Here is a 54,067-nt window from a genome sequence, read left to right on the forward strand (position 1 = left end):
TCGAGGAGTTCATCGGCAGCCAGGACCGCTTGTGGCCCTTGATCGCCGCCGTGAAGCCCTCCGTGCAGCGCAGTACGTAGGGGGCGCGCACGCTTCCGTACGGCGTCAGCGCGTGCTTGGGCCTGATCTCCGTCACCGGCGTCGACTCGTGGATCACCACGCCGAGCGCCTCCACCGCCCGCGCCAGACCCTGGACCAGCTTCGCCGGGTGGACGCGGGCGCCGTGCGGCGTCCACGTGCCGCCCGCCGTGCCCGCGACGCGCACCCGCCGGGCGGACTCGGCGGCGCCCAGCAGCAGCCGGTCCTTCTCGCCGAAGGCGACCTCCGCCTCGTGGAAGGCGCGCAGGCGGGCGAGTTGGGCGGGGGAGTGGGCGACCTCCAGGACGCCGCCCTTGTGGACGTCCGCGTCGATGCCCTCCTCCGCCGCGACCCGGATCACCTCGTCGACCGTCTCGTTCATCGCCCGCTGCAGTGCGATCGCGGAGTCCCGGCCGTGCAGGGCGGCGTAGCGGTCGCGGCCGGCGATGCCGTTGTAGAGCCAGCCGCCGTTGCGACCGGAGGCGCCGTAGCCGCAGAAACGCTGCTCCAGGACGACGATCCGCAGGAACGGCACGGCCTTCTTCAGGTAGTACGCGGTCCACAGGCCGGTGTAGCCGCCGCCGACGATGCACACGTCGGCCGTCGTGTCGCCGGGCAGCGGCTCGCGCGGCACGGGGAGGCCGGACTTCGCGTACCAGAAGGAGATGCCGCCGTTGACGGTGGTCATGGTGCCCCTGCAATTCGTCAGGCTGATCGGTCTGCGGTGTGCCGGGACGCTACTGTGCCCCGGGAGTGTGCGGCAACGCCCAACCTGTCAGGATCAGCGCCCGGAGGTGGCACGGATGTCGGTGCGGGACACGGTGGGCAAGGCCTGGTCGGAGCTCGTGGACACGGCCCAGCGCTCTGTCGCCGACGGACTGGTGGTCGGTACGTCCGGCAATGTCTCGGTCCGGGCGGGCGGCGACCTCGTCCTCGTCACCCCCAGTGGTGTGCCCTACCACCGGCTCGGCCCCGACGACACGGTCGGCGTGGACCTCACGGGCCGGCAGGTGCTCGGCACGCTCCGGCCGACCAGTGAACTCTCCATGCACCTGGCGATCTACCGGAACACCGACGCCGGCGCCGTCGTCCACACCCACGCCGTGCACGCCACCGCCGTCTCCACGCTGCTGTACGAACTGCCCGCCATCCACTACATGGCCGCCGCGCTCGGCGGGCGCATCCGCGTCGCCGATTACGCCACCTACGGCAGCGAGGAACTGGCCGCCAACGTGCTGCGCGCGTTGCGCGACCGCACCGGCTGCCTGCTGCGCAACCACGGCACCATCGTCTACGGCGACGACCTGGAGCAGGCCTACGACCGCACCGCCCAACTGGAGTGGATGTGCCAGGTCTGGCTCGCCGCCCGCTCCGTCGCGGGTTTCTCGCCGTCCCTGCTGTCGAAGATCGAACTCGCCAGGGTCGCCGAGAAATTGCGGCAGTACGGGCAGCCCGGTACCGAGGACGACCTGCCCGGCGCCTTGGACGGCGCCGAGGACGGCCCGCGGTAGCCCCCGGACGGCGCCCAGCACTGGCCGCCCCGCACGCCCGCACCGACACTGGAACGGATGCGCCTCACGACCGCCGCGGCCCTGGCCGCCACGACAGCGTTCGGTGCCGGTGCGGCCGCGGTGGCGGCCGGGCGGCACGTGTCGGAGCTTGCCCTCAAGCCGCGCACCGACGGCCCCGACCCCGAGTCGTTGACGGTGCACTCGGCGACCGGCGATGAGGTCACCCTCACCAGGACCCTCGGCGCCGGCCGGCGCGGGATCCACGGCATCACCGGCTCCGGCGTGCACGCCACCGTCGGCGACGTGCTGTCCACCGCTCCCGACTCGGTGACCCGGCGGCTGCTGCGCGTCGGCCGGGGCGCCCTGGCCGCCGGGCAGCGGGTCCGGCTCACCCCGCAGGTCTACGACGGCGACCCCGCCTCGGCGCTCGGCCTGGCGTACCGGGACGTCGAGATCCCCGGCGAACTCGGGCGGATGCCCGGGTGGTTCGTCGACGGCGCCCGCGACACCTGGGTGGTCCTCGCGCACGGTCTCGGCACCACCCGCGAGCACGCCATGGTGGTGCTGCCCACCCTGCACGCGCTGCGGCTGCCCGCGCTGGTCCTCGCCTACCGCAACGACCAGGGGGCCCCGCGGTCCCCGGACGGCATCGGGCACCTGGGCGACTCCGAATGGCGGGACCTGGACGCGGCCATGCGCTACGCGGTCCGGCACGGCGCGCGCCGCCTGGTGCTGTACGGCTGGTCCGCCGGCGCCACCATGGCGCTCCGGGCGGCGTGCGACTCCCCGCTGCGGGCCCTGGTCGCCGGCATGGTGCTGGACTCCCCGGTGCTGAACTGGCAGTGCACGGTCCGCGCCGCCGCGGCCGCCCGGGGCACGCCGCGCGCCCTGCTGCCGCTCGGCGTGCGCGCCGCGGAGGGCCGCACCGGCCTGCACGCGGAACGCATCGCCGAGGCCGCCGCGCCCGGCCGGTTCACCGTGCCGACGCTGATCTTCCACGGACCCGGCGACACCCTCGCGCCCTGGGGCCCGTCCCGCGAACTCGCCCGCCTCCGGCCGGATCTGGTCATGCTGCACCCGGTGGACGACGCCTCGCACGCGGCGATGTGGAACGCAAACCCGCAACCCTACGAGGAGGCCGTCCGGCGCTTCCTGACCCCCCTCCTGTAGCCTCCCCGTTTTCTCTCGTGCGAGAGTGAATAAATGGGTATATCCACTGGCAAACCGTACGACCCCGGGTCGCGGAGGGGGACGCTCGTTTGGGTTTCCGGGTGCTCACCCGCAAGACTGCTCCCGTGACGTCCCGTATCCCGCGAGACACTCCGCTGCGTCTCGTTCCGCGCAGGCCCCTGGCCGCCGCGCGCCGTGTCGCCGCGACGCGCCGAAACCGCCCGCCGAGGCCGCCGGAGGGCATCCCGGCACTGCCGGAGCTGGCCAGGAGAGCCCGTACCGAACTCGCGGACGCGGTCCGCCTGGCCCACTGGGCCGATCCCGCGGTCGGTGCCGCCCCCGGCACGGCCGGGATACTGAGGGACGCCGACGTCCGGCGAGCCGTCGCCGCGCTGACCCTGACGGACCACCAGGTCCGCTCCGCGTGGGACCGGGCCCGGCTGGCCGGTCTCATCGAACTCCACAAGGGCGGTGCCGCGCGCCCCGGTTGGCGGCTGCGCGCCTGGGACCGCGACGACACCGCCGTACTGCGCGGCTGGGTCGCGCTCTTCGACGCCTGGTCGCTGGCGCACCCCGCGGCGCTCGATCCGGCGTGCGACGGCGCAGACCCCGCTCTTGTCGCCGAAGTCGTCGAGGCCGCTCCCCAGTTGCTCTCCCTCCTGCACCTGTCCTCCGGGCCGGTCGCCGTGGAGGCCCTGCTCGATCTGCTCCGCCAGCGGGTCGACGAGCTGCGTGCGGAGCGGCACGAGCCCCCGGCCGGCGGCGGCCGGGACGACTTGCCCCCTCTCCTGGACTGGACGCTGGACGCGCTGGCCCGTGTCGGCGCCCTGCAGCCGCGTGACCCGGCCCGCCCCGGCGAGGTCACCATCACGCCGCTGGGCAGCTGGGCGGTGTGGGTCAAGCTGGAGCAGATCTGCGTCGCCGCCCAGGGCCCGGCCGGGCACTTCGAGCACTCCGCCGAGGAGATGCTCAAGGCGTGCATCGGCATGGCCCCGGGCGCGGCCCGCGACGAGTACAAGGCGTGGCTCGCCGCCCGCCCGGTCGCCCAGGCCGTCGCCGAGTTCCTGGACGTGGCCCGCGGTGACGACGCCCTGCTGCGCGGGCTCGCCTTCGAGGCGCTGCGCGTCGTAGGCAGCGCCGCCGAGCCCGCCGTGCGGCACGTGGTCGACGAGCCGGGGCTGCGCCCCTACGCCCTGATGTGGCTCGCCGAGCACGAGGGCGCCGACCCCGAGGACGTCGCCGCCCTGCTCACCCGCGAGGAGGCCACCTGGCTGTGGGTGGACACCGCGGCGGCCGTCGCCGACCACGGTGAGAGCCATCTGCTGGTGGGTCACCTCGACGCCGCCCTGCAGGGCTCGGTGTCCCGTCTGCTCGACGAGCTCCGCGTCGCCGGGCACCCGCGCACCGTGCAGGTGCTCGTCGCCCTCGCCGCCGCCCACCCGGATCCCGCGCTCGCCAAGGCGATGCGCCGGGCCGCCTTCCAGGTGCACACCGGCGGGGAGTGACGCCTGCCGCGCCGCCCCGGCCCGGTCACTCCAGGGCCGGTATCCGCGGCACGTACGTGCCGAAGGACCAGAGGTTGCCCTCGGGGTCGCGCGCGGTGTAGTCCCGCGACCCGTAGTCCTGGTCGGTGAGCGGCAGTACGACCTCCGCGCCCGCCGCGACCGCCCGCGCGTGATGGGCGTCGGTGTCGTCGACCACCACGTAGACCGAGACCGCGCCGAGGTCCCCGGCGATCCGGCTGAACGGGCTGCCGGACCGCTCGCTGCCCAGCATCACCAGGCCGTTGCCGTAGGCGAGTTCGGCGTGCTGCACGGTGCCGTCCGCGCCCTCGTGCACGGCGACCTCCGTGAAGCCGAAAGCGTCCGTGAGGAAGGCGATGGCGGCCCTCGCGTCCTTGTACCGCAGCGTCGGACAGACCGTGGGCGCGGCTCCGTTGCCTGCCATGGTGATCACTCTCCCCTTCGGAAACGTCTCCCGTCGATGTGACGCGGATCTCACTGGATCTCAGTCTGGCAGGGGGGTACGACAACGGCCCTCGCGCACGCGTCGCCCCAGGCCGGGCAGGGCGGAACGGTCGGGAGAGGCGGTCCGGAGCAGGGGCTCAGGGTCTCAGGGGCTCAGCGACCTCAGCGGCTCAGCGACCTCGGAGGCTCAGCTGAAGGTGTCGCAGTCGTCCATGTTCCCCGTGCGCAGACCCGTGCCGAACCACTGCTGCCGCTGGGCCGACGAGCCGTGCGTCCACGAGTCCGGGTCGACCCGCCCCTGCACCCGTGACTGGATCGCGTCGTCCCCGACCGCCGCCGCCGCGTCCAGGCCCTGCCGGATGTCGGCGTCGGTCAGCCCCGTGATCAACGTGCCGCCCGTCTCGTCGCGCGTGGTGGTGGCGTGGTGCGCCCACACGCCCGCGTAGCAGTCCGCCTGCAGCTCCACCCGCACCGAGTTGCTGCTCGCGCCCGTGCGCCGGTCCTGCGCCGATCCGAGGGTGCCCGCCAGGTCCTGCACGTGGTGGCCGTACTCGTGGGCGACGACGTAGCTCTCCGCGAAGGGGCCTCCCTCGGCCCCGAACCGGCGGCTGAGCGTGGTGAAGAAGTCCAGGTCCAGGTAGACCTTGCGGTCCGCGGGGCAGTAGAAGGGCCCCGACGAGGGGTCGGCGACACCGCAGCCCGTGCGGACCGGCTGGTCGAAGAAGACCGTCGGCGCCGGCCGGTACACCGCGCCCCGGCGCCGGAACTCCGCCCTCCAGTAGTCCTGCACGTTGTTGACCACGGCGACCATGCGGCAGTCCTGCCGGGTGCCGGCGTCCGCCCCCGTCCGGCAGCCCGCCGCGAGATCGGGTCCCGTGGCGGTCCCCGGCGCGCGGGCCGGCGGGTCGTCGGAGAGCCCCAGCTGGTCCGGGCTGATGCCGAAGATCAGCCCCACGACGACCACGATCAGCCCCGCGATGCCGCCCCCTACCATCCGCCCGCGCCCACCGCCGGGCGAGCCGCCTCGCCGGTCCTCGACCTCGGAGGTGTCGAGCGGCGCGTCGTCGTCGAACTGCATGCCCCGATTGTCCGCCGCGCCGCCGTGCTGCGCAGGCGCGCCTTCCGGCCCCGGCGGCCGGAAACCGTTTGCCGGGCCACCGCGGCGCCCCCGGTAGACTGGACGCATGGCAGTAGTCCACGCGCATTAGACGGCCGTCGCCGACCGCGACCCCTCCGCCCGCACGTCGCCCACCCACCACCCACGACGCGCTGGCGCGGCCCTCCCGATAGCCGTCCGCCACGCCCAGGAGCCCTTCCCGTGATCACTGCCACTGGCCTCGAGCTGCGCGCCGGAGCCCGCGTCCTCATCGAGTCCGCCTCCTTCCGTATCGCCCGCGGCGACCGTGTCGGCCTGGTCGGCCGCAACGGCGCCGGCAAGACCACCCTCACCAAGGTGCTCGCCGGCGAGGGCATGCCCGCCGCCGGCAGCGTCACCCGCGCCGGTGAGGTCGGCTACCTGCCGCAGGACCCGCGCACCGGGGACCTGGACGTCCTCGCCCGCGACCGCATCCTGTCCGCCCGCGGCCTGGACACGGTCCTGCGCAAGATGCGCGAGAACGAGGAGCGGATGGCCAGCGGCAAGGGCGCCACCCGCGACAACGCGATGAAGAAGTACGCGCGCCTGGAGACCGAGTTCCTGACCAAGGGCGGCTACGCGGCCGAGGCGGAGGCCGCGACCATCGCCGCCGCCCTGAGCCTGCCGGACCGGGTGCTGGCCCAGCCGCTGCACACCCTCTCCGGCGGTCAGCGGCGCCGTGTGGAGCTGGCCCGCATCCTCTTCTCCGACGCCGACACCCTGCTGCTGGACGAGCCGACCAACCACCTGGACGCCGACTCGATCCTGTGGCTGCGGGACTTCCTGAAGACCTACCGCGGCGGCTTCGTCGTCATCTCCCACGACATCAATCTGGTCGAGACGGTCGTCAACAAGGTCTTCTACCTGGACGCCAACCGCTCCCAGATCGACGTCTACAACATGGGCTGGAAGCAGTACCTCACCCAGCGCGAGGCGGACGAGAAGCGCCGCAAGCGCGAGCGCGCCAACGCCGAGAAGAAGGCTGCGACCCTCAACGCCCAGGCCGACAAGATGCGCGCCAAGGCGACGAAGACCGTCGCGGCCCAGAACATGGCCAGGCGCGCCGACAAGCTGCTGTCCGGGCTGGAGGCGGTGCGGCAGTCCGACAAGGTCGCCAAGCTGCGCTTCCCGGACCCCGCGCCCTGCGGCAAGACGCCGCTCACGGCGACCGGCCTGTCGAAGTCGTACGGCTCGCTGGAGATCTTCACCGACGTCGACCTGGCCATCGACAGGGGCTCCCGGGTCGTCATCCTCGGCCTCAACGGCGCCGGCAAGACCACCTTGCTGCGGCTGCTGGCGGGCGCGGAGCAGCCCGACACGGGCGAGGTCGTCCCCGGCCACGGCCTGAAGCTCGGCTACTACGCGCAGGAGCACGAGACCCTCGACCCGGACCGGACCGTGCTGGAGAACATGCGCTCCGCCGCCCCCGACATGGACCTGGTCGCCGTCCGCAAGATCCTCGGCTCGTTCCTCTTCTCCGGCGACGACGCCGACAAGCCCGCGGGCGTCCTGTCCGGCGGCGAGAAGACCCGTCTCGCGCTCGCCACGCTCGTCGTCTCCAGCGCCAATGTGCTGCTGCTGGACGAGCCCACCAACAACCTCGACCCGGCCAGCCGCGAGGAGATCCTCGGCGCGCTGCGCACCTTCACCGGCGCCGTCGTCCTCGTCACGCACGACGAGGGCGCGGTGGAGGCGCTCCAGCCGGAGCGGATCATCCTGCTGCCCGACGGCGTCGAGGACCTGTGGGGCAAGGACTACGTGGACCTCGTGTCGCTCGCCTGACCCCGTCGGCGCGGCTCCGGGGGAGCCGTCCGGGGGCCCGTCGACGCGCGGCCGATCATCCGTGTGGATCAATCGCCTGGATCATTCGGCCGACGGGTGATCCTTCATTGGTGTGAGACCGGCTCGTACTCCGGCGTGCCGACGTGCGATCCGTCGAACGGCGGAGTCGATCAGCCGCGTCACATGGGGAAACTCCTTACCGACCTTGGTGACCTGCCCTTTCCCGGGCGGGTTCGGAAGGGTCGAGCCGGCTGCGCGGCGGAATGCCCGATTTCGCCTCCCGCGGCACCCGGCTTCCGCGTCAACACGGGTCCCAATGTTGTTGCACGGACCTTGCCGAATGGGTGGCCAGGAAGTCTCCTAGGGGTGATCATGAGAGTCACAGAGCGCACTTCCCTGGAGGAGGCACGGGTGGCCGAGACTCTGAAGAAGGGCAGCCGGGTGACCGGCGCCGCGCGCGAGAAGCTCGCGGCAGACCTCAAGAAGAAGTACGACGGCGGGGCAAGCATCCGAGCGCTGGCCGAGGAAACCGGCCGCTCCTATGGCTTCGTCCACCGCATGCTCAGTGAGTCCGGCGTGGCCCTGCGCGGCCGCGGCGGAGCCACACGGGGCAAGAAGGTTTCCACGGCCTGACAGCTGTCGGCGCCTGGTACAGCGGTATGCAGTGGTCCGAGGACATGACAGGGCCACCCGGTCGCGGAAATGGCCGACCGGTTGGTTACTCTTCGGTAATCAAGTCTGCGGATCGCTCGGAGGTGCCCGATGTCTGACCCCACAGTGCTGCTGGAGCGTGATGGTGTACGGCTCACGGCGGACGACAGTGTCGCCACCGTGACGTTGTGCAACCCCGCCAAGCGGAACGCCCAGTCGCCCGCGTTGTGGCGGGCGCTGGAGGAAGCGAGCCGGCTTCTGCCGGGCACTGTGCGGGTGGTCGTGCTCCGCGCGGAGGGCGTGTCCTTCTCCGCCGGACTCGACCGGCAGGCCTTCACACCGGAGGGATTCGACGGCGAGCCGTCGTTCATCGATCTCGCCCGTGCGTCCGAGGGCAAGCTCGATGCCACGATCGCCGAGTACCAGTCGGCGTTCACCTGGTGGCGGCGCAATGACATCGTCACGATCGCCGTCGTCCAGGGGCACGCGATCGGTGCCGGCTTCCAGTTGGCTCTCGCATGCGATCTGCGCGTCGTCGCCGACGACGTGCAGTTCGCGATGCGTGAGACCGGCCTGGGCCTCGTCCCGGACCTGGGCGGCACCAAGCCGCTGACCGAACTGGTCGGCTACGCGCGGGCCCTGGAGATCTGCGCCACCGGCCGCTTCGTCCATGCCGACGAAGCCGTGCGCACCGGCCTGGCCAACATCGCCGTCCCGGCCGACGCACTCGACGCCACCGTCAACGACCTCGCCGCGGCCCTGCTGGCCGCGCCTCGCGACGCCGTGATCGAGACCAAGGCGCTGCTCCGTGAGGTCTCCGGCCGTACCTACGACGAGCAGCGCGCCGCCGAACGGGCCGCGCAGGGCCGCCGGCTGCGCGACCTCGCGGGCGTCGGGGAGTAGCGACCGGGCCCGGTCACGTCCGTGCCTCCGGCTGTCCTCGGCCGCAGGCGATGTCGGTGACCACGACGGTGGTGACCTCCCCCGTCAGGGCCGTCACCGCCGTCGCGACCGCGCGGGCGACGTCCCGCGCGCGGTGCCCCGCGTCGACCGCGATCTGCACCCTGGCCGGATGGGCCTGCCCGCCCAGCCGCGCGGTGAGCCCGGCGACCCCCGGCACCGCCGCGGCCGCCGCCCGCGCCGTGGTGGACCTCGGTGCAGTGCCGTCATCGGTGGAAGCGGCCGGGGGCTCCGACACGCCGTCCTGGGCGGGCGGTTCGGGCGCGCCGGCGTCCAGCAGCCCGGTGACGGTGAGGTCGACGGCCGCCGGCTGCAGCCCGAGGCCGTGTTCCGCGGCCTCCCACAGCGCGTCACGCAGCCGCAGCGCCGAGTCCGGCAGCGGCAGTTCGGGCGTGGCCTCCAAGTCGCCCTCGATCCGCAGCGGCAGCCGGGCCAGCGCGCCCGGGGGCGCCGACTCCGGTACGGGCGCGGCGGCTTGGTCCGGCCCCGCGGCACCGATGCGCAGCCGCCCGAGCCGTACCCCCGGCACCCGCGCGGCGGCCGCCCGCAGCACCCCGGTCGCCGCGCTCTCGGTGACCCACAGCGTGTCCCCTGCGTCCCCCAGCGGCAGGACCCGGCCGAGCGCGAGTTGCCTGCGTACCGCCTGTGCCAGCCGGTCCGCGGTCATCGGCTCGCCTCCCTCCACCCCACGGCGCACCCGTGCGCGGCCGTCCTCGCCCGGTCGCCGCATCCTCACGGCGTGACGGGGCATGCCCACATAGTGTGGTGCACGGAGCAGCCCGAACCGCTCCCGCCATCGAAAGGGCGAAGGGACGAGGTGGGATGACCGAGACCGTGCAGCAGGGCGAGGGCAGGGGCCGGACACTGGAGAAGGGCACCAGCCCGGGCACGTCGGCGACCGGCCGCAGGGCGCCGCTCGGTGACCCGGCGACCCGCGGCCGGACCACGATCGCGGACGGGGTGGTGGAGAAGATCGCCGGACTCGCGGCCCGCGACGTGGAGGGAGTGCACGCCCTCGGGGCCGGTATCCCACGCGGCTTCGGCGTGGTGCGCGACCGGGTGCCGGTCGGGAAGTCCGGCACCCGCGGCGTGCGGGCGGAGGTCGGCGAGGTGCAGGCCGCGCTCGACCTCGACATCGTCGTCGACTACGGCGTGTCCATCGTGTCCGTCGCCCACGCCGTGCGGGAGAACGTGATCGTCGCCGTCGAGCGGATGACCGGCCTGGAGGTCGTCGAGGTCAACATCGCCGTCGGGGACGTGAAACTGCCCGACGACACGGACGACGACGACCAGGAGCAGCGGGTCCAGTGACATCGGCGCCGGACAACGGCCGCAGGACAGGGAGCTGACCATGAGCATGGCCCTGATCGGACTGATCGTCGGAATGGCGCTCGGCTTCGCCGGGTACTTCGGCGGCTTCGCCGCCTTCCTGCTGGTGGCGGCGCTCGGCGCCGTCGGGTTCCTGGTCGGCCGGTACTTCGACGGCGACCTGGAGCCCGGTGAGTTCTTCCGTACCCGCGACCGGCGGCGGTGAGGCGGCCCGATGACGACCGTGGAGCCGGCCAGGACGTCCCCCGTCCCGCTCCTCGCCCCCGCCGAGCGCGGCTCGCTGCGCATCGCCGACCGCGTCCCGGCGAAGATCGCCGCGCAGGCCGCCCGTGAGACCCTCGCCGGCGCGCCCGGCCGCGAGCACGTGCCGCGCGGCGCGTTCCCGCGGGCCAGTGTCTCCGTCCACCGCGACCGGATGCACGTGCGGCTGTCCGTCGAACTCGGCTACCCGGTCGACATCGCGGAGGTGAGCCGTGCGGTGCGACGCCATGTCGCGGAACGCGTGGAGGAGTTGACGGGGATCGTGGTGCAGGGCGTGGTCGTGGAGGTGGAACGGCTGCACTCGCAGACCTCGCACGCCGCCGAGGAGAGGAGGGTGCGATGAGCGACGCCGCGCGCACGCGCGAGCCCGAGGCGGTCGTGGAGGCCTCCCCCCGGGTGCGGCGCTTCTGGTCCCCGCGCCGGGTGCCCGCCGCGGTCACCGCGTTCGTGGTGCTGGCGCTCACCGGCCTGCTGCTGTACGACGTCGCCGCGGTCCGCGCCGGACGGTCCGCCATGGCCTGGCGCACATGGCTCGCGGACGACCTCGCCGCCCGCCCCGTCGACGACCCGTGGGTCCTGGCCGCGGGCTGCGTCGCGGTCGTGCTCGGGCTGTGGCTGCTCGTGCTCGCCGCGACGCCCGGGATGCGCGACGTCCTGCCGATGCGCCCCGGAACGGCCCGCGTCCGGGCAGGACTCGACCGCCACGCGGCCGAACTCGCGCTGCGGGACCGCGCGGTGGAGGTGCCCGGGGTGCGTTTCGCGCAGGTCGCCGTGGGCCGCCGGACGGCCGCGGTCCGGGCCGAAGTGGCCTTCAGGGAGACCGCCGAGGTGCGGGCCGACCTGGAGACGGCCCTCGCCGCGGCCCTGGACGAGCTGGGGCTGTACCGGCCGCTCGCGCTGTCGCTGCACGTACGCCGCATGGAAACGGGGTGAGCGCGGTGCGCTCCACGGTGAACCGCGTCCTGCTCGCCCTCGTCGGCCTGGTGCTGCTCCTCGCGGGAGCCGCCGTGCTGGGTGCTGGGTCCGGTCTGCTGGACCGGCCCTGGACGGGGCCTCACGACGTCCTGCTCGCCACGGGCGACCGCACCCGGTACACGGACACCTCCTGGTGGTGGCCGGCCGTCCTGACGGCTCTGGCGCTGATCGTGTCGGCCGCCCTGTGGTGGCTGCTGGCGCAACCGCGGGAGCGACGGCTGCGCCGGTTCGCCGTCGACGCCGACGACGGGGGCGGGGCGGTCCTGCGCGGACGCGCCCTGGAGGAGGTCATCGCCGCGGACGCCGCCGAGCTGCCGGGCGTCGACCACGTCTCCGCCGTGCTCGGCGGGACCCCCACCGCCCCGACGGCGCGGCTGCTCCTCGCCCTCTCCCCGCACGCCGTCCCCGGCACCGTCCTGGACGAGCTCGACGGTGCCGTGCTCCGCCGGGCCCGTACCTCGGCCGGACTGCCGGTCCTCCCCGCCGAGGCCAGGCTGCGCGCCGTCAGCCACCGCGCCACCCGGGTCACCTGACGGCGCCGCGGCTCAGTACTCCGCGCGGACGCCGCCGTCGACCGGCACCATCAGCCCCGTGAGGTACGAGGCGGCGGGCGACAGCAGGAAGGCGGCCGTGCGGCCGAACTCCTCGGGGGCGCCGTAGCGGCGCAGGGGGATGCGCTCGATCAGGCGGGCGCGGACGGCGCCGGGGTCACTGGTGAGGGCGTCGAGTTCGCGGGCCCGGTCGGTGTCGATGGACCCGGGGACCAGTCCGACGACACGGATGCCGCGCGGGCCGAGCTGGCCGGCGAGATCCTTGGCGTGGCCCGCCAGACCCGGGCGCAGCCCGTTCGAGATCGCCAGGCCCGGGATCGGCTCGTACACCGAGCCGGAGAGCACGAAGCCGATCACCCCGCCCTCGCCCAGTTCCTCCGCGGCCGCGCGCGACAGCCGCACCGCGCCCAGGAAGACCGACTCGAAGGCCGCGCGCCACTGATCGTCGCCGACGACGTCCGCGGTACCCGGGGGCGGCCCGCCGACGCTGATCAGCATTCCGTCCAGCCGCCCGAAGTCGCGCCGCGCCGCCGCGACCAGGCGCTCCGGCGCCCGCGGGTCGGCGTTGTCGGCGACGACCCCGGTCGCGCTCGCGGAGCCGCCCAGTTGCGCCACGGCGCCGGCCACCGGCTTCTCGTCGCGCCCGCTGACGACCACCTTCGCGCCGTCCGCGACCAGTTCGCGCGCGGCGGCGAATCCCAGCCCGCGGGTCGCGCCGGTGACGATGTACACCCGATCCTTCAGTCCGAGGTCCATGAGCGGTGTCGTGCCCCTTCCTTGCCGGCGAGCGTGAGTGCCGTATTGACGAGCCCGATGTGGCTGAACGCCTGCGGGAAGTTGCCCAGTTGACGCTGCTCCACCGGGTCCCATTCCTCCGCGAGCAGCCCCACGTCGTTGCGCAGGACCAGCAGGCGCTCGAAGAGGGCGCGGGCCTCGTCGCGCCGGCCCGTGCGGTGCAGGGCGTCGGCGAGCCAGAACGAGCAGGCCAGGAAGGCGCCCTCACTGCCGGGCAGCCCGTCCACGCTGCTGTCCTCCAGGGTGTAGCGGCGGACGAAACCGCCGTGGTCCAGCTCAGTGCGCACCGCGTCGACGGTGCCGATCACCCGGTGGTCGGTCACCGGCAGGAAGCCCACCTGGGGGATGAGCAGCGTCGCCGCGTCCAGCTCCCTGGAGCCGTAGTACTGCGTGAAGGTGTTGCGCTCCTTGTCGAAGCCCTTGCGGCACACCTCGCGGTGCACCTCGTCGCGCATCGCGCGCCAGGCCGCGACGTCCCCCGACAACTGCGGCCGGGCCTCCAGCGTGCGGACCGCACGGTCGGCGGCCACCCAGGCCATCACCTTGGAGTGCACGAAGTGCTGCCGGTCGCCGCGCACCTCCCACAGCCCCTCGTCGGGCCGGCGCCACGCCGACTCCAGGAAGTCCATCAGCGAGCGCTGCACCGCCCAGGCGTGCGGCTCGTCCCGCATGCCGCGGGTGCGGGCGAGGTAGAGCGAGTCCAGGACCTCGCCGTAGACGTCGAGTTGCAACTGCGTCGCGGCGGCGTTGCCGACCCGCACCGGCAGCGACGCCTCGTAGCCCTCCAGCCACCCCAGCTCCTGCTCGGGCAGCCGCCGCTCGCCCGCGATCCCGTACATGATCTGCAGGTCGGCGGGGTCGCCGGCGACCGCGCGCAGCAACCAGTCGCGCCAGCGGTAGGCCTCCTTGAGGTAGCCGGTGGCGACCAGCACGTTGAGGGTCAACGTCGCGTCGCGCAGCCAGCAGAAGCGGTAGTCCCAGTTGCGCACGCCCCGGATCTCCTCGGGCAGCGAGGTCGTGGCCGCCGCGACGATGCCACCGCTGGGCGCGTACGTCAGCGCCTTGAGGGTGATCAGCGAGCGCAGCACGGCGTCCCGCCAGGGGCCGTCGTAACAGCACTGGGCCGACCAGGTCTCCCAGTCCCGCACGCTCTGCCGCAGCGCCTCGTAGGGGTCGATCGCCCGGGGCCGCCGCTCGTGCGAGGGGTGCCAGGTGAGGGTGAGGGCGATCCGCTCGCCCTGGGCGACGGTGAAGTCCGCGCAGGTCGCGAAGTCCTTGCCGTACATGTGGACCAGCGGCTCGCTGCGCAGCCACACCGAGTCGGGACCGGCGATGGCGACCCGGTGCCCCTCACTGCGGCGCATCCACGGCACGACGTGCCCGTAGTCGAAGCGCAGCCGCAGCTCACTGGTCACGGGGACGCTGCCGGAGACGCCCTCGACGATGCGGATCACGTCGGGCGCACGGTCCCGCTGCGGCATGAAGTCGATCACCTTGACGGTGCCGGAGGGGGTCTCCCAGACGCTTTCGAGCACCAAGGTGTCGCCTTGGTAGGCGCGCCGCGTGCAGGCCTCGTCGGAGGGGGCGGACGCGGGGGCGATACGCCAGTTGCCGTTGTCATGGCCGCCGAGGAGCGCGGCGAAGCAGGCACCGGAGTCGAAGCGGGGCAGACAGAGCCAGTCGATGGAGCCGTTGCCGCCGACCAGCGCGACCGTCTGCAGGTCGCCGATGATCGCGTAGTTCTCGATGGGTCCCGCCACGGTGCCGCCTCCGCGCTCGGCCCCCCTTAGAGGGTGCCCCGCGGCCTACGGGGACGCGACCGCAGCGACCGCCTGGCCGGGCGTGTCCCCTTTCACCGAGCCGCTGCCGGGGTCCTCACCGGACCGCGGACCGGACGGGGAGTCCGGTCCCTCCCCGGGCCCGCCCGCGCTCTCCTGGGCGGCCCCCTGCGCCTCGAGCCGCTCCTTGCGCTCCCGGCGCACCAGGATGACCCAGCCGACCGGCACCATGGCCGTGAACAGCCACCACTGGATGGCGTAGCCCATGTGCATGCCGATGCTGCTGTGGTCCGGCTCGGGGATCAGCTCCGGCTGGTGCCCCGCGGGCTTCGGCGAGGTGGCGGACAGCTCCATGTAGCCGCCGACCGGCTTCTCCCCGGCCGGCAGGTCCTTGGCGACCAGCTCGCTGTTGATCAGCATGATCATGCGGTCGGGGAGTCCGCCCTTGTTCCTGATGCCGGTCTCGGAGGTGGTCTCGTCGGGGCGCAGCCGCCCGGTGACGGTGACCTCGCCGGAGGGCGCGGCGGGGATCCTCGGGAGCTTCGTGAGGTTGCCGCCGGCCGCGATCCAGCCCCGGTTGACCAGCACCGCGCGGCCGTCGGCCATGACCAGGGGGGTGATGACGTGGTAGCCGATGCTGTCGCCGTCGGCGGCGGTGCGCTGGCGGGCGACGACCTCGTGGGCGGTGTCGTAGCGGCCGGTCGCCGTGACCGTCCGGTAGACGTCCTTCTTCGGGACGGCGGTGCCCGGGCCGGTCAGCGACTCCACGGGCAGCGGGGTCGCCTTGAGGTTGTCCGAGATCAGGTGGTTGTTCGCCACCCGGCGCTCGTGCCGGTGCAACTGCCAGAAACCCAGCCGCACCATGGTGGGCATCATCAGCAGTCCGACGAGGGTGAGGATCACCCATTGGCGGGACAACAGGAAGCGGTACACCCCACGACCGTACAACTCGGTCGTAGGGCGCTTTCGGCAGGGGTCGGACGCGGCGGTGCCGTCGCCGGTCACCCCGCGGTCGGCCGCCGGTCGGCCGCCCGTCAGTTCCGGGACGCCACGGACCCGACGCGGTCGACGATGCCGGTGCGGCCCTCGGCCTTGGCGCAGTGCCCGCCGCAGTACCAGTGGCCGTCCACCTCGACGCCCTTGCCGACGATCCGGACCCGGCAGTGCTCGCAGATGGGGGCCATCCGGTGGATGGCGCACTCGAAGCAGTCGAAGACGTGCACGGCCCCCTGGGCGTGCACCTCGAAGCTCATGACGTAGTCGTTGCCGCAGACTTCACATCGGGCCATGAGGCCCAGCGTGCGGGTGGCACGGGGGAGCGGCAATCGCAGGACGGGTGCGTCGCCCGGCTACCACCCGAACGGCTGCCGCGGGCCGCCTCAGCCGTGCACGTCGGGCGCCGGGGCGACGTCCCTGAGCAGTTCGGCGAAGCGCCGCTCGTCGATGACGGGGGTGCCCATCTGCCGGGCACGCACCGTCTTGCTGGTGAGGGCGCCCGGGTCGTTGGTGACCAGCAGGCTGGTGAGCCGGCTGACGCCGGACGACACGTGCAGTCCGGCCTCGGTCGCCCGGTCCTCCAGCAGTTCGCGGTCGACGTTGGTGTCGCCCGAAAAGGCGACCCGCATCCCCTGGATCAGCGGACCGTCCTGCTCCAGCCGCCCCGGATTGGGGTAGGGGCAGGCGGGCCGCTTGCGGCTGGGCCGCCAGCTCATGGGCCGGTACGTGGAGCGGTAACCGGCGGCCACCGACCGCGGTTCCGCGGCGGTGTCGATCCACTCGGTGAGCGGGCGGCAGGCGTGCAGCGGCAGCCGCAGGCCCCCGGCCGCCGCCTGGTGGAGGCTGGGGCGGAAGACCTCCGCCAGGACACGGGCGTCGTCCAGCGCGTGGTGGGCGCGCTGCTGCACGACGCCGTAGTGCGCGGCCAGCGATCCCAGTTTGTGGTTGGGCAGCGGCAGGCCCAGCTCCTTGGACAGCACAATCGTGCACAGCCGGTGCTCCACCGGTGCGACGGTCCGGGCGCGGGCGAACTCCCTGGACAGCATCGACCAGTCGAAGACCGCGTTGTGGGCGACGAAGACGCGCCCCGCCAGCCGGGCGGCCAGTTCCTCCGCGATCTCGCCGAACAACGGGGCGTCGGCCAGCATGTCGGAGGTGAGGCCGTGGATCCACACCGGACCCGGGTCCCGCTGCGGGTTGACGGGTGAGTACCAGTGGTCCTGCACCTCGCCCCGCGCGTCCAGGCGGTAGACGGCGGCGGAGACTATCCGGTCGTCGCGGCCGAGCCCGGTGGTCTCGACGTCCACGACGGCGTACCCGTCGGGGTAGGCCTCGGGCCACGGTGGCTGCGGAAGCTGGGACGCGTGCATGGTGGAACACAATACGGGCGGCCGCCGACACTCCGGACCGGCCCCGTCCGGCTCCGCCCCGGTCAATGCCGGTGGGACGGGCCGGAAGCGGGCCCCGCGGCGGGCCTTCGCCGGGTGCCCGCCGCAGCCGCCGCGCCGGTCCGGGGCGCCGGTCCGGGCCCGACCGCGCCTTCGGCCGAGGGGCCGTCAGCCCCCCGGGTCGCCCGCGCCCTCCGCCCCGTCCCCGGGGAACCGGCCCGGTGTGCCGGACCGCCCACATCCCTTGCCGGAAGCCGTGTTGGGTCCCTCGGCCCCCGTCCCGGACCGTCGCGCCCTCGTGCGGCCGGCCCCGGGGACATACCGATCGGTAACGACATCTGTTCGCCGGGCGCCAGGCGGCCCTATGGTTCCGCCATGCCGCAACTGCCCGATGCCGTGATGTGGTCGATACCCGCATTCGTGCTGCTCACCGTCCTGGAAGTGATCAGCTACCGGATCCACCCGGACGAGGACTCCGCCGGGTACGGCGCCAAGGACACCGCGACCAGTCTGTCGATGGGACTCGGCAGCCTCTTCTTCGACTTCCTGTGGAAGTTCCCGATCGTCGCGATCTACACCGCGGTGTACGCCCTCACCCCGCTCCGCGTGCCCGTGCTCTGGTGGACGATCCCGCTGATGCTGACGGCCCAGGACTTCTTCTACTACTGGCAGCACCGCGGGCACCATGTGATCCGCCTCCTGTGGGCGTGCCACGTGATCCACCACTCCAGCCGGAGGTTCAACCTCTCCACCGCGCTGCGCCAGCCCTGGACGAGTCTGACGTCGTGGCCGTTCTACCTTCCGCTGATCGCCTGCGGTGTGCACCCGGCGGCTCTCGCCTTCTGCTCCTCCCTCAACCTCGTCTACCAGTTCGGCATCCACACCGAGCGCATCGGGAAACTGCCGCGCCCCGTCGAGTACGTCTTCAACACCCCCTCCCACCACCGGGTGCACCACGCCTCGCAGGGCGGCTACCTGGACCGCAACTTCGGCGGCATCCTGATCGTGTGGGACCGGCTCTTCGGGTCCTTCGCCGCCGAGACCGAGCGGCCGCTGTACGGGCTGACGAAGAACATCGCGACGTTCAACCCGCTGCGCGTGGCCACCCACGAGTACGCCGCCATCGCCCGCGACGTCGCCGCCGCCCGCAGCTGCCGCGACCGGGCAGGCCACCTGCTGCGCGGCCCCGGCTGGTCCCCGCGGCCCGAGGGCCCGGCGGCGTGACCGCGCACCCGGAGGCCGTACGGGCACCGCGGAGGTCGTCACCAGGGCGCTGCCGCCGGGCCGGGCCGGTGACGTGCTCGCGCGGTTCGGCGGGGACGCGGCGTCCCTCGCCGGGACGGGCCGCTTCTCGGCCGGCCGGCCACGTCTGCTGCCTCGCACTTCTCGCGTGGCGCGGGGCGTTCTCCGTCCCCGGCCGGACGCGGTGGGCCGCGCTCCCGCGGCCGCCCGCCGCCGGATTGCCGATCATGCTCACGTACCTCGCCGACCGGTTCCTTCCCGCGGCCGGACTGTACGGTGGTACGTCCCCACTCGTACGAACAGCTAGGACGACTTCCGTATGCGCGCCACCGTGATCCACGCCCCCCACGACATCCGTGTGGAGGAGGTGGCCGACCCGGTCGTACGGCAGCCCACGGACGCCGTCGTGCGCGTGGTGCTGGCCTGTATCTGCGGCAGCGACCTGTGGGCCTACCGCGGCGTCGCGTCGCGGCAGCCGGGGCAGCGCATCGGGCACGAGTTCCTCGGCGTGGTGGAGGAGACCGGTTCCGAGGTGTCCGGGCTCAGGCGGGGCGACCTGGTCGTCTCCCCGTTCGTCTGGTCCGACGGCGTCTGCGCGTACTGCGCCGACGGCCTCACCACCTCGTGCACCGAGGGCGGCTTCTGGGGCCAGGTCGGCTCCGACGGCGGCCAGGGCGAGGCCGTGCGGGTGCCGTTCGCGGACGCCACCCTGGTGCGGCTGCCCGCCGAGGCGCTGTCCGACGAGCGCCTGCTGGCCGGGCTGCTGACCCTCTCCGACGTGCTGGGCACCGGGCACCACGCGGCGGTCGGCGCGGGGGTGCGGCCCGGTTCCACCGTCGCGGTCGTCGGTGACGGCGCGGTGGGCCTGTGCGGCGTGCTGGCCGCGCGGCGGCTCGGCGCCGAGCGCATCATCGCGCTCGGCCGCCACGAGGCGCGCACCGCCATCGCCCGCTCCTTCGGGGCCACCGACGTCGTCGCCGAGCGGGGCGAGGCGGCCGTCGCCGCGGTCCGCGAACTGACCGGCGGCCAGGGCGCCCACGCGGTGATCGAGGCCGTCGGCACCGAGCAGTCCATGCGCACCGCGGTCGCCGTCACACGCGACGGCGGCGCCATCGGCTACGTCGGCGTCCCCCATGGCAGCGGCACCGGCCTGGACCTGAGCGACATGTTCGACCGCAACATCGCCCTGCGCGGCGGGGTCGCCCCCGTCCGCAGCTACATCCCCGAGCTGCTGCCGGACGTGCTGGACGGCACGATCGACCCGTCCGCGGTCTTCGACCTGACGGTCGGCCTGGACGGCGTTCCCGGCGGCTACAAGGCGATGGACGAACGCACCGCCCTCAAGGTCCTGGTGAAGGCCTGAGAGCGGTGCGCCGGTGCCCCGGGCGCCGTCGTCACTCGGTGACGGCGTCCAGGGCGTCCACGATGCCGTAGCCGTAGAAGCTGTTGACGTGCGGCCCGCCGGTGCAGGTGGCGTCCTGCACGCCGTTGCCGTCGGGGTCGTACAGGCCCGTCGGGCAACCGGGATTGTCGGCCTGCGCCTTGAGCATCCACTGCAGCTGCTCGGGCGTCGCGTGCCGGTGGGTGCTCTTCAGGAGCGCGGCGACGCCCGCCACGTGCGGCGAGGCCATCGACGTGCCCTGCAGGTAGCCGTAGGTGTTGCCCGGCAGCGTCGACAGGATGCGGCCGTTCCCGGACGGGGTGCCCGGGACCTGGAAGCGGTCGCCGCCGGGGGCGGCGACGTCGACGACCCCGAGGCCGTAGCTGGAGTAGTACGACTTCAGCTTCTGCACTCCGGTCGCGGAGACGGTGACGACGCCCGGCAGCTGGGTCGGGATGTCCCAGCAGACGTGCGGGTCGACGGTCCGGGTGACCGGGGTGGCGTCGTCGGGGCTGGTGGTGTCCACGATCGCGTCGGAGTCGAGGTCGTGGTTGGAGTTGCCCGCCGAGGCGATGTTCAGCACGCCCTTGTCCTGGGAGTACCGGGCGGCCCGGTCGACCGCGTCGACGATGGCCCGCTGGTCGGGGTCGTCGAGGCAGTTGTAGAGCCACGGGTCGATGTAGTAGCTGTTGTTGGTGATCTCCACGCTGTTCTCGGCGGCGAAGACGAAGGCGCAGACCACGCTCTCCGGGTAGAACAGCTGCGTGACGGGATCGGCCACCTTGATGGAGGCGACCCGCACGCCCGGGGCCACGCCCGCGACACCGACGCCGTTGCGCGCGGCCGCGATCTCGCCCGCCACGTGGGTGCCGTGGTAGGCGTCCGCGCTGTACGGGCGCCAGGCGCCGGGACTGGTGTCGGCCACTCCGCCCACGCAGTTGGCGGACTGCTTGGCGGAGAAGTTGGCCGCCAGGTCGGGGTGGGTGTCGTCGACGCCGGTGTCGATGACGGCGACGGTCACGTGGCGGTCCCCGGGGTCGATCCTCGCCGCCTTGTCGGCGCCGATGGCCGCCAGGTCCCACTGGTCCGCCTCCAGCGGCTCCTGACCGGGAGCGGCCTTGGACTTGGCCGCGGCGGCCTCGGCCGCCGAGATGCGCTCCGGGGCGCCCAGTTCGGTCGTGGAGGCGGTGGGGAGCGCCGCGGTGCGGGTGGCGCCCGCCGACTCCACCCCGCGTACCGTGCGCATGGCGGTGGCGAACGCGGGGTTCGCCGAGTGGACGACGATCACGCCGATCTTCTTGTACGTCGCGACGATGTCACCGCCGTTGCGGTCGATCGCCTGCTGGACGTCCTTGACGGTTCCGCTGTTGGTCCGGGTGGTGTTGACCACGTACGACAGCAACGGGCCGTCGGCGGCGGTGCCGTTGCCCGAGGCGGTGCCGGCCGTGGCGGCCGAGGCGGCGTTCGGCAGGATCGCGAGGGCACCCGCCAGCACCATGCCGATGGGTATCGCGAGAGCGCGGTGCCGTCCTGGCAGGGGAGCCATGGGATCTCCAATCGTCCGACTACTCGTCACCGGGGCGGAGTTGCCACCGGACGGGTACATGACGACGGAACCTAGCGCCGTCCCGAGCACCCCTTCAATGCGTTTGGGGGGAAAGCTCGGATTCCGTCTGGTAAGGACCTGACAATTTTCAACCACCGCCCCCTGTCGAAGCCCATGGCCACGCCTTTACCATGCGCGGGTCCGATCTTTGCGTGACGTAGCTCACGTTCGGCTCGCGTCGCGTGCTCGTGCCTGCCCAGCTCCGCCCCCACAGGAGGCATCGTGGATTCCGCACGACAGTCGGCTACCTCCGGTCCGCCGTCAGCGGCCTCGTACGCCGAGGTGCAGGCGAGCGCGGAGTTCGCCCAACTGCGCCGCTCCCACCGCTCGTTCGCCTTCCCGCTCACCATCGCGTTCATCGCCTGGTACCTGCTGTACGTCCTGCTGTCCAACTACGCGGGCGGCTTCATGGACACCAAGGTGCTGGGCCACATCAATGTCGCCCTCGTCTTCGGGCTCGCCCAGTTCGCCACCACCTTCGGGATCGCCGTGTGGTACTCACGCCACGCGAACTCCAAGCTCGACCCGCACTCCGACGCCATCAAGGCGCGCATGGAGGGCACCCAGGACACCGGTGAGACCGAGAGCACGGAGGCCTCCGCATGACCGCGCCGCACACCATGGGAGCCCAGGTCCTCGCGGCCGGGGCCAGTGACCACCGGACGCTGATCATCAGCCTCTTCTCCGTGTTCGTCGTGGCGACCCTCGCCATCACCGTCTGGGCCGGCCGCCAGACCAAGGACGCCACCGACTTCTATGCCGGCGGCCGTTCCTTCAGCGGCTTCCAGAACGGCCTCGCCATCTCCGGCGACTACATGTCGGCGGCCTCGTTCCTCGGCATCGCCGGCTCCATAGCCCTCGTCGGCTACGACGGCTTCCTCTACTCGATCGGCTTCCTCGTCGCCTGGCTGGTGGCGCTGCTGCTGGTCGCCGAACCGCTGCGCAACTCCGGCCGGTTCACCATGGCCGACGCCCTGGCCTTCCGGCTCCGCCAGCGCCCCGTGCGCACCGCGGCGGGCATCTCGACCATCGTCGTCAGCATCTTCTACCTGCTGGCGCAGATGGTCGGGGCCGGCGCCCTGGTGGCCCTGCTGCTCGGCATCACCGGCGAGGGCCCGCGGCGGCTGATCGTCGTCCTCGTCGGCGTCGTCATGGTGCTGTACGTGACGATCGGCGGCATGAAGGGCACCACCTGGGTGCAGATGGTCAAGGCCGTCCTGCTGATCGGCGGCACCCTGCTCATCACCATCCTGGTCTTCGCCAAGTTCCACTGGAACCTGTCCACGCTCCTGGGCGCCGCCGCCGAGAAGAGCGGCAAGGGAGCGGCCTTCCTCGAGCCGGGCCTGAAGTACGGCGTCACCTCGACCTCGAAGATCGACTTCATCTCGCTGGGCCTGGCGCTCGTGCTCGGCACCGCCGGGCTGCCGCACATCCTGATCCGCTTCTACACCGTCCCCACGGCCAGGGCCGCCCGCACGTCGGTCAACTGGGCGATCGGCATCATCGGTTGCTTCTACCTGATGACGATCGCGCTGGGCTTCGGCGCCGCCGCCCTGCTCAGCCCGGAGACGATCACCACCTCCAACGCGGCCGGCAACACCGCGGCCCCGCTGCTGGCCCAGGAGATCGGCGGCGGCGCCGGCTCAACGGGCGGCGCCATCCTCCTCGCGGTGATCTCGGCGGTCGCCTTCGCCACCATCCTGGCGGTGGTCGCCGGGCTCACGCTCGCCTCCTCGTCCTCCTTCGCGCACGACCTGTACGCCAACGTCATCCGCAAGGGGACGGCGAGCGAGAAGGAGGAGGTGGCCGCGGCCAAGATCGCGGCCGTCGCCATCGGGGCCGTCGCCATCCTGCTCGGCATCTTCGCGGGCAAGCTCAACATCGCCTTCCTGGTCGCCCTGGCCTTCGCCGTCGCGGCCTCCGCGAACCTGCCGACGCTGCTCTACAGCCTGTTCTGGAAGCGCTTCAACACCAGCGGCGCGCTGTGGAGCATCTACGGCGGCCTGATCACCTCCGTGGTCCTGGTGGTCTTCTCGCCGGTCGTGTCCGGCAAGGCGACCTCGATGTTCCCCGGCGAGGACTTCCACTGGTTCCCGCTGGAGAACCCGGGCATCGTCTCCATCCCCGTCGGTTTCCTGTTCGGCATCCTGGGCACGCTCCTGTCCAAGCCCGAACCGGACGCCGACCGCAAGTACGCGGAGCTGGAGGTCCGCTCCCTCACCGGGGCCGGAGCGCACTGAACAGACTGTTGAACGTCAGTGCCGTCCCGTAGGCTGCGAAGTAACGGGACGGCACTGCCGTGCCACCGGTCCGACCGCAGGAAGGAGGCGTGCCGTGCTGCTCGACACCTACGGCCGGATCGCCACTGACCTGCGGGTCTCGCTGACCGACCGGTGCAATCTGCGCTGCACGTACTGCATGCCGGAAGAAGGGCTGCAGTGGCTCGGCAAGCCCGAGCTGCTGACCGACGACGAGATCGTCCGGCTGGTGCGCATCGCCGTCACGCTGCTCGGGGTCAAGGACGTCCGCTTCACCGGCGGCGAGCCCCTGCTGCGGCCCGGGCTCGTCGGCATCGTCGAGCGCTGCGCGGCCCTGGAGCCCCGCCCCAAGCTCTCCCTCACCACCAACGGCGTCGGCCTCGAACGCACGGCCGCCGCGCTGCACGCCGCCGGACTGAACCGTGTCAACGTCTCCCTGGACACCCTGCGCCCCGAGGTCTTTCAGGCGCTGACCCGCCGCAAGCGGCACCATGACGTCCTGCGCGGCCTGGAGGCCGCCCGGGACGCGGGACTGACCCCCGTCAAGGTCAACAGCGTGCTGATGCGGGGGGTCAACGACGACGAGGCCCCCGAGCTCCTGGCCTGGGCCCTCGAAAACGGCTACGAGCTGCGCTTCATCGAGCAGATGCCGCTCGACGCCCAGCACGGCTGGCAGCGGAGCGACATGGTCACCGCCCAGGAGATCCTGGCGAGCCTGGCCACCCGTTTCGTCCTCACCCCCGAGCCCGACGAGGCACGTGGGCACGCCCCGGCGGAACGCTGGCTGGTCGACGGCGGCCCCGGCCGGGTCGGCGTGATCGCCTCCGTCACCCGCCCCTTCTGCCGCGCCTGCGACCGCACCCGGCTCACCGCCGACGGCCAGATACGCAACTGCCTGTTCGCCCGCGAGGAGTCGGACCTGCGCGGCGCACTGCGCTCCGGCGGATCCGACGAGGAGATCGCCGAGCTGTGGAAGGTCGCGATGTGGGGCAAGAAGGCCGGCTCCGGCCTCGACGACCCCTCGTTCCTGCAGCCCGAGCGCCCGATGTCAGCGATCGGCGGCTGAGTCCCGGCCGGCCGGCTCCTCCCACTCCTCGAAACGCACGACGTCCTTGAGGAACCCCCGCACACCCAGGAACGACGACAGGTGCTCGCGGTGCTCCTCGCAGGCCAGCCAGGTCTTGCGGCGTTCCGGGGTGTGGAGCTTGGGGTTGTTCCAGGAGAGCACCCACACAGCGGGGGCGCGGCACCCCTTGGCGGAGCAGATCGGCGATTCGTTGGTCACGAACCCCATCCAAACATGGCGACGCCGGGCAGCCACGGGGGGAGCCGCCCGGCGTCGGTCCGTCGCTCCGACGGGGGATGCGGAGCGCGTACGCAGTATGTCACGCGGAAAGGCCCCCAGTGGAGTGGATGCCCATGATTGATCTGAGCTTTTCTTGAGCTTCGGAGGTCCGGAAAAGGGTCAGCCGCGACCGGAGGACGAGCGTCCGTCGGCTTCCCTCCCGGCCTCCTCGGGAAGCCGTTCCCGCCCGGGCCCCAGAGCCGGGGGCACGACCGGCGGGAGGTGCGAGGACGGCAGGTTGCGGGCGTTCTCACGGCCCGCGTTGGCGAGCACCACGGCGATGTACGGCAGCACCAGCCCGGCGACGAGCGCCACCCACGCCAGCGGGGTCCACACGTGCCACAGGACGACGGCCAGGATGAACGAAAGGGTGCGCACGGACATCGAGATGATGTAGCGGCGCTGCCGGCCCCGGACGTCCTCCGTGAGCCCCGCCGCCGTCCCGGTGATCCGGAAGACCCCTGGATCACTGTGCTTCCGCATCACGTTCCCACCGCCTGCTCGAAATGCCGGAAGCTCCCGGTTCCGACGCCCTCCACGTTACGCCGCGTGTCCGCCGCATTCGAGAGCGGGGGCGGCCTCCGGGTGACACCCTCGATACCGCCGTACAACGTATGGCGGTATCCCGCATGCGACGTACCGGGGCCCCGCACAGACTGACGTCATGAACTGGGTCTGGGCGATCATCGTCGGCATCGTGCTCGGCTTCCTCGCGAAGCTCCTCCTGCCGGGCAGGCAGGACATCCCCTGGTGGCTCACCATCATCTGCGGCATCCTCGGCGCGTTCCTGGGGAACGCGGTCTCCGGCTGGCTCGGCGTCAAGCACACCGCGGGCATCGACTGGATCAGGCACGTGCTGCAGATCATCGGCGCCATCCTCGTGGTGGCCGTGGTGACGCCGCTGTGGGCCTCGGTCCGCGGCAGAAGGCAGCGCACGGCCGTCTGACGCCCGGCTGCCGTCTCAGGAGTGGTGCTGCCGCAGGAAGGCGGGCGGCACCCGGTCGGTGAGCCACACGCCGTTGGCGCTCACCCGGAAGACGTGGCCCGTGGCGGCCAGTCCCGCGGCGTCCACCTCGAGCACCACCGGACGGCCGTGCCGCGTGCCCACGCGCACGGCCGTCTCCACGTCCGCCGACAGGTGCACGTCCTGACGGGTCATCGGGCGCAGGCCCTCGGCCAGCACGATCGGCAGGGTCGTCCTGGCGGTGCCGTGGTAGAGGACGGCGGGCGGCTCGGTGGCGGCCAGACCGAGGTCGACCTCCACCGAGTGGCCCTGGCTGGCCCTGATCCGCCGGCCGTCCTCCGAGTACGCGTACCGCTTCTTGTTGTTGCTGGCCACGACATGGTCCAGGTCGGCACGCGAGAAGCGCCGGCCCGCCCGGGCGGACGCGGCCATCAGCACGTCCACGTCCACCCAGCCTCCCTCGTCGAGGGCGATCCCGATCGACCCCGGATCGTGCCGCAGCACGCGGGCCAGGAACTTCGAGACCTTGACCGTCTGCTTCTCGTCCATCGCCCACCCCTTGTCGGCGGTCAGACCCCCTGGCTGACCGAACTCATGTTGAAATCCGGGATCCGCATCGCCGGGAACGCGGCCCGGGTGAACCAGTCGCCCCACTCGCGGGGCAGCGTCCGCTCGGTGCGGCCCACCTCGGTGACCCGGCCCAGCAGGTCCACCGGCGACTCGTTGAACCGGAAGTTGTTGACCACACCGGTCACCTCGCCGCCCTCCACCAGGTAGACCCCGTCGCGGGTCAGCCCGGTCAGCAGCAGGGTGGCCGGGTCGACCTCGCGGATGTACCACAGGCAGGTCAGCAGCAGCCCGCGCCCGGTGTCCGCGACCAGTTCCTCCAGGGAGCGCTTGCCGCCGCCGTCGAGGATCAGATTGCCCCCGACCGGCGCCGTCGGCAGACCGGTCAGTCCCGCGCTGTGCCGGGTGGTGAACAGCCGCCGCAGCACGCCGTCGCGCAGCCAGTCCGTCGATTCGACCGGCAGGCCGTTGTCGAAGACCGACGAGTCGTCACCCGAGGCGTGCGCGATCACGAACGGGGCCGACTCCAGGCCGGGTTCGTGCGGGTCGCTGCGCAGCGTCAGGGGCAGGTCCGACAGCCGCTCGCCGATCCGGGTGCCCCCGCCGGGCTTGCTGAAGACCGTGCGGCCCTCCGCCGCGTCCCGGGCCGCGGAGCTCCACTGCTGATAGATCACCAGGTCCGCCACCGCCGACGGCGGCAGCAGCGTCTCGTACCGCCCGGCGGGCAGGTCGATCCGGCGCTCGGCCCAGGCCAGCCGCTGCGCCAGTTCGGCGTCGAGCGCCGCGGGGTCGACGTCGGTGAAGTCGCGGGTGGCCGCGCCGGCCCACGCCGAGCGGGACATGTCCTCGGACTTGGCGTTGAGTTCGAGCGTGCCGCTGGGCTGGTCGTGGCGCAGCCGCAGACCCGTAGAGGTGCCCAGGTAGGTCGAGGTGACGCTGTGCTGGGCGAAGCCGTACAACCGCCGGCCGCCGGCCCGGGCCACGGCGAAGGACTCGCCGAGCGCCGGCGCGAAGGCCGCGAAGACCTCGGAGCCGGTCTCGGCGGGCGGCTCGGTGAAGGAGGCGCTCGCGGGTACCCCCTCGACCAGCGGCTGGGCGTCCTCGGCGGGTCCCGCGTCGCGTGCCGCCGCCTCGGCGGCGCGCACCAGCGGCTCCAGGTCGTCCGCGGTGACCGCGGCACGCGACACCACGCCCGAGGCGGTGCCCTGCGCGCCGTTCACGGTCGCGATCACCGTGAGTGTGCGGCCGCGGGTGACGCCGTTGGTGGTCAGGGCGTTGCCCGCCCAGCGCAGGTTGGCCGAGGAGTCCTCGTCGGCGATGACCACGCAGCCGTCCGCACGGGACAGCTCCAGGGCCCGCTCGACGATCTCGTGGGGCTTGGAGAGGGTGCTCATCGACCGGCCTCCTGCGTGGTGTTGAGGATGTTCACGCCGCGGAAGAGCGCGGACGGGCAGCCGTGCGAGACGGCGGCGACCTGGCCCGGCTGGGCCTTGCCGCAGTTGAAGGCGCCACCCAGGACGTAGGTCTGCGGGCCGCCGACGGCCTCCATGGAGCCCCAGAAGTCGGTGGTGGTCGCCTGGTAGGCGACGTCGCGCAGCTGGCCGGCCAGCCGGCCGTTCTCGATCCTGAAGAAGCGCTGCCCGGTGAACTGGAAGTTGTAGCGCTGCATGTCGATGGACCACGAGCGGTCGCCGACGATGTAGATGCCGCGCTCCACGCCGCCGATCAGCTCCTGCGTCGACGGGCCGTCCGGCGCGGGCCGCAACGACACGTTCGCCATCCGCTGCACCGGCACATGGCCGGGGGAGTCGGCGTAGGCGCAGCCGTTGGAGCGCTCGAAGCCGGTCAGCCGCGCGATGCGCCGGTCCAGCTGGTAGCCGACCAGGACGCCGTCCTTGATCAGGTCCCAGGACTGGCCGGCGACGCCCTCGTCGTCGTAGCCGACGGTCGCCAGCCCGTGCTCGGCGGTGCGGTCGCCGGTGACGTTCATGTGCGCGGAGCCGTACTGCAGCTTGCCCAGCTGGTCGAAGGTGGCGAAGGAGGTGCCGGCGTAGGCGGCCTCGTATCCCAGCGCGCGGTCCAGTTCGGTGGCGTGGCCGATCGACTCGTGGATGGTCAGCCAGAGATTGGACGGGTCGACCACCACGTCGTACGCGCCCGCCTCCACCGAGGGGGCCGCCATCTTCTCGGAGAGCAGCTCCGGGATCTCCGCGAGCTCGGTGTCCCAGTCCCAGCCGGTGCCGGTCAGGTACTCCCAGCCGCGGCCGGCCGGCGGGGCCAGGGTGCGCATGGAGTCGAACTCGCCGGAGGCCGGGTCCACCGCGACGGCGGTCAGTTGCGGGTGCACCCGCACCCGCTGCTGGGTCGTGGTCGTGCCCCAGGTGTCGGCGTAGAACTTGTTCTCGTGGACGGTCATGAGCGAGGCGTCCACGTGCGACACGCCCGGAGCGGCCAGCAACCGGCCGCTCCACTCGGCCAGCAGAGCGGTCTTGTCGGCATCGGGCACATCGAAGGGGTCGACGTCGTACGCCGAGACCCAGACCTTGTCCGCGTGCACGGGCTCCGGCGCGAGCTGCACGCGCTCGTCCGAGCCCGCCGCGGCGATCACCTTCGCGGACAGCTTCGCCATGGCGACCGCCTGGCCGGCCACCCGCGCCGCCGCATCCATCGTCAGGTCCACCCCGGAGGCGAAGCCCCAGGCCCCGCCGTGCACGACGCGCACCGCGTAGCCCATGTCCGTGGTGTCCGAGGAACCGGACGGTCTGCCGTCGCGCAGCCGCCAGGCGGCCCCGCGCACCCTCTCGAAGCGGAAGTCGGCGTGCTCGGCGCCCAGGGCGCGGGCGCGTGCCAGCGCGGCGTCGGCCAGCGGCCTCAGCGGCAGCGCCAGAAATGACTGATCGACCTCATGGGGCACGACGGCCTCCCCTTCTGCCCGATGCCTCAACGTCGGTGTGCGTCATGTCCTCCGCAGTGAATCATGCCCCTCCGACACCGCCCCCGCCTGCCGTTTTCTGTAGGGACTCGACAGCGACGCGGACACGCCCCTGTCGGGGGTCGATTCTCCGTACCGCCGCGTAGGCAGATAGTTTTTCGGTGTACAAGACCACTATGGAAAGGGTGATCCGTTGAGCCGCTCGGTTCTCGTCACCGGAGGAAACCGGGGCATCGGCCTCGCCATCGCCCGGGCCTTCGCCGACGCCGGTGACCAGGTCGCCATCACCTACCGCTCGGGCGAGCCGCCGGCCGGCTTCCTCGCCGTCCGCTGCGACATCACGGATCCCGAGCAGGTCGAGCAGGCCTACAAGGAGATCGAGGAGAAGCAGGGTCCCGTACAGGTGCTGGTGGCCAACGCCGGCGTCACCCGCGACCAGCTGCTGCTGCGCATGTCGGAGGAGGACTTCACCTCCGTCATCGACACCAACCTCACCGGCACCTTCCGCATGGTCAAGCGTGCCTCGAAGGCGATGCTGCGGGCCCGCAAGGGCCGTGTCGTGCTGATCTCCTCCGTGGTGGGCCTGACGGGCCAGGCGGGACAGGCGAACTACGCCGCCTCCAAGGCCGGCCTGGTCGGCTTCGCCCGCTCCCTCGCCCGCGAGCTCGGCTCGCGCAACATCACCGTCAACGTCGTCGCCCCCGGCTTCGTCGACACCGACATGACCCGCGTGCTCACCGACGAGCAGCGCAAGGCCATCGTCAGCCAGGTCCCCGCGGGCCGGTACGCGCAGCCCGAGGAGATCGCCGCCTCGGTCCGCTTCCTCGCCTCCGACGAGGCCGCATACATCACTGGAGCCGTCATTCCCGTGGACGGCGGATTGGGCATGGGTCACTGAGCATGAGCGGAATCCTCGCCGGCAAACGCGTCCTCATCACGGGCGTGCTGATGGAGTCCTCCATCGCCTTCCACACCGCCAGGCTCGCCCAGGAGCAGGGCGCCGAGATCATCCTCACGGCGTTCCCGCGGCCCACGCTCACCGAGCGCATCGCCAAGAAGCTGCCCAGGCCCGTCAAGGTCATCGAGCTGGACGTCACCAACGGCGAGCACCTGGCCTCCCTGGCCGACGTGGTGCGCGAGGAGCTGGGCGGCCTGGACGGCGTGGTCCACTCCATCGGCTTCGCGCCGCAGGACGCGCTCGGCGGCAACTTCCTGAACACGCCGTTCGAGTCCGTCGCCACGGCCATGCACGTCTCCGCGTACTCGCTGAAGGCGCTCACCATGGCCTGCCTGCCGCTGATGCAGGAGGGCGGCTCGGTCGTCGGCCTCACCTTCGACGCGCAGTACGCCTGGCCGCAGTACGACTGGATGGGCCCGGCCAAGGCCGCCCTGGAGGCCACGTCGCGCTACATCGCGCGTGACCTCGGCAAGCAGAACATCCGCTGCAACCTGATCTCGGCGGGCCCGATCGGCTCCATGGCCGCGAAGTCCATCCCGGGCTTCAGCGAGCTCGCCGACGTCTGGAACCACCGCTCACCCCTGGAGTGGGACGTGGCCGACCCCGAGCCGGCCGGCCGCGGAGTCGTGGCGCTGCTCAGCGACTGGTTCCCCAAGACCACGGGCGAGATCGTGCACGTCGACGGCGGCCTGCACGCGATCGGCGCCTGACGCCGGCGGGTCCCTTCCCCGTCGTCGTTCGTCTCCTACGGCCCCGGTGCCGCCTTCGGGCGGGCCGGGGCCGTACGCGCGTTCGGGGCCGGCGTCCCCCGTTCGGCCCAGCAACCCGGGTGGTCCCGGGTGTGCGCCGCCACCATGGGGTGCGGGGCGAGGGGGACGAACCGGGGCAGCGGAGGGAGGGTGTGCATCGTGCGTGTGCGCTTCTACGCGGTGGCGGCAGCGGCGGCGGCCTCGGTGGTCGCGGGCCCGGCAGCGGCGGCGGCCCGGGCGGCGTCAGGGGCGGTCGAGGACACCGAGTGCCGGACCTCCGTGCAGGGCAGCGAGGGCGTGGCCGTCTGCTTCAACCCGGATCCGGACGTCGACCACGTGCAGCTGCACATCGAGTGCGCCCAGTGGTGGGACCCGGACGTGGACGGCCCGCAGGTCCCGGTGGGCCCGGCGGAGACGGTGACGCTGAGCGACCGCTGCTGGGAGGAGATATCGAGCGTCTGGGTCACCCGTCTGCCGGACGGAAGCGGCAGCTGAAGGCGTGGCCCGCGGCCTCCTCCGAAGCCGCCATCGGGTCCCCCTGGCGGATCGCCTCGACCAGCCGGGAGTGGTCCACGTACGTCTCGGCGCTCAGCTCCTCCCCGATGTCGGCGCGGAGGAACTCGCGCAGCACCTCGCCGAGGTCGGCGTAGAGCTCGGCGATGACCTCGTTGTGCGAGGCGGCCACGACCGACAGGTGCAGCGCCGCGTCGGCGTCCACGAAGACGTCCGCGCGCCCGGCGTGCCAGGCCCGTTCACGCCGCGCGAGAGCCGCGTCCAGCTGCCGGAGATCGCGCTCGGTGCGCCGCGAGGCGGCCAGCGACGCCGCGGCGGCCTCCAAGGCGCTGCGCAGCTCGGCGACGTGCCGGGGATCGGCGTCGGCGAAGCGGCGGTGCATGACGCCGGCCATCTCGCTCGTCGCCAGCACATAGGTGCCCGATCCCTGCCGGATGTCCAGCAGACCGTTGTGCGCCAGTGCCCGGACGGCCTCGCGGACGGTGTTGCGGGCCACCCCGAGCTGCTCCACCAGCTGCGTCTCGGTCGGGATGCGTGATCCCACCGGCCACTCACCGGAGGTGATCTGGGCGCGCAGTTGTGTGATCACCTGGTCGGCGAGCACGGACCGCCGGGGCGAGGTCAGGGGCATGGACCCTCCTCAGGATTCATCCCATCATTCTATGATGGTGCGCATGCGTGACGACGAAGCCACAACGATCGACCCTGCCACGGCAGGACCCGCCCTGCCCGTACAGCGGTCCGCCGCTCCGCAGAGCATGACGCACACCCGCGCCCGCACCCGGGTTTTCGTCGCCGTCGCGCTCGTCCTCGCCGCACTCAACCTGCGACCCGCCATCACGAGCCTCGGCGCGCTCCTGGAGGAGGTCCGCGACGGGCTGGGCATGAGCGGGACCGTCGCCGGGCTGCTCACCTCCGTGCCGGCCCTGTGCTTCGCCCTCTTCGGCGTGGCCGCGCCGCGGCTGGCCCGCCGCCGCGGCCCCGGCGCTGTGGTCTGCGGAGGACTGACCGCCATCGCACTCGGACTGGCCCTGCGCCCGTTCGCCGGCGGCACCGTCGTCTTCCTCGCCGCCAGCGCCCTGGCACTGGCCGGCATAGCCGTCGGCAACGTCCTGATGCCCGTGGTCGTCAAGCGCTACTTCCCCGATCGCGTGGGCACCATGACCGGCCTGTACTCCATGGCGCTCTCCCTGGGCACCGCCCTGGCGGCCGCGGCCACCGTCCCCGTGACACGTGCCCTGGGCGGCGACTGGCGCGCCGGCCTCGGTGTCTGGGCGGTGGTCGCGGTCGCGGCCGTCGTGCCCTGGCTCGCCCTGGTGCGCGACCGCAGCGGTGCCGGCGCCGGCACTGCGCCCGTCCCGGCCCCCGTGGCCCCCGCGGTGACCGCCCCCGTCGCGGCCGGCCGGATCACCCGCAGCCGCACCGCCTGGGCGCTGGCCGTGTACTTCGGGCTCCAGGCCACCGGCGCGTACATCACCATGGGCTGGCTGCCGCAGATCTTCCGTGACGCGGGGATCTCCGCCTCCGCCGCCGGAGTGCTGCTCGCCGTCACCATGGTGATGGGTGTGCCGCTGTCCTTCGTGCTGCCCGCGCTCGCGGGGCGGATGCGGCACCAGGGCGGACTGGCCGTGGGCCTCGGCCTGTTCGGGCTCGCCGGGTACGCGGGACTGTGGCTCGCGCCCGCCGCCGCGCCCTGGGTGTGGGCGGTCCTGCTCGGGATCTCCAACTGCTCCTTCCCGCTCGCCCTCACCATGATCGGGATGCGCTCGCGCACCGGCGCGGGAGTGGTGCGGCTGTCGGCCTTCGCGCAGTGCACCGGCTACCTGATCTCCATCCCGGGCCCGATCCTGGTCGGCGTCCTCTACCAGCACAGCGGCGGCTGGGACCTGCCCGTCGCCTTCATGCTCGCCCTGCTGCTGCCGCAGATCGCCGCGGGCATGGTCGCCGGGCGCGACCGGTCGGTGGAGGACGAACTCTGACGCACCCGGCGTCCCGGGCGACCCGGGTGCGGGGCTGCCGCGGGCCGGTGCCAGACTGAGGCCATGCCCGTGCTCGAGCCCAACCCCCCGCAGCCGCAGAAGAAGCTCCTGATCATCTTCGGCCTCATGCTCGCCGTCCCCGCCCTCGTCGCGGTGATCGCCACCATCGGCGCCAAGTTCGGCTGACCCGGCCCCCGACCCCCGGGGTGGGGACAACCCCACCTCCCCTAGGGGGTCAGGGTCAGGGTCAAGTGGGTGGGCCACCCGATGGGCCGGCGGTCCGCGGTTCCGTAGCGTCGTGGTGCAAGGTCAATCAGCACCCCGCACCTCGGAGGCGGTCCCGTGTCCACGCAGGCTGTTCCCTCGCGCGCCCCGCGCCCCCGCACCGTTCGTGCCGCGGCCGACGGCGCCGCGCAGACGCGCCTGCCGTGGTGGGCGCTGGCGCTGCCCGCCCTCGCCTTCGCCGCGCTGCTCGCGTTCGTCGCGGGGCCCGGAACCGCGAACGCCTCGGCGGCCGAACCCGCCGCACGCCTGTTCACCCGGCTTGCCGAGGTGCTCCCGGCATTGCTGCAACACCTGCTGTAACCTCCGCACGCCGTCCGCGATCCGGGCCGCTCCCGCGCCTGCCGGGCGGTTTTCTGGAAAGCTGAGGGTCATGAGCGCAGCTGCATCGCCCCGCCGGATCGTCCTGCTCCGGCACGCCAAGGCCGATTGGCCCGCCGTTCCCGACCACGAGCGGCCGTTGGCCGACCGTGGACGCAAGGAGGCGCCGGTCGCCGGCCGCAGGCTCATGGAGCTGGACATCCCGTTCGACCTGACCCTCTGCTCCTCGGCCGTCCGCACCGTCGAGACCTGGAAGCTCGTCGCGCACGAACTTCCCCACCGCCCCCGGACCGTCTACGAGGAGCGGCTGTACGACGCCACCCTCGGAGACCTGCTCGCGCTGCTCAACGAGACCCCCGAGGACGTCGACGACCTGCTGCTGGTGGGCCACAACCCGGGAATCCACGCCCTCGCCGACGCTCTCGCCGGCAGCAGCGAGGGGGACGCCCTCGCGCGGATCGAGCGAACGGGCTTCCCCACCGCGTCGATCGCCGTGATCACCTTCACCGGTCCCTGGAAGACGGTCGAGCACGGCGTGGGGCGCCTGGTCGAGTTCTGGTCCCCGCACGACTGACCGGGCCGCGGACAGCAGCGACGGGCCCGGGGCGGCGCGTACGCGCTCCTGGTCCCGCCGCGGGCGCGGACCCTCTCCGGCGGCTACGCCTCGACCGCGCCGTCCAGCGCGTCGGCCGCCTCGACCTCTTCGCGCGTGATGCCCAGCAGGTAGAGCACCGTGTCCAGGAACGGCACGTTGACCGCGGCGTCGGCGGCCTCCCGCACCACCGGCTTGGCGTTGAAGGCCACCCCGAGCCCGGCGGCGTTGAGCATGTCCAGGTCGTTCGCCCCGTCGCCGATCGCGACGGTCTGGTCGAGCGGCACCCCGGCCTCCGCGGCGAAGCGCCGCAGCAGCCGCGCCTTGCCCGCGCGGTCCACGACCTCCCCGACCACCCGGCCGGTGAGCCGGCCGTCGACGATCTCCAGGGTGTTGGCGGCCGCGAAGTCCAGCCCCAGCCGCTCCTTGAGGTCGTCCGTGACCTGCGTGAAGCCGCCCGAGACGACACCCACCTGGTAGCCCAGGCGCTTGAGGGTGCGGATCAGCGTGCGGGCGCCCGCCGTCAGCCGGACCTCCTGGCGCACCTTGTCCACCACGGACGCGTCCAGCCCCGCCAGCAGCGCCACCCGCGCGTGCAGCGACTGCTCGAAGTCCAGCTCGCCCCGCATCGCGCGGGCCGTCACCTCGGCGACCTCGTCCTCGCAGCCGGCGTGCGCCGCGAAGAGCTCGATCACCTCGTCCTGGATGACGGTGGAGTCCACGTCCATGACCACCAGCCGCCGCGCCCTGCGGTGCAGCCCGGACGACACCACGGCGACGTCCACCCCGCGCTGGTGCGCCTCCAGGGCGAGGACCGGGCGCAGCGCGTCGGTCGCGACACCCGACACGGCGAACTCCACCGCCGTCACCGGGTACTTCGCGAGGCGGAAGATGCGGTCGATGTTGCCGCCCACCGCGGTGATGCGGTTCGCTATGGCCGCGGTCGACTCCGCGGTGAGCGGGTGCCCGAGCACGGTCACATGGGAGCGGCCCTCGCCGCGCGGCCGGTTGTCGCCGATGCCGGAGATGATCTCGGCCTGCAGCCGCACCGACTCGGCCCAGGAGTGCACCGTCGCCCGCAGCGCGCCCTCCACGCCCGGCCCGGTGGGCGCGGTGACCAGCGCGCAGAGCACGATGCGGCCACGGGTGACGACCTGCTCGATGTCGACGACGTCCACCTGGAAGCCGGCCAGCGTCTCGAAGAGCCCGGCGGTGAGGCCCGGCCGGTCCTTGCCGAAGATCTTGACCAGGAGGGTCGGCACGTTGACGGCGGGGGCGGTGGTCGCCTGCGATGCGTCGTTCATGGTGAGACCACCGTATCGGGCACCCGGACCCGGGCGGAGACGCGTTCCGCCTGCCGGACAGGGCCCGTGGTCAGCGGCGCTGTCCCGGCGCGCCGGGTGGCGGCGGATTCTGCGGCGGCGGCCCCGGGGGCCGGCCCGGCGGCGGTCCGGGCGGGGGCGGCAGCGGCATCCCGGTGACGGTCCGCGCCGAGTGCGGGGCGTCGGAGGGCGGCGACTGCTTGTACGGGTTGGGCTCCTCCTCGTGGGACTGGTAGCCGGGACTGGGGAGGTAGGGGCCGGGCTCGTACGCGATACCCGGGTAGGTGCGCCCGGAGTCCTGCGGGACCACGGGCCCGGGAGCCCCCACGGGCGGCTGCGGCGGCCGCGGCGCGGCCGCGCCGGTTGCCGCGCCCGGCGGCACGTAGGGCGACACCCTGCGTCCGGCCGTGCCCGTCGCCAGGGCCAGCAGCGCGCCCGCCCCGCCCGCCGCGGCACCCCAGGCGGCGCCCAGGAGCAGCGCGAGCGGCATGCTGCCGTGCAGGTCGATCCCGGCGCCCACGGCGTCGAAGCCGAACACCGACAGCCCCGCGTCCACGGAGACGCCGGTGAGCTGCACCAGCAGGAGGAAGGCGAGCGCCGTGACCACCCCGAGGCTCAGCGCGCACCGCCCGGCGTACCCGGCCCGCGAGGCGCCCCGCAACGGCGTGCGGACCGCGGCCAGCGCCCCGGCCGCCAGCATCATCAGCGCGACGGCAACCGTCAGCAGCCAGACCCGGTGGTCGAGTTCGGCCAGCCGCCCCATGGTCACCGGCTCCTGGGCCTTCCCCGTCAGCAGCCGGTCGAGGGGGTCGGGCAGCACCTTGGCGAGCTCGCCGGTGGCCGTGCCCTTCCACGAGACGAACAGACCCAGGGGCACCGCCAGCCAGACACCGTTGGGCGCCCCCAGGAGCGCCGCGCCGGCGATCCGCTTCGGCTCGTCCCCGGTGGCGGCCGCGTAGCCGGCCGCCGCGTACCCCGCCACCACGGCCAGCAGCAGCACCCAGCGCAGCGCCGAGGCGGCCGGACGGACAGCCGTGTGCACCGCCTCCAGGCCGGGAGGCAGCGGCGTGCGCCGCGAGGCGAGCAGCGTCAGCAGCAGTACGGCCAGCACCCACAGCAGTCCGCCCAGCAGCGAGCGGCCGGTGTCCACGTGGAAGCTCACCGAGGCCTTGGCGTCGATCAGGTCCTGCAGCCCGTCGCCCAGCCCGCCGCCGATGTCGCCGATGCCCGGCAACTGGTCGATCAGGCCGCCCCCGCCCCCGCTCTTGCCGGCGCCCAGCGCGGCCCCGTCGATGGCGATGGTGTCCTCGCCCGCCCAGCCCAGTGCACCGAGCAGCGCCACGAAAAGGACCGTCACGGTCCCGGCGCGCGCGACCAGTTCGCCGGCCGGGATCGTCACGCCCGCCCGTCGCAGCGAGCGCAGGAAGATCCAGGCCAGGAGCAGCGCCCCGACCAGTCCCACTCCCAGCGGCATCACGTCGAGCGCGCCTGCCGCGCCCGCGCCGTCGAGCCCGAACACCGCGACGTCCCCGGACGGGCTCACCTTGCCGCCCACCGCCATGGCCACCACGGCGGCGGTCATCGGCCCGAGGGAGCCCGCGGTGTCCGCCCCGAGCAGATGGAGCCCGAGCGCCGCCACGCCCACCATCGCCAGGTACGCCCAGCTGACGGCCGCGATCGCGGACAGCAGCACGCTGCCCCAGGGGATCGCCCGCGGCGCGTGCGGGGACGCGGCGGATGGTGGTGTGGAGGTGTACGTCGTCATGCCCGCCCCCGAGGTGTCGCGTCCGGACCGCCTGTGCTGCCTGCGCTGCTCATGCCCCGGTCCGTCATGATCCGCACGGATCCCGGGCGGTTACCACTCTCCGGTGGTGGTTCGGCGCCGTCAACGGATTCCCGGCAGCCCGTGCACTTCGTTCCGGTCGGGCGGGTTCTGCTTCTGCCGGCCGGTCGTGCCTGGAATAGTTCCTCCCGGTGTCCGCAATCCCTAGACTCCCCCCAAGGGGGACAACCCGGGGGACGACTTTGTGGGGCTTGGGGTGCCTGAACTCGTACTGGAACTGAACGGTCGCACCTGGACGCTGGATCCGTCCCGGTCGTACAGCCTCGGCCGGGACCCGCAGTCGGACGTGGTCCTCGACGACGCCAGGGTGTCCTGGCGGCACGCCACCATCCGGCGCGGGGACCGGGGCTGGGTCCTGGAGGACCTCGGCAGCACCAACGGCACCTATGTGCAGGGGCAGCGCGTGCACGCCCACGACGTCGCCGCCGGTGCCACCGTCAACCTCGGCAACGCCAACGACGGCCCGCAACTGGTCTTCAGCGGCAGTGCGTCGGCGGGCGGCGACATCTACAGCGCCGAGACCTCGCTCGCCCAGCCGCAGCAGGCCCGTCAGTCGGGTCCCGGCGTGCAGAGGGCACCGGCGCGGGGCGCGTCGTCGTCGCGGAACGGCTGGAACGCGGGCGGCAACGGCGCACAGCCGCACGTGCCGCAGCCCGCCCACGGCGGACAGGCGCCGCAGCCGCGTATCCCGGCCCCGCAGGGACCCTCGGGTGGAATGGGCTCCGCACCGCCCGTCTACGGCGACCGCAGCCCGACCACCTTCCACCACCTGGTGCTCGGCCGCGTGATGAAGATCGGCCGCGCCCTGGAGAACGACCTCGTCGTCTCCGACCTCCAGGTCTCCCGGTTCCACGCGGAGTTCCGGGCCCACCCGGACGGCCGCTACGAGATCGTCGACCTCGGCAGCCACAACGGCACCTACGTCAACGGCCAGCCGATCCAGCGTCACCTGCTCGGCCCCAACGACATCGTGGGCGTCGGCCACTCCACCTTCCGGCTCGTCGGCGACCAGCTGGAGGAGTTCGTCGACACCGGCGAGATCTCCTTCTCGGCCCGGCGGCTCACCGTGACCGTCCCCCAGGGCAACGGCACCAAGAACATCCTCAACGACGTCTCCTTCGGCGTCCCCGAGAAGTCGCTGGTCGCCGTCATCGGCCCTTCCGGCTCCGGCAAGTCGACGCTGCTGCGCGCGCTGACCGGCTACCGGCCGGCCGACGAGGGGGAGGTGCTGTACGACAGCCGCAACCTCTACAAGCAGTTCGCCGAGCTGCGGCAGCGCATCGGGCTGGTCCCGCAGGACGACATCCTCCACAAGGAGCTGACGATCCGCAAAGCCCTGCGCTACGCGGCCAAGCTCCGCTTCCCCGGCGACACCAAGGCCGCCGAGCGCGAGGCCCGCATCGACGAGGTGCTGCGCGAGCTGAAGCTCGACGTCCACGCCGACAAGCGCGTCACGTCGCTGTCCGGCGGCCAGCGCAAGCGCGTCTCCGTCGCCCTGGAACTGCTCACCAAGCCCTCGCTGATCTTCCTGGACGAGCCCACCTCCGGCCTCGACCCGGGTATGGACCGCGACGTGATGAAGCTGCTCCGCGGCCTGGCCGACGACGGCCGCACGGTGCTCGTGGTCACCCACTCCGTGGCCGAACTGGCCCTGTGCGACAAGCTGCTGGTGATGGCGCCGGGCGGCGCCGTGGCGTACTTCGGGCCGCCCGAGGAGGCGCTGAACTTCTTCGGCTACGAAACCTGGGCGGACGTCTTCTCCGCCTTCGAGAACTACCGCGACTACGACTGGTCAGGCCGCTGGCACGGCTCCCAGCACTATCAGATGTACGCCGCGGACCTGGACGCCGTCGCACCGCAGTCCGTACCCGTGGCCCCGCAGCAGACGAAGCCGCCCAAGCCGCAGAGCTGGGGGTCGCAGTTCGTCACCCTGGTGCGTCGCTACATGTCGGTGATCGCCTCCGACAAGGGCTTCATGGGACTGATGGTGATCCTGCCGGCGGTCCTCGGTCTGGTGAGCGTGGTCATCCCGGCGGACTTCGGCCTCACGGCCCCCGACCAGCCGGGCAAGTTCAACCCCGACGCCGGCACCATCCTGCTGATCCTCGCCGTCGGCGCCTGCTTCTCGGGCGCCGCCAACTCGGTGCGCGAACTGATCAAGGAACGGGTCATCTACGAGCGGGAACGCGCCACCGGCCTGTCGCGCTCGGCGTACCTGTTCTCCAAGGTGTTCGTCCTCGGCCTGATCAGCGCGCTCCAGGGCGTCATCATCTGCGCGATCGGCCTGTCGGTCCGCAAGCTCCCCGACGAGGGCCTGATCGTCAAGGGATTCCCGGCCGCCGAGCTCACCCTGGTGATCATCGGACTCGGCTTCAGCTCGATGATGTTCGGCCTGGTCATCTCCTCGCTGGTGAAGACCGCGGAGAAGACCATGCCGCTGCTGGTCATGTTCGCCATCGTCCAGGTGGTCTTCACCGGGGTGCTCTTCCAGATCTTCGGCACCGTGGGCCTGGAGCAGGTCGCCTGGCTGATGCCGTCCCGCTGGGCGGTCGGCGCCGCGGGCGCCACGCTCGACCTGGGCCACATCATGCCGCCGTGGGACCAGGCCAAGCCCGAAAACATCGACCCGCTGTGGGAGCACTCGGCCGCACAATGGGGCACCGACATGGGCATCCTGCTCGGTATCGGCGTGATCTGCGGCTTCCTCGTCCTGCGGCTGCTGCGGCGGCACGAGCCGGAGGTCATGCGCAAGTAGGGTGCGGGGCGTCCTCCCGACCTGCCCGCCACGCACAGGGGCGGCGGATTCCCCGACCGGGAATCCGCCGCCTTGTGCTGCCTGGTGCCTGTCCCGCGGGATCAGTACCAGTTGTGCGCCTGCCAGAACGACCACGCGCCGCACGGGCTGCCATAGCGCTCGTTCATGTAGTTCAGGCCCCACTTGATCTGGGTGGCCGCATTGGTCCGCCAGTCGGCACCGGCGGAGGCCATCTTCGAGCCGGGCAGCGCCTGGACCAGACCGTACGCACCGGACGAGGGGTTGACCGCCTGCGGGTTCCAGCCGCTCTCGCGGGTCACGATGTTGGAGAAGCACTGGAACTGGGCGTCGCCGACCATCTGCCGCGCCATCTCCTGCGGGCTACCGCTCGGCACCGCCGCGGCACTGGCGGTGCTCTCCTGCGCCGGACGCGGGGCGGCCTGCTTCTGCTGGGGTATCAGCGCCTGGCGCTCGTGGCTGCGGTTGGCGGCCTGCTGCTCCGCGCGGCGCTGCTGGGCCTGTGCGGCGACGTGCTCGGCGTGCGCCTTGCGCAGGGCGGCGACATGGGCGACGTGCCGGGCGTGCGCCTTGGTCCTGGCGGTGACCTGGGCGACGTGCTGGGCGTGCTTCTTGCGCACCAGGGCCTGGTGGGCGACGTGGGCGGCGTGCTGCTGGGCCACGGCGTTCAGATGGGCCACGTGCGAGGCGTGCGCGGCCCTGGCAGCCCTGGCGGCCTTGCCGGCGGCGGCCTGATCGGCCTGGGCCGTACCGGCACTCCCGGTCACGCCGGTGATCGCCAGGACGCCCACACCGGCCGCGGCGATACCGGCGGCGGAGTACTTGTGGGCCTTGGTCAGACGGTCGAGAGACGGGATCGTCGGGAGCTGCATGGGGGAGTTACCTCTTCCATTCGGCTGCGCTCCGCTCTGCACAGGCAAAGAGAAGCGCCACGTGTCCAACGCGGCGCGGAGCGACCTGAGCATTCTTAGCCCGCGGGAAATTCCCGGGCAAAGCCCGCCATTACTACCCGGCGTCGTAGACGGGCGGCCGCTCCGGGGCGGCACGACCCCCGCTCCCGGGCGGTCCGGCGCCTCGCGGGTCCACTACCTTCCTTCGTACGTGACGTACGTCCTATGCGGTGCCTCACAGGCATGTGGCACTGTGCGACGGGCCGGGCACCGCGTGTGCGCCGTTCTCCCGCTGTTTCCCCGACGTTCGGCCGGTTCCGGTCCCCGGCGGGCGGGGGCACCCCGTCGCGGCCGGAAGGGCACTTCGGCCTAGGTCCGGGGGACTGGTCCCGCCGGTCCCGCGGCCGATCCCGGATGCCATGCCCCCCAGTACGGTGAAGCCATGCACAGCCGGTCATCCCGTCGCGGTGTCGAGGCGGTGAGCGCGGCCGTACTCGCCATGAGCAGGCACCTGGAGGTACGCGAGGTCCTGCAGACCATCGTCGCCTCCGCCCGTGAACTGCTCGACGCCGAGTACGCGGCGCTCGGCGTGCCCGACGACCACGGCGGCTTCGCGCAGTTCGTCGTCGACGGCGTCAGCGACGAGCAATGGCGGGCGATCGGCCCGCTGCCCCGCCAGCACGGCATCCTCGCCGCGATGCTCCACGAGGCCGGCCCGCAGCGGCTCGCCGACGTGCGCGCCGATCCGCGCTTCGGCGGCTGGCCCGCCGCCCACCCCGAGATGAGCGACTTCCTCGGCATGCCGGTGGTCGACGGCGACGAGGTCCTCGGCGCGCTCTTCCTCGCCAACAAGCGCGGCCCGCGACCCGCCGGCGGCGGGTGCGCCTTCACCGCGGAGGACGAGGAACTGCTGCGCACCCTTGCCGCGCACGCCGCCATCGCCCTCACCAACGCGCGCCTTTACGAGCGCAGCCGCGAGCTGACCCTCGCCGGCGAACGCGCCCGCATCGCGCACGAGTTGCACGACGCCGTCTCGCAGAAGCTCTTCTCGCTGCGGCTCACCGCCCAGGCCGCCGCCGCACTGGTGGACCGCGACCCGGTCCGCGCCCGCGAGGAGTTGCGCCAGGTCGCCGCGCTCGCCGCGGAGGCCGCCGACGAACTGCGCGCGGTCGTGGTCGAGCTGCGCCCCGCCGCCCTGGACGAGGACGGGCTGCTGGCCACGCTGCGCACTCAGGCGCAGGTCCTCGGCCGGGCGCACACGGCGCGCGTCTCCTTCAGCCACGGCAAGGTGCGGGCATTGCCCGCCGCCCAGGAGGAGGCGGTGCTGCGCGTCGCCCAGGAAGCCATGCACAATGCGCTGCGCCACGCCGAGGCGAGCACGGTGACCGTGCGCCTGGAGGCCCGTGGCAGGGGGGCGGTGCTCCGGATCACCGACGACGGACGGGGCTTCGACCCTTCGGCGGTACGGCGCGCCGGACGCCACCTGGGCCTGGTCTCGATGCGCGACCGGGCCGACGGGGTCGGCGGCGCCCTGACGGTGGAGTCGGCGCCCGGCAGGGGCACCGTGGTCGAGATGGAGGTGCCCGGTGGGTGACCGGGAGAGCGACGGCCCGGAGGTCCTCGGGGAGGGCCTGGAGGCGACGGAGGGACGGGCGATCCGAGTGCTGGTGGTGGACGACCACCAGGTCGTCAGGCGGGGCCTGCGGACGTTCCTGGAAGTGCAGCCGGACATCGAGGTCGTCGGCGAGGCGGCGGACGGCGACGAGGGTGTGCGGCGCGCCGAGGAGCTCGCGCCGGACGTGATCCTGATGGACATCAGGATGCCGGGCACCGACGGGATCGAGGCACTGCGCCGCCTGCGCGAGGCGGGCAGCAGGGCGCGGGTGCTGGTGGTCACCAGCTTCACCGAGCAGCGCACGGTCGTCCCCGCCCTGCGTGCCGGCGCGGCCGGCTACGTCTACAAGGACGTGGACCCCGACGCCCTGGCGGGTGCCATCCGCTCCGTCCACGCCGGGCACGTGCTGCTGCAGCCGGAGGTCGCCGACGTGCTGCTCTCCCAGGAGGAGCCGGCCTCCGGGCAGGGCCGCGGCGGCACGCTCACCGAGCGGGAGCGCGAGGTGCTGTCGCTGATCGCCGAGGGCCGTTCCAACCGGGAGATCGCCCGCGCGCTGGTGCTCTCGGAGAAGACGGTCAAGACCCACGTCTCCAACATCCTGATGAAGCTCGACCTGTCCGACCGCACCCAGGCGGCCCTGTGGGCCGTCCGGCACGGCATCGGGACGTGAACGGGCGGCCCCGGCCCGCACTGCCTCGGCGGGCCGCAGGCCGGCACCGCCTTATCGGTAGGACAAGCCGATCGTCGCGCACCGGACTGAGATTCATACCGTCGGGTGTATGTCGCCCGGATGGCGCAACCTGGGCCCGTCTGCCCCGTTCTTCATGGCGTGCTGCGGCGACTGCCGCGGCACCACATGCAAGGAGGGTCAAGAAAGTGAAGAACCTGCACAAGGTCGCCGCCGTCACCATGGTCGCCGGAAGCATCGCCCTGGTCGGAGCCGGTGCCGCCTCCGCTCACACCGGTGGTGGTGCCCACGCCGGCGGTTACGCGAAGGGCTCGCCCGGCGTGGTCTCGGGCAACACGATCCAGGTGCCGGTGCACATCCCCGTCAACGTCTGCGGCAACACCATCAGCGTGATCGGCGTGCTCAACCCGGCCATCGGGAACTTCTGCCTGAACAAGTGACCATGTGACCGCGGCAATGCCGCGGTCCGGCAGTGACCGCCGGCCCCGGGGGACCACCTCCGGGGCCGGTCCCATTTTCCGTTCATTTGCGCCCGTTCCTGACTGTTCCCGCCCATGAGTTCCGCCGTACGGAGGTTTCCGACGGTGGGCCCGTGTCACCGCCCCGGCAACGGCGTTCCCACAGTGCGGCCCCGCGACCTGGGACCGCGTCATCACAGGAGGAACAGCTCTCATGAACAGCGCCAAGAAGGCCGCCCTCGTCATCGCCGCCGCCGGTACGGCCGCCGCCGGCACCGCCGGCACCGCGTTCGCCGGCTCCCACGCGGGCGGCGCGGCCGTCGGCTCGCCCGGCGTGCTGTCCGGCAACGTGATCCAGGTGCCGGTGAACATCCCGGTCAACATCTGCGGCAACACCATCGACGTCATCGGGCTGCTGAACCCGGCGATCGGGAACGTCTGCTTCAACGACTGACACCGAAAGGGCCCCGTGGACGACCTCGTCCACGGGGCCCTTCGCGTACCGCTCCGGCGGGTCCGCGGCCCGAGGCGCGACCCGGTCGCCTCAGCCCCGGCGGCGCTCGCTCTCCTCCACGTACGCGTTGTAGGCAGCCACCTGCGCCCGCCGCGCCGTGCGTTCCACCGGCCGGAGCAGCTCCGCCCGCGCCGCGATCTCCGAGGCGCTCACCGCCCCGCCGTGCTCCGACTGCGCGGCGGTGGCGATGGCCACCAGCGCGCCGACCCGCTGTGCCAGCTCCAGCACCCGAACCGCCCGCGGCGGATAGCCCGGCGCCAGTACCTCACGTCCGCGCTCGGCACGCGCCCGGTAGGCCTCCAGCGCCGCCTGGGCCGCCGGACCGGCTCCGGCCACGTCCAGCCGGGCCAGCGCCGCCGTGGCGTCCCGCAGGGCCTCGGCGAGCTCCCTCTCGGCCTCCCCCAGGGAGGGCACGTCGGCCGGCGGCGCGTCCCGCACCTCCAGGCACTGCCACTCCACCCCCACGTGCACGTCCCCGCGCGGGCCGACCTCTGTGACCTCCGGCACGAAGCCGATCGGGGGACCGCCCACCGCGACGACCGCCTCCCCGGCCGCCATCGCGCGGGCGTTGAACTCCGGGGGCCCGCTCAGCCCCAGCGGGTGGCCCGGCACCGGCAGCGCGACACGCAGCCCGGTCACCCCCAGGGCGCGCAGCCTGCCGAGGCCGAGAGTGAGCCCCACCGGGGCGGACTCCCCGGGCAGCCCGGCCATCCGGTGGGCCGAATCGCCCGCGATCACTTCCTGAGCGGCGTCGTCCGGTGCGGCAAGTCCGGCAATCAGGGCATTCCCCCAAGCCGCCAACCGTCCTGAGCGAGGTTCATCGAGCATCCCCCCAGCCTAAGGACTGGGGCAGGTCGGCCGTGGCGTAGATTTCCCTGGGGGCGGTGCCTGAAGACGCCCGCGACGGCAGACACGCGATCGGGAATTGGGAGACAACGCGCTCATGAGCGATGTTCTGGAGCTGGTGGACGTAACCGTGGTCCGAGACGGCCGGGCTCTGGTGGACCAGGTCTCCTGGTCGGTCGCCGAGGGCGAGCGCTGGGTGATCCTCGGCCCGAACGGCGCCGGCAAGACGACCCTGCTGAACATCGCGTCCAGTTACCTCTTCCCGACCTCCGGCACCGTCCAGATCCTCGGCGAGAAGATGGGCGGCGTCGACGTCTTCGAGCTGCGGCCCCGCATCGGCATCGCGGGCGTCGCCCTGGCCGAGAAGCTGCCCCGCAGGCAGACCGTCCTGGAGACCGTGCTCACCGCCGCCTACGGGATGACCGCCCACTGGCAGGAGAGCTACGAGCAGGTCGACGAGGACCGGGCCCGCGCCTTCCTGGACCGCCTCGGCATGAGCGAGTACCTCGATCGCAGGTTCGGCACGCTTTCGGAGGGCGAGCGCAAGCGCACCCTGATCGCCCGCGCCATGATGACCGACCCCGAGCTGCTGCTCCTCGACGAGCCGGCCGCCGGTCTCGACCTCGGCGGCCGCGAGGACCTGGTGCGCCGGCTCGGCCGGCTCGCGCGCGACCCGATCGCACCCTCGATGATCATGGTCACCCACCATGTCGAGGAGATCGCCCCCGGATTCACCCACGTCCTGATGATCCGTCAGGGCAGGGTCGTGGCGGCCGGCCCCATGGAGACCGAGCTGAACTCCCGCAACCTGTCCCTCTGCTTCGGCCTGCCGCTCGTCGTCGAGCGCCGCGGCGACCGCTGGAGCGCCAACGGCCTGCCCCTGAAGTAGGACCGGGTTCGGGGGAGAGCCGTCGCACCCTGTCACAGATCCACTCCGGGCCCTACGATGGAGGTGTGGACGACTGGTTGTGGTGGCTCATCGCCGCCGTGGGGCTGGGTATTCCGCTCGTGGTGACCGCGATGCCCGAGTTCGCGATGTTCGCGGTCGGGGCCGTCGCCGCCGCCATCGCGGCAGGGCTCGGCCTGAGCATCACACCGCAGGTGCTGATCTTCGTGATCGTCTCGGTCGCCGGCATCGCCGTGGTGCGTCCGCTGGCCAACCGCAGCAGGGCGCAACGACCGGAGCTGCGCAGCGGCATCGACGCGCTCAAGGGCCGCCAGGCCGTCGTCCTGGAAAGAGTCGACGGACAGGGCGGCCGGATCAAGCTCAACGGCGAAGTCTGGTCCGCCCGGGCCCTCGACTCCGGCCGCCACTTCGATCCGGGCGAGAGTGTGGACGTCGTCGAGATCGAGGGCGCGACGGCAGTCGTGATCTGAACCGGCCCGAGCCCCGCACCGGATCCGGAACGGGAATTCGCCGAACCCGGCCCGCCTCCCGCGGGGGTCTGCCAGACTTGATCATGTCTTCGTACTGACAGTCAGCAGCAAACGGCGTGGGAGTGGACGTGCAGCCGATCATCATCGTCCTGATCATCCTGGTGGTGCTCGTCTTCATCGCGCTCATCAAGACGGTCCAGGTCATCCCGCAGGCCAGTGCCGCGATCGTGGAGCGCTTCGGGCGCTACACCCGGACGCTGAGCGCCGGCCTCAACATCGTGGTGCCGTTCATCGACACCATCCGCAACCGGATCGACCTCCGCGAACAGGTCGTGCCCTTCCCGCCGCAGCCGGTGATCACCCAGGACAACCTGGTCGTCAACATCGACACGGTCATCTACTACCAGGTGACCGACGCGCGGGCCGCCACCTACGAGGTCGCCAGCTACATCCAGGCCATCGAGCAGCTCACCGTCACCACGCTGCGCAACATCATCGGCGGCATGGACCTGGAGCGGACCCTGACCTCGCGCGAGGAGATCAACGCGGCCCTGCGCGGCGTCCTGGACGAGGCCACCGGCAAGTGGGGCATCCGCGTCAACCGCGTCGAGCTGAAGGCGATCGAGCCGCCCACCTCCATCCAGGACTCGATGGAGAAGCAGATGCGCGCCGACCGCGACAAGCGTGCCGCGATCCTCACCGCCGAGGGCATCCGGCAGTCCCAGATCCTCACCGCCGAGGGCGAGAAGCAGTCCGCGATCCTGCGCGCGGAGGGCGAGTCCAAGGCCGCGGCCCTGCGGGCGGAGGGCGAGGCCCAGGCCATCCGCACCGTCTTCGAGTCCATCCACGAGGGCGACCCCGACCAGAAGCTGCTGGCCTATCAGTACCTGCAGATGCTGCCCAAGATCGCCGAGGGCGAGTCCAACAAACTCTGGATCATCCCCAGCGAGCTCAACGACGCGCTCAAGGGCCTCGGCGGCATCGTCAACCTCCCCGGCGCCCCCGGTGCCGGCGGCGGCACCAACGGCGAGGGCGGCCCCCGCCGCGAGACCCCCCGGCTCGACAAGGACTGAAGCACCGTCCGTCGCGCCGCCCCGCCTGTGACATGATCCGTGCGCTCCCCTCGACCTCGACGGCGGGGAGGAGCCGCACCGATCATGGAGGCCGCAGATGTCGCTCTGGGAAGCCCTTGCCGTCCTCGCGGCAGGCGTCGCCGCCGGAACGATCAACACCGTCGTGGGATCGGGAACGCTGATCACCTTCCCGGTCCTGCTCGCCGTCGGCCTGCCGCCCGTCACCGCCAACGTGTCCAACACCCTGGGCCTGGTCCCCGGATCCCTCAGCGGCGCCATCGGCTACCGGCGCGAGCTGCGCGGCCAGCGGGACCGCCTGCTCCGGTTCGGCGCCGCCGCCCTGTGCGGCGGACTGACCGGGGCCGTACTGCTGCTGGCACTGCCCTCATCGGCCTTCGACACCATCGTCCCGGTCCTCATCGGCCTGGCCTTGGTGCTCGTCGTCGTACAGCCCCGGCTCTCCCGCGCCCTCCAGGCCCGCAGGGCCGGCAACGGCACCCACGCCCCCGAGCACGGCGGTCTGCTGCTCCCGCTCGGCCTGCTCCTCGCCAGCGTCTACGGGGGCTACTTCGGCGCCGCCCAGGGCGTCATATACCTGTCCCTCATGGGCGTCCTGCTCGACGAGAGCTGGCAGCGCATCAACGCGGTCAAGAACGTCCTCGCGCTGATCGTGAACGGCGTCGCCGCCGTCTTCTTCCTCTTCGTCGCCGACTTCGACTGGGCCGCGGTCGGCCTGATCGCCGCGGGCGCAGCCGTCGGCGGTGTCATCGGCGCCCGCATCGGCCGCCGGCTGCCGCCGACCGCACTGCGCGGCGTGATAGTCGTCGTCGGCATCGCGGCGATCGTCCAGCTGCTCGTCAAGTAGCCGGACGACCGCCGCGCGGCCCGGTCACGCCGGCAGCGCGAGCCACTCCGGTACGTCCTCACGGTCCTTCAGGCCCAGTGCCAGCAGCAGCGCGTCGGCCGGCGTCGGCTCGAACGGCAGCGTCAGCAGCCGCATCCCCGCCTGCTCCGGCGTACGGTCGGCCTTGCGGTGGTTGTCCTCCGCGCAGGACGCCACGGTGTTCAGCCAGGTGTCCCCGCCTCCGCGCGAACGCGGCAGCACGTGGTCCACGGTCGTCGCGCGCCGGCCGCAGTAGGCGCACCGGTGACGGTCCCGCACCAGCACCCCCCGCCGCGACCAGGCGGCCCGTTGTCGGAAGGGGACCCGTACGTACCGGCAGAGCCGGATCACCTGCGGCACCGGCACGTCCACGGCCGCGGCACGGATGCGCAGCCCGGGGTGGGCTTGCTCGACCACGGCCTTGTCCTGCATCACGAGCACCACCGCGCGCCGCAGCGACACCGTCGACAGCGGCTCGAAGGTCGCGTTCAGTACCAGCGTCTCCCGCATTTCGCCCACCCCTCTGGTCCGTCCTCGCCGTGTGGCGAAGTGGCTCCACTGTGACCGGGCCATACCCGTGCGGACAACGCAATTTCCGCACGTAAAAGCGAACAGGAGGAAACGGGAAACCCAACGGACAACTGCCCGCCACCCCTGGCGCCCGCCCCCCGTGGGGAACGCGGGCGCCCGGGGCGCGGCAGTCGGCGCGGACGCCCGGGCGCATGACCGGACTCCGGCGAACAGCTGGCATGTCGCGCGGCGAGAACCGCACAGCGCAACGCCCCGCCGCTCCCGCCACTGCGGTGCCGACCCCCGGTGACGGTTGGTCACCAGGCAGACACCACTGTGCGTGCGGGAGCGCCGGGGCGCAACGGAATTACCGGCCGCGGGAGGCTACGCCCCCGGGTTCTCGTACTCGCCGATCACATGGGCGCGGGCCAGTGCGTGGAAGCGCAGGTTGAATCCGACGACCGCGGGCGACACGTCGGCGTCCGGGCCCAGCTTCTCCTGGTCCACCGCGTACACCGTGAACACGTAACGGTGCGATCCGTCCCCGGGCGGCGGGGCCGCCCCGCCGAAGTCCCGGGTGCCGTAGTCGTTGCGGACGTGCACCGCGCCCTCGGGCAGCCCCTTGAAGCCCTCGCTGCCGGCCCCGGCGGGCAGCTCCGTGACGGACGCCGGGATGTCGAAGAGCACCCAGTGCCAGAAGCCGCTGCCGGTGGGCGCGTCAGGGTCGTAACAGGTCACCGCGAAGCTGCGGGTCGCCTCGGGGAAGCCCTCCCACCGCAGGTGCGGCGAGATGTTCCCCTCGGCGTGGACCTGGTCGTCCTTGAGGGTGCCGCCCGGCTCGATGTCGTCGCTCACGACCGTGAACGACGGCACCGGCGGGTGGAAGTCATGGGGGAGCGGCCGCCGCTTCTGCTCGGTCACCACGGTTACCTCCTGTCGCGAAAAGCGCTGTCCCCGGCCGATCCTAGAACCAGTTGCGCTTCCCGCCGACCTCGGCCAGCCACTGGTTGAGGTACCCCGCCCAGTCGGTGGCCTGGAAGTTGTCGAGGTCCACGGTGAACGAGCGGTACGCGTCGCTGCCCTCGCTGAACAGACCCGGCTTCTTGTCCATCTCCAGGATGACGTCCATCTCGTGGCCGTCGGCGACGAAGCTCAGCTCCACCTGGCTCAGCCCGCGGTACTGCTGCGGCGCGAAGAACTCGATCTCCTGGTAGAAGGGCAGCCGCTGCCGGGTACCGCGAATGTGCCCGCGCTCCAGGTCCGCGTTCTTGAAGGAGAAACCCAGCCGGCCGAACGCGTCGAGGAGCGCCTGCTGCGCGGGGATCGGGTGCACGTTGATCGGGTCGAGGTCACCGGAGTCCACCGCGCGGGCGATCGCCAGCTCCGTCGTCACACCGACGTTCATCCCCGTCAGGTGACGGCCGAGGAAGGTGGTGATGGGCGTCTCCCACGGGATCTCCAGCCCGAACGGCACCACGTGCACCGCACCCGGCTGCACCTCGAACGCGCCGCCCAGCCGCTGCCGGTGGAACTCGATGTCCTGCTTGTACTCGGCGTCCTGGCCCTCGACCTCGACACGGGCCTGCAGGCCGACCGACAGCCCCTCGATCTGCTGAGGGACCGAGCCGCCCTGGATGCGCACCTCGCCCTGGACCACACCACCCGGCACCACATTCGGCTCGCCCAGCACGGTCTCGACCGACGCGCCCCCGGCACCCAAGCTCGCAAGCAGCTTCTTGAAGCCCACGATGTCCCTCTCCCTTTACTGGCGGTTGCCTCGGTCATTACGAACGCGGCCCCACCCCGAACGGTTCCATTACTCTCGTACCGCATGATCGCGGCTCCCGAAAGCATCCCCCTGCGCCGGTCCTTCTTCGACCGCCCGGTGCTGGAGGTCGCCCCCGAGCTCCTGGGGCGAGTCCTGGTACGCACGACGGATGACGGCCCCATCGCCCTGCGGCTCACCGAGGTCGAGGCGTACGCGGGCCCCGCCGACCCCGGTTCCCACGCCTACCGGGGACGCACCGACCGCAACGCCGTGATGTTCGGACCACCCGGTCACGCCTACGTCTACTTCACCTACGGCATGTGGCACTGCCTGAACATCGTCTGCGGCCCCGGCGGCAACCCCAGCGGGATCCTGCTGCGCGGCGGCGAGATCATCGAGGGAGCCGAGCTCGCCCGCACCCGCCGGGTCAGCTCCCGGCGCCCCCACGACCTCGCCCAGGGACCCGCCCGCCTGGCCACCGCCCTGGACGTCGACCGCACACTCAACGGCGCCGACGTCTGCCCGGACGGTCCCGCTGACTCCCCCTTCCGCATCCTGGCCGGCACCCCCGTCGACCGCGCGGCCGTGCGCAACGGCCCGCGCACCGGCGTCGGCGGCGAAGGAGCGGCCCACCCCTGGCGCTTCTACATCGACGGGGACCCCACGGTCAGCCCGTACCGGGCCCACGCACCGCGCCGCCGCGCCCAGGGAGGCGCAAAAGGAGTCGAGCCGAACGCGTAGTCTCGGTAAGACTCCGTACGCAACGGGTACGAGGCACCGACCGACTCCAGGGAGACACGAGAACCGTGACGGACATCGTCGACGAGCTGCGGTGGCGAGGGCTGATCGCCGTTTCCACCGACGAGGACGCATTGCGCAAGGCGTTCACGGACGGCCCGGTCACGGTCTATTGCGGCTTCGACCCGACGGCGCCCAGCCTCCACCTCGGCAACCTGGTGCAGATCCTCACCATCCGGCGGCTCCAGCTCGCCGGCAACCGGCCGCTCGCCCTCGTCGGCGGCGCCACCGGACTCATCGGTGACCCCAAGCCCACCGCCGAGCGGACGCTGAACGACGCGGACGTCGTCGCCGGGTGGGTCGAGCGGATCCGCGCCCAGATCGAGCCCTTCCTCTCCTTCGAGGGCCCCAACGCCGCCGTGATGGTCAACAACCTCGACTGGACCGCGGGCCTGTCGGCCATCGAGTTCCTCCGCGACGTGGGCAAGTACTTCCGGGTCAACAAGATGATCGCCAAGGAGGCGGTCGCCCGCCGGCTGAACTCCGAGGCGGGCATCAGCTACACCGAGTTCAGCTACCAGATCCTGCAGGGCATGGACTTCCTGGAGCTGCACCGCCGCTACGGCTGCACCCTGCAGACCGGTGGCAGCGACCAGTGGGGCAACCTCACCGCCGGCATCGACCTGATCGGCCGCGTCGAGGGCACCTCCGTGCACGCCCTCGCCACCCCTTTGATCACCAAGGCCGACGGCACCAAGTTCGGCAAGACGGAGTCGGGCACCGTGTGGCTCGACCCCGACATGACGACGCCGTACGCCTTCTACCAGTTCTGGCTCAACGCGGACGACCGCGACGTGTCCAAGTTCCTGCGCATCTTCAGCTTCCGGTCGCAGGAGGAGATCGAGGAGCTGGAGCGGCAGACCGAGGAACGCCCGCAGGCCCGCGCGGCCCAGCGCGCCCTGGCCGAGGAGCTCACCACCCTGGTCCACGGCGCCGAGCAGTGCGCCGCGGTCGTCGCCGCTTCCAAGGCTCTTTTCGGCCAAGGCGAACTCGGCGAACTCGACGAGCGCACGCTCGCCGCGGCGCTCGGCGAACTGCCGCGTGCCACGGTGTCCGGGCTGGCACCGGTCGCCGACCTCTTCGCCGAGGTCGAGCTCGTCGCCAGCAAGTCCGCGGCTCGCCGCACCATCCGCGAGGGCGGCGCCTACGTGAACAACACCAAGGTGACCGACGAGGACGCGGCCCCGGGGGCCGGCGACCTGCTGCACGGACGCTGGCTCGTCCTGCGCCGCGGCAAGAAGAGCCTCGCGGCGGTCGAGGTGGTCGCCGGCTGACACCGCGTCGGCTGGTTTTCCGGTTTTCGACGTTTGAGCGGCGGTGGAGCTTGACTCTGCCGCCGCTCCTGCGTAACGTAGCCCAAGCCGCTTGAGACGGTGCGTCCGGTTCGTCCGGATCCTGCGATCGGCGGCCACTCACTACGACGATCCCTCTCCGAAGATTCGGATGCATTTTCGTGCGTCCGAATCGGAGAATCGGATGAATTCGCAAAGCGCGAGGGAATCCGCTAACGTAGTGAATGCGCCGGGGCGGAAACGCCAAGGCGAAACCCCCTCCAGAGGGTGGCAGAGAAGGAAATCGGATCTGCTAAGCTGGAGACAACGAAGGGAAAGCCCGGAGGGGCCGGTGAAACGGTCTCGAAGGAAGCTTCCGTTCCTTGAGAACTCAACAGCGTGCCAAAAGTCAACGCCAGATA

59 protein-coding genes (1 of these 59 only partly in view) are annotated in these 54,067 nt (G+C 72.3%); 35 read left to right on the forward strand and 24 right to left on the reverse strand.

Features of this window, described 5'->3' with window-relative positions; all coding sequences use genetic code 11:
* Positions 1 to 766, reverse strand: partial view of an FAD-dependent oxidoreductase gene (locus tag PV364_RS18975; RefSeq protein ID WP_319661246.1) — the 5' portion only. 626 nt of this gene lie to the left of the window's left edge; only the first 766 of its 1,392 coding nucleotides appear in the window; it begins with the start codon at positions 764 to 766; its stop codon lies beyond the left edge, outside the window.
* A 115-nt stretch (positions 767 to 881) separates the two neighbouring features.
* On the opposite strand from PV364_RS18975, the gene PV364_RS18980 reads away from it, so the two are divergent.
* From PV364_RS18980 to PV364_RS18990, 3 genes are all read left to right on the forward strand, one after another.
* Positions 882 to 1,589: a class II aldolase/adducin family protein gene (locus tag PV364_RS18980; RefSeq protein ID WP_319661247.1), complete on the forward strand. Its 708-nt coding sequence runs from the start codon at positions 882 to 884 to the stop codon at positions 1,587 to 1,589.
* Between the two features lie 57 nt (positions 1,590 to 1,646).
* Positions 1,647 to 2,759, forward strand: a complete 1,113-nt coding sequence (locus PV364_RS18985; protein WP_319661248.1) for an alpha/beta fold hydrolase — start codon at positions 1,647 to 1,649, stop codon at positions 2,757 to 2,759.
* Positions 2,760 to 2,884: 125 nt separating this feature from the next.
* Positions 2,885 to 4,264: a hypothetical protein gene (locus PV364_RS18990; protein WP_319661249.1), complete on the forward strand. Its 1,380-nt coding sequence runs from the start codon at positions 2,885 to 2,887 to the stop codon at positions 4,262 to 4,264.
* Between the two features lie 25 nt (positions 4,265 to 4,289).
* On the opposite strand, the gene PV364_RS18995 is transcribed toward PV364_RS18990, so the two are convergent.
* Complete coding sequence (locus tag PV364_RS18995) at positions 4,290 to 4,706, reverse strand: VOC family protein (protein ID WP_319661250.1); 417 nt, start codon at positions 4,704 to 4,706, stop codon at positions 4,290 to 4,292.
* A 207-nt stretch (positions 4,707 to 4,913) separates the two neighbouring features.
* Positions 4,914 to 5,804 carry a neutral zinc metallopeptidase gene (locus PV364_RS19000; RefSeq protein ID WP_319661251.1) on the reverse strand — a complete coding sequence of 297 codons (891 nt, stop codon included), beginning with the start codon at positions 5,802 to 5,804 and terminating at the stop codon, positions 4,914 to 4,916.
* Between the two features lie 240 nt (positions 5,805 to 6,044).
* On the opposite strand from PV364_RS19000, the gene PV364_RS19005 reads away from it, so the two are divergent.
* From PV364_RS19005 to PV364_RS19015, 3 genes are all read left to right on the forward strand, one after another.
* On the forward strand, positions 6,045 to 7,643 hold the full coding sequence (locus PV364_RS19005; RefSeq protein WP_319661252.1) for an ABC-F family ATP-binding cassette domain-containing protein: 1,599 nt from the start codon (positions 6,045 to 6,047) through the stop codon (positions 7,641 to 7,643).
* A 411-nt stretch (positions 7,644 to 8,054) separates the two neighbouring features.
* Complete coding sequence (locus PV364_RS19010; protein WP_319661253.1) at positions 8,055 to 8,276, forward strand: helix-turn-helix domain-containing protein; 222 nt, start codon at positions 8,055 to 8,057, stop codon at positions 8,274 to 8,276.
* A 129-nt stretch (positions 8,277 to 8,405) separates the two neighbouring features.
* Positions 8,406 to 9,197: an enoyl-CoA hydratase/isomerase family protein gene (locus PV364_RS19015; RefSeq protein ID WP_319661254.1), complete on the forward strand. Its 792-nt coding sequence runs from the start codon at positions 8,406 to 8,408 to the stop codon at positions 9,195 to 9,197.
* A gap of 13 nt (positions 9,198 to 9,210) precedes the next feature.
* Here the strand turns inward: PV364_RS19015 and PV364_RS19020 are convergent, their stop codons facing one another.
* Positions 9,211 to 9,921: a hypothetical protein gene (locus PV364_RS19020; RefSeq protein WP_319661255.1), complete on the reverse strand. Its 711-nt coding sequence runs from the start codon at positions 9,919 to 9,921 to the stop codon at positions 9,211 to 9,213.
* 155 nt (positions 9,922 to 10,076) lie between these two features.
* Between PV364_RS19020 and PV364_RS19025 the strand changes: the two genes are divergently transcribed.
* Genes PV364_RS19025 through PV364_RS19045 form a run of 5 tightly spaced genes read left to right on the forward strand, consistent with a single transcriptional unit; the run spans position 10,077 to position 12,352 of the window.
* Entirely contained in the window at positions 10,077 to 10,565 is a 489-nt protein-coding gene (locus PV364_RS19025; RefSeq protein ID WP_319661256.1) for an Asp23/Gls24 family envelope stress response protein, read from the forward strand.
* Positions 10,566 to 10,605: 40 nt separating this feature from the next.
* Complete coding sequence (locus tag PV364_RS19030) at positions 10,606 to 10,788, forward strand: hypothetical protein (protein WP_319661257.1); 183 nt, start codon at positions 10,606 to 10,608, stop codon at positions 10,786 to 10,788.
* A 9-nt stretch (positions 10,789 to 10,797) separates the two neighbouring features.
* Positions 10,798 to 11,187, forward strand: coding sequence for an Asp23/Gls24 family envelope stress response protein (locus tag PV364_RS19035; protein WP_319661258.1), 390 nt, complete (start codon positions 10,798 to 10,800; stop codon positions 11,185 to 11,187).
* A complete protein-coding gene (locus PV364_RS19040) occupies positions 11,184 to 11,777 on the forward strand; it encodes a DUF6286 domain-containing protein (protein ID WP_319661259.1) in 594 nt (197 codons plus the stop codon). Before PV364_RS19035 ends, PV364_RS19040 begins: the two co-directional genes overlap by 4 nt.
* Complete coding sequence (locus tag PV364_RS19045; RefSeq protein WP_319661260.1) at positions 11,774 to 12,352, forward strand: alkaline shock response membrane anchor protein AmaP; 579 nt, start codon at positions 11,774 to 11,776, stop codon at positions 12,350 to 12,352. The genes PV364_RS19040 and PV364_RS19045 overlap by 4 nt, the downstream gene beginning before the upstream one ends.
* Before the next feature lie 12 nt (positions 12,353 to 12,364).
* On the opposite strand, the gene PV364_RS19050 is transcribed toward PV364_RS19045, so the two are convergent.
* From PV364_RS19050 to PV364_RS19070, 5 genes are all read right to left on the reverse strand, one after another.
* Positions 12,365 to 13,126: an SDR family oxidoreductase gene (locus PV364_RS19050; protein WP_319661261.1), complete on the reverse strand. Its 762-nt coding sequence runs from the start codon at positions 13,124 to 13,126 to the stop codon at positions 12,365 to 12,367.
* Complete coding sequence (locus tag PV364_RS19055; RefSeq protein WP_319661262.1) at positions 13,111 to 14,925, reverse strand: glycoside hydrolase family 15 protein; 1,815 nt, start codon at positions 14,923 to 14,925, stop codon at positions 13,111 to 13,113. The genes PV364_RS19050 and PV364_RS19055 overlap by 16 nt, the downstream gene beginning before the upstream one ends.
* Before the next feature lie 45 nt (positions 14,926 to 14,970).
* The gene (locus tag PV364_RS19060; protein ID WP_319661263.1) at positions 14,971 to 15,876 is read right to left on the reverse strand and encodes an SURF1 family protein; all 906 of its coding nucleotides are present in this window, start codon (positions 15,874 to 15,876) and stop codon (positions 14,971 to 14,973) included.
* 101 nt (positions 15,877 to 15,977) lie between these two features.
* Entirely contained in the window at positions 15,978 to 16,232 is a 255-nt protein-coding gene (locus tag PV364_RS19065; RefSeq protein WP_319661264.1) for a hypothetical protein, read from the reverse strand.
* Between the two features lie 90 nt (positions 16,233 to 16,322).
* Positions 16,323 to 17,309, reverse strand: a complete 987-nt coding sequence (locus PV364_RS19070) for a DEDDh family exonuclease (protein WP_319661265.1) — start codon at positions 17,307 to 17,309, stop codon at positions 16,323 to 16,325.
* 393 nt (positions 17,310 to 17,702) lie between these two features.
* Between PV364_RS19070 and PV364_RS19075 the strand changes: the two genes are divergently transcribed.
* A complete protein-coding gene (locus PV364_RS19075) occupies positions 17,703 to 18,551 on the forward strand; it encodes a sterol desaturase family protein (protein WP_319661266.1) in 849 nt (282 codons plus the stop codon).
* A gap of 337 nt (positions 18,552 to 18,888) precedes the next feature.
* Positions 18,889 to 19,932, forward strand: coding sequence for a zinc-dependent alcohol dehydrogenase family protein (locus PV364_RS19080; RefSeq protein WP_319661267.1), 1,044 nt, complete (start codon positions 18,889 to 18,891; stop codon positions 19,930 to 19,932).
* Positions 19,933 to 19,963: 31 nt separating this feature from the next.
* Here PV364_RS19080 and PV364_RS19085 read toward each other — a convergent pair whose 3' ends face one another.
* On the reverse strand, positions 19,964 to 21,496 hold the full coding sequence (locus tag PV364_RS19085; protein ID WP_319661268.1) for a S8 family peptidase: 1,533 nt from the start codon (positions 21,494 to 21,496) through the stop codon (positions 19,964 to 19,966).
* Between the two features lie 282 nt (positions 21,497 to 21,778).
* Between PV364_RS19085 and PV364_RS19090 the strand changes: the two genes are divergently transcribed.
* The 3 genes from PV364_RS19090 (at position 21,779) to moaA (ending at position 24,880) form a co-directional block, all read left to right on the forward strand.
* Positions 21,779 to 22,162: a DUF485 domain-containing protein gene (locus PV364_RS19090; protein WP_319661270.1), complete on the forward strand. Its 384-nt coding sequence runs from the start codon at positions 21,779 to 21,781 to the stop codon at positions 22,160 to 22,162.
* Positions 22,159 to 23,796, forward strand: a complete 1,638-nt coding sequence (locus tag PV364_RS19095) for a cation acetate symporter (protein ID WP_319661271.1) — start codon at positions 22,159 to 22,161, stop codon at positions 23,794 to 23,796. Before PV364_RS19090 ends, PV364_RS19095 begins: the two co-directional genes overlap by 4 nt.
* A 94-nt stretch (positions 23,797 to 23,890) precedes the next feature.
* Positions 23,891 to 24,880, forward strand: coding sequence for a GTP 3',8-cyclase MoaA (gene moaA / locus PV364_RS19100; RefSeq protein ID WP_319661272.1), 990 nt, complete (start codon positions 23,891 to 23,893; stop codon positions 24,878 to 24,880).
* Here moaA and PV364_RS19105 read toward each other — a convergent pair.
* Positions 24,863 to 25,108: a hypothetical protein gene (locus PV364_RS19105; protein ID WP_319661274.1), complete on the reverse strand. Its 246-nt coding sequence runs from the start codon at positions 25,106 to 25,108 to the stop codon at positions 24,863 to 24,865. The two genes, moaA and PV364_RS19105, sit on opposite strands and share 18 nt — an antisense overlap.
* 171 nt (positions 25,109 to 25,279) lie before the next feature.
* Complete coding sequence (locus PV364_RS19110; RefSeq protein ID WP_319661275.1) at positions 25,280 to 25,642, reverse strand: DUF3099 domain-containing protein; 363 nt, start codon at positions 25,640 to 25,642, stop codon at positions 25,280 to 25,282.
* Positions 25,643 to 25,823: 181 nt separating this feature from the next.
* On the opposite strand from PV364_RS19110, the gene PV364_RS19115 reads away from it, so the two are divergent.
* The gene (locus tag PV364_RS19115) at positions 25,824 to 26,105 is read left to right on the forward strand and encodes a GlsB/YeaQ/YmgE family stress response membrane protein (RefSeq protein WP_319661276.1); all 282 of its coding nucleotides are present in this window, start codon (positions 25,824 to 25,826) and stop codon (positions 26,103 to 26,105) included.
* 15 nt (positions 26,106 to 26,120) lie between these two features.
* Here the strand turns inward: PV364_RS19115 and PV364_RS19120 are convergent, their stop codons facing one another.
* From PV364_RS19120 to PV364_RS19130, 3 genes are read right to left on the reverse strand one after another with little or no spacing between them, the layout of a single operon-like run.
* Positions 26,121 to 26,672, reverse strand: coding sequence for an RNA 2'-phosphotransferase (locus PV364_RS19120; RefSeq protein WP_319661277.1), 552 nt, complete (start codon positions 26,670 to 26,672; stop codon positions 26,121 to 26,123).
* Between the two features lie 20 nt (positions 26,673 to 26,692).
* Positions 26,693 to 28,084: a metallopeptidase TldD-related protein gene (locus PV364_RS19125; RefSeq protein ID WP_319661278.1), complete on the reverse strand. Its 1,392-nt coding sequence runs from the start codon at positions 28,082 to 28,084 to the stop codon at positions 26,693 to 26,695.
* A complete protein-coding gene (locus PV364_RS19130; protein ID WP_319661279.1) occupies positions 28,081 to 29,604 on the reverse strand; it encodes a TldD/PmbA family protein in 1,524 nt (507 codons plus the stop codon). Before PV364_RS19130 ends, PV364_RS19125 begins: the two co-directional genes overlap by 4 nt.
* A 211-nt stretch (positions 29,605 to 29,815) precedes the next feature.
* On the opposite strand from PV364_RS19130, the gene fabG reads away from it, so the two are divergent.
* From fabG to PV364_RS19145, 3 genes are all read left to right on the forward strand, one after another.
* The gene (gene fabG / locus PV364_RS19135; RefSeq protein ID WP_319661280.1) at positions 29,816 to 30,520 is read left to right on the forward strand and encodes a 3-oxoacyl-[acyl-carrier-protein] reductase; all 705 of its coding nucleotides are present in this window, start codon (positions 29,816 to 29,818) and stop codon (positions 30,518 to 30,520) included.
* Positions 30,521 to 30,522: 2 nt separating this feature from the next.
* Entirely contained in the window at positions 30,523 to 31,290 is a 768-nt protein-coding gene (fabI, locus tag PV364_RS19140) for an enoyl-ACP reductase FabI (RefSeq protein WP_319661281.1), read from the forward strand.
* Positions 31,291 to 31,479: 189 nt separating this feature from the next.
* Positions 31,480 to 31,824, forward strand: coding sequence for a hypothetical protein (locus PV364_RS19145; protein WP_319661282.1), 345 nt, complete (start codon positions 31,480 to 31,482; stop codon positions 31,822 to 31,824).
* On the opposite strand, the gene PV364_RS19150 is transcribed toward PV364_RS19145, so the two are convergent.
* Positions 31,793 to 32,473, reverse strand: a complete 681-nt coding sequence (locus PV364_RS19150) for a FadR/GntR family transcriptional regulator (RefSeq protein WP_319661283.1) — start codon at positions 32,471 to 32,473, stop codon at positions 31,793 to 31,795. The two genes, PV364_RS19145 and PV364_RS19150, sit on opposite strands and share 32 nt — an antisense overlap.
* 43 nt (positions 32,474 to 32,516) lie before the next feature.
* Here PV364_RS19150 and PV364_RS19155 point away from each other — a divergent pair, with 43 nt between their 5' ends.
* From PV364_RS19155 to PV364_RS19170, 4 genes are all read left to right on the forward strand, one after another.
* Positions 32,517 to 33,821: an MFS transporter gene (locus tag PV364_RS19155; protein ID WP_319661285.1), complete on the forward strand. Its 1,305-nt coding sequence runs from the start codon at positions 32,517 to 32,519 to the stop codon at positions 33,819 to 33,821.
* Positions 33,822 to 33,884: 63 nt separating this feature from the next.
* Complete coding sequence (locus PV364_RS19160) at positions 33,885 to 34,007, forward strand: SGM_5486 family transporter-associated protein (protein WP_319661286.1); 123 nt, start codon at positions 33,885 to 33,887, stop codon at positions 34,005 to 34,007.
* 156 nt (positions 34,008 to 34,163) lie between these two features.
* The gene (locus tag PV364_RS19165; RefSeq protein ID WP_319661287.1) at positions 34,164 to 34,406 is read left to right on the forward strand and encodes a hypothetical protein; all 243 of its coding nucleotides are present in this window, start codon (positions 34,164 to 34,166) and stop codon (positions 34,404 to 34,406) included.
* 70 nt (positions 34,407 to 34,476) lie between these two features.
* Positions 34,477 to 34,998 (forward strand): SixA phosphatase family protein, encoded by a 522-nt coding sequence (locus PV364_RS19170; RefSeq protein WP_319661288.1) that lies wholly within the window; start codon positions 34,477 to 34,479, stop codon positions 34,996 to 34,998.
* Between the two features lie 83 nt (positions 34,999 to 35,081).
* Here PV364_RS19170 and serB read toward each other — a convergent pair whose 3' ends face one another.
* Together serB and PV364_RS19180 are read right to left on the reverse strand one after the other, a co-directional pair.
* Positions 35,082 to 36,320, reverse strand: a complete 1,239-nt coding sequence (gene serB, locus PV364_RS19175) for a phosphoserine phosphatase SerB (RefSeq protein WP_319661289.1) — start codon at positions 36,318 to 36,320, stop codon at positions 35,082 to 35,084.
* A 70-nt stretch (positions 36,321 to 36,390) separates the two neighbouring features.
* The gene (locus PV364_RS19180; RefSeq protein WP_319661290.1) at positions 36,391 to 38,103 is read right to left on the reverse strand and encodes a streptophobe family protein; all 1,713 of its coding nucleotides are present in this window, start codon (positions 38,101 to 38,103) and stop codon (positions 36,391 to 36,393) included.
* A gap of 274 nt (positions 38,104 to 38,377) precedes the next feature.
* Between PV364_RS19180 and PV364_RS19185 the strand changes: the two genes are divergently transcribed.
* A complete protein-coding gene (locus PV364_RS19185) occupies positions 38,378 to 40,936 on the forward strand; it encodes an FHA domain-containing protein (protein ID WP_319661291.1) in 2,559 nt (852 codons plus the stop codon).
* A 101-nt stretch (positions 40,937 to 41,037) separates the two neighbouring features.
* On the opposite strand, the gene PV364_RS19190 is transcribed toward PV364_RS19185, so the two are convergent.
* Positions 41,038 to 41,826, reverse strand: a complete 789-nt coding sequence (locus PV364_RS19190) for a transglycosylase SLT domain-containing protein (protein ID WP_319661292.1) — start codon at positions 41,824 to 41,826, stop codon at positions 41,038 to 41,040.
* A 460-nt stretch (positions 41,827 to 42,286) separates the two neighbouring features.
* Here PV364_RS19190 and PV364_RS19195 point away from each other — a divergent pair, with 460 nt between their 5' ends.
* The 4 genes from PV364_RS19195 to PV364_RS19210 all read left to right on the forward strand — a co-directional run bounded on the left by PV364_RS19195 (position 42,287) and on the right by PV364_RS19210 (position 45,059).
* Positions 42,287 to 43,438: a GAF domain-containing sensor histidine kinase gene (locus tag PV364_RS19195; protein ID WP_319661293.1), complete on the forward strand. Its 1,152-nt coding sequence runs from the start codon at positions 42,287 to 42,289 to the stop codon at positions 43,436 to 43,438.
* Between the two features lie 37 nt (positions 43,439 to 43,475).
* On the forward strand, positions 43,476 to 44,129 hold the full coding sequence (locus PV364_RS19200) for a response regulator transcription factor (protein WP_319661317.1): 654 nt from the start codon (positions 43,476 to 43,478) through the stop codon (positions 44,127 to 44,129).
* A gap of 206 nt (positions 44,130 to 44,335) precedes the next feature.
* Positions 44,336 to 44,587 carry a chaplin gene (locus tag PV364_RS19205; protein ID WP_319661294.1) on the forward strand — a complete coding sequence of 84 codons (252 nt, stop codon included), beginning with the start codon at positions 44,336 to 44,338 and terminating at the stop codon, positions 44,585 to 44,587.
* Positions 44,588 to 44,819: 232 nt separating this feature from the next.
* The gene (locus PV364_RS19210) at positions 44,820 to 45,059 is read left to right on the forward strand and encodes a chaplin (RefSeq protein WP_319661295.1); all 240 of its coding nucleotides are present in this window, start codon (positions 44,820 to 44,822) and stop codon (positions 45,057 to 45,059) included.
* Positions 45,060 to 45,149: 90 nt separating this feature from the next.
* On the opposite strand, the gene PV364_RS19215 is transcribed toward PV364_RS19210, so the two are convergent.
* On the reverse strand, positions 45,150 to 45,947 hold the full coding sequence (locus PV364_RS19215) for a hypothetical protein (RefSeq protein WP_319661296.1): 798 nt from the start codon (positions 45,945 to 45,947) through the stop codon (positions 45,150 to 45,152).
* 115 nt (positions 45,948 to 46,062) lie between these two features.
* Between PV364_RS19215 and PV364_RS19220 the strand changes: the two genes are divergently transcribed.
* The 4 genes from PV364_RS19220 (at position 46,063) to PV364_RS19235 (ending at position 49,280) form a co-directional block, all read left to right on the forward strand.
* Complete coding sequence (locus tag PV364_RS19220; protein WP_319661297.1) at positions 46,063 to 46,854, forward strand: ABC transporter ATP-binding protein; 792 nt, start codon at positions 46,063 to 46,065, stop codon at positions 46,852 to 46,854.
* Between the two features lie 77 nt (positions 46,855 to 46,931).
* Positions 46,932 to 47,342 carry an NfeD family protein gene (locus PV364_RS19225; protein WP_401974818.1) on the forward strand — a complete coding sequence of 137 codons (411 nt, stop codon included), beginning with the start codon at positions 46,932 to 46,934 and terminating at the stop codon, positions 47,340 to 47,342.
* Positions 47,343 to 47,470: 128 nt separating this feature from the next.
* The gene (locus tag PV364_RS19230; RefSeq protein ID WP_319661299.1) at positions 47,471 to 48,415 is read left to right on the forward strand and encodes an SPFH domain-containing protein; all 945 of its coding nucleotides are present in this window, start codon (positions 47,471 to 47,473) and stop codon (positions 48,413 to 48,415) included.
* 97 nt (positions 48,416 to 48,512) lie between these two features.
* Entirely contained in the window at positions 48,513 to 49,280 is a 768-nt protein-coding gene (locus PV364_RS19235) for a sulfite exporter TauE/SafE family protein (protein WP_319661301.1), read from the forward strand.
* Between the two features lie 24 nt (positions 49,281 to 49,304).
* Here the strand turns inward: PV364_RS19235 and PV364_RS19240 are convergent, their stop codons facing one another.
* The 3 genes from PV364_RS19240 to PV364_RS19250 all read right to left on the reverse strand — a co-directional run bounded on the left by PV364_RS19240 (position 49,305) and on the right by PV364_RS19250 (position 51,555).
* Positions 49,305 to 49,808 carry an HNH endonuclease gene (locus PV364_RS19240; protein WP_319661302.1) on the reverse strand — a complete coding sequence of 168 codons (504 nt, stop codon included), beginning with the start codon at positions 49,806 to 49,808 and terminating at the stop codon, positions 49,305 to 49,307.
* Positions 49,809 to 50,192: 384 nt separating this feature from the next.
* Positions 50,193 to 50,729 (reverse strand): YbhB/YbcL family Raf kinase inhibitor-like protein, encoded by a 537-nt coding sequence (locus PV364_RS19245; protein WP_319661319.1) that lies wholly within the window; start codon positions 50,727 to 50,729, stop codon positions 50,193 to 50,195.
* A 43-nt stretch (positions 50,730 to 50,772) separates the two neighbouring features.
* The gene (locus PV364_RS19250; protein WP_319661303.1) at positions 50,773 to 51,555 is read right to left on the reverse strand and encodes a sporulation protein; all 783 of its coding nucleotides are present in this window, start codon (positions 51,553 to 51,555) and stop codon (positions 50,773 to 50,775) included.
* An 84-nt stretch (positions 51,556 to 51,639) separates the two neighbouring features.
* On the opposite strand from PV364_RS19250, the gene PV364_RS19255 reads away from it, so the two are divergent.
* Positions 51,640 to 52,317, forward strand: a complete 678-nt coding sequence (locus PV364_RS19255; RefSeq protein ID WP_319661304.1) for a DNA-3-methyladenine glycosylase — start codon at positions 51,640 to 51,642, stop codon at positions 52,315 to 52,317.
* A 65-nt stretch (positions 52,318 to 52,382) separates the two neighbouring features.
* Complete coding sequence (gene tyrS, locus PV364_RS19260; protein ID WP_319661305.1) at positions 52,383 to 53,648, forward strand: tyrosine--tRNA ligase; 1,266 nt, start codon at positions 52,383 to 52,385, stop codon at positions 53,646 to 53,648.
* A 230-nt stretch (positions 53,649 to 53,878) separates the two neighbouring features.
* On the opposite strand, the gene PV364_RS19265 is transcribed toward tyrS, so the two are convergent.
* Positions 53,879 to 54,067 (reverse strand): hypothetical protein (locus PV364_RS19265; protein ID WP_319661306.1); only part of this gene is annotated, 189 nt, incomplete at its 5' end.

The sequence above is a fragment of the Streptomyces sp. MI02-7b genome (genome assembly GCF_033793585.1).
GTDB lineage: Bacteria > Actinomycetota > Actinomycetes > Streptomycetales > Streptomycetaceae > Actinacidiphila.

Excerpts from the sequence above, each read along its gene's own strand:
- PV364_RS18980 (WP_319661247.1), top strand. The coding sequence starts at position 882 with ATGTCGGTGCGGGACACGGTGGGCAAGGCCTGGTCGGAGCTCGTGGAC.
- PV364_RS18985 (WP_319661248.1), top strand. The coding sequence starts at position 1,647 with ATGCGCCTCACGACCGCCGCGGCCCTGGCCGCCACGACAGCGTTCGGT.
- PV364_RS18995 (WP_319661250.1), bottom strand. The coding sequence starts at position 4,706 with ATGGCAGGCAACGGAGCCGCGCCCACGGTCTGTCCGACGCTGCGGTAC.
- PV364_RS19000 (WP_319661251.1), bottom strand. The coding sequence starts at position 5,804 with ATGCAGTTCGACGACGACGCGCCGCTCGACACCTCCGAGGTCGAGGAC.
- PV364_RS19015 (WP_319661254.1), top strand. The coding sequence starts at position 8,406 with ATGTCTGACCCCACAGTGCTGCTGGAGCGTGATGGTGTACGGCTCACG.
- PV364_RS19020 (WP_319661255.1), bottom strand. The coding sequence starts at position 9,921 with ATGACCGCGGACCGGCTGGCACAGGCGGTACGCAGGCAACTCGCGCTC.
- PV364_RS19025 (WP_319661256.1), top strand. The coding sequence starts at position 10,077 with ATGACCGAGACCGTGCAGCAGGGCGAGGGCAGGGGCCGGACACTGGAG.
- PV364_RS19030 (WP_319661257.1), top strand. The coding sequence starts at position 10,606 with ATGAGCATGGCCCTGATCGGACTGATCGTCGGAATGGCGCTCGGCTTC.
- PV364_RS19035 (WP_319661258.1), top strand. The coding sequence starts at position 10,798 with ATGACGACCGTGGAGCCGGCCAGGACGTCCCCCGTCCCGCTCCTCGCC.
- PV364_RS19040 (WP_319661259.1), top strand. The coding sequence starts at position 11,184 with ATGAGCGACGCCGCGCGCACGCGCGAGCCCGAGGCGGTCGTGGAGGCC.
- PV364_RS19050 (WP_319661261.1), bottom strand. The coding sequence starts at position 13,126 with ATGGACCTCGGACTGAAGGATCGGGTGTACATCGTCACCGGCGCGACC.
- PV364_RS19065 (WP_319661264.1), bottom strand. The coding sequence starts at position 16,232 with ATGGCCCGATGTGAAGTCTGCGGCAACGACTACGTCATGAGCTTCGAG.
- PV364_RS19070 (WP_319661265.1), bottom strand. The coding sequence starts at position 17,309 with ATGCACGCGTCCCAGCTTCCGCAGCCACCGTGGCCCGAGGCCTACCCC.
- PV364_RS19075 (WP_319661266.1), top strand. The coding sequence starts at position 17,703 with ATGCCGCAACTGCCCGATGCCGTGATGTGGTCGATACCCGCATTCGTG.
- PV364_RS19080 (WP_319661267.1), top strand. The coding sequence starts at position 18,889 with ATGCGCGCCACCGTGATCCACGCCCCCCACGACATCCGTGTGGAGGAG.
- PV364_RS19085 (WP_319661268.1), bottom strand. The coding sequence starts at position 21,496 with ATGGCTCCCCTGCCAGGACGGCACCGCGCTCTCGCGATACCCATCGGC.
- PV364_RS19095 (WP_319661271.1), top strand. The coding sequence starts at position 22,159 with ATGACCGCGCCGCACACCATGGGAGCCCAGGTCCTCGCGGCCGGGGCC.
- PV364_RS19105 (WP_319661274.1), bottom strand. The coding sequence starts at position 25,108 with ATGGGGTTCGTGACCAACGAATCGCCGATCTGCTCCGCCAAGGGGTGC.
- PV364_RS19110 (WP_319661275.1), bottom strand. The coding sequence starts at position 25,642 with ATGCGGAAGCACAGTGATCCAGGGGTCTTCCGGATCACCGGGACGGCG.
- PV364_RS19115 (WP_319661276.1), top strand. The coding sequence starts at position 25,824 with ATGAACTGGGTCTGGGCGATCATCGTCGGCATCGTGCTCGGCTTCCTC.
- PV364_RS19120 (WP_319661277.1), bottom strand. The coding sequence starts at position 26,672 with ATGGACGAGAAGCAGACGGTCAAGGTCTCGAAGTTCCTGGCCCGCGTG.
- PV364_RS19125 (WP_319661278.1), bottom strand. The coding sequence starts at position 28,084 with ATGAGCACCCTCTCCAAGCCCCACGAGATCGTCGAGCGGGCCCTGGAG.
- fabI (WP_319661281.1), top strand. The coding sequence starts at position 30,523 with ATGAGCGGAATCCTCGCCGGCAAACGCGTCCTCATCACGGGCGTGCTG.
- PV364_RS19150 (WP_319661283.1), bottom strand. The coding sequence starts at position 32,473 with ATGCCCCTGACCTCGCCCCGGCGGTCCGTGCTCGCCGACCAGGTGATC.
- PV364_RS19155 (WP_319661285.1), top strand. The coding sequence starts at position 32,517 with ATGCGTGACGACGAAGCCACAACGATCGACCCTGCCACGGCAGGACCC.
- PV364_RS19160 (WP_319661286.1), top strand. The coding sequence starts at position 33,885 with ATGCCCGTGCTCGAGCCCAACCCCCCGCAGCCGCAGAAGAAGCTCCTG.
- PV364_RS19170 (WP_319661288.1), top strand. The coding sequence starts at position 34,477 with ATGAGCGCAGCTGCATCGCCCCGCCGGATCGTCCTGCTCCGGCACGCC.
- serB (WP_319661289.1), bottom strand. The coding sequence starts at position 36,320 with ATGAACGACGCATCGCAGGCGACCACCGCCCCCGCCGTCAACGTGCCG.
- PV364_RS19180 (WP_319661290.1), bottom strand. The coding sequence starts at position 38,103 with ATGACGACGTACACCTCCACACCACCATCCGCCGCGTCCCCGCACGCG.
- PV364_RS19190 (WP_319661292.1), bottom strand. The coding sequence starts at position 41,826 with ATGCAGCTCCCGACGATCCCGTCTCTCGACCGTCTGACCAAGGCCCAC.
- PV364_RS19195 (WP_319661293.1), top strand. The coding sequence starts at position 42,287 with ATGCACAGCCGGTCATCCCGTCGCGGTGTCGAGGCGGTGAGCGCGGCC.
- PV364_RS19210 (WP_319661295.1), top strand. The coding sequence starts at position 44,820 with ATGAACAGCGCCAAGAAGGCCGCCCTCGTCATCGCCGCCGCCGGTACG.
- PV364_RS19215 (WP_319661296.1), bottom strand. The coding sequence starts at position 45,947 with ATGCTCGATGAACCTCGCTCAGGACGGTTGGCGGCTTGGGGGAATGCC.
- PV364_RS19220 (WP_319661297.1), top strand. The coding sequence starts at position 46,063 with ATGAGCGATGTTCTGGAGCTGGTGGACGTAACCGTGGTCCGAGACGGC.
- PV364_RS19235 (WP_319661301.1), top strand. The coding sequence starts at position 48,513 with ATGTCGCTCTGGGAAGCCCTTGCCGTCCTCGCGGCAGGCGTCGCCGCC.
- PV364_RS19240 (WP_319661302.1), bottom strand. The coding sequence starts at position 49,808 with ATGCGGGAGACGCTGGTACTGAACGCGACCTTCGAGCCGCTGTCGACG.
- PV364_RS19255 (WP_319661304.1), top strand. The coding sequence starts at position 51,640 with ATGATCGCGGCTCCCGAAAGCATCCCCCTGCGCCGGTCCTTCTTCGAC.